Below are 57,671 nucleotides of genomic sequence, written 5' to 3'. Positions count from 1 at the left end.
TCAAACAGGATTAACCTCTACAGAAACTACTTTAATTAAGCATGCTAAAGACGCACTAAATGCACTTTTAGGTGAAACCAATACGTTCTTTAACGACAAATGGAAAACCTACCAAGAATCTATGAAAGGAATTAAAACAGATCCTTTTAAAGAAACCAAAACCTTTGGTATTGATTAAATATTAAACCTATTCTAAACAAAAACGCTCTGACTATTCAGGGCGTTTTTTGTATCTTCGATTTAAAATAAACTGTGAGCAACCAAAACCAAACGCAAGCCCAACTGGTATTATCTAGTCAAGAGTTGACCAAAGACATGGATTATTTTACAAGTCTAGGGTTTCAACTCAATCAAATTTTTCCATCAGATGATCCTGCGGTAGCAATTATGTCTGGCCATGGAATACAAATCCGTTTAGATAAATATGCAGATTGTAATTCCCCTACATTACACCTTTTAACAGATACGCCAGAACAGTTCTCTGATAAAGAACTTACTGCGCCAAATGGAACAGTAATTAAAATTTTACCAAAAACATACGCACTACAAACACCAGATACACAACACAGATTTGAAGTTAGAAAACTTACTAATAGTGATCCTTGGGTTATTGGTAGAGCTGGTATGTTGTATCGCGATCTTATTCCAGATCGTTTAGGAGGAAGTATTATTGCGTCACATATTAATATTCCCAATGGTGGTCCTGTACCTGATGTAGTCCACTATCATACCATAGGGTTTCAACTTATATTTTGTTATAAAGGCTGGGTGAAATTGGTATACGAAGACCAAGGCGAGCCTTTTATCTTAAATGCTGGTGATTGTGTCACACAACCTCCTGAGATAAGACATCGTGTTTTAGAAGCTTCCGATAATTTAGAAGTCATCGAAATTGGTGTGCCTTCAGATCATATGACGACTATAGATCACGATATGGAACTACCTAATGGTATTTATAATCCTAATAGAGAGTTTCAAGGGCAGCGTTTTTGCCATCATAAAGCAGCTGAAGCCATTTGGAAACCTTGGCGAATTTCTGGTTTTGAGCATCGTGACACTGGTATTAATGAAGCTACAAAGCAAAAAGCGTCTGTAAACGTCATTCGTGTTTTAAACTCAGCTATCGAACAACGGTATACAAATCATGACACCGATATTTTGTTCACTTTTGTAATGGAAGGCAATATGCAACTGGTTGCAGAAAACTATGAAACGCACGCCTTAAACCGAGGTGACGCTTATGTTATTCCACCACATTTAAATTATAAAATGCTACAATGTTCATCAAATTTAGAACTATTAGAAGTCACTTTACCTGGAAATTTTAAAACGACTACTTCTTGATGAGCTCTTCTAAAAACAAGTATTCATCACAATTGGGAGCTATATTAACTATGGTCGGTGTTGCTGTAGGCTTAGGTAACGTATGGCGCTTTCCTTATATGATGGGGAATTATGGTGGAAGCGCTTTTTTATTACTCTATTTAGGATTTACTTTAGTTTTAGCATTCCCTGCATTACTCACCGAAATGGCTTTAGGTAAAAAAACAGGCGAAGGTACCTTAACTGCTTATGAGTCTTTATTTGGAAATCGCTTTGGTAAAGCATTAGGCTATTTATTTGTTGGTGTGGTTACCATCGCAGGATCTTACTATGCAGTAGTTGTTGCGAATGTATTTTTTAGTACTGGGTTTTCTATTGTAAAAGGATTTTCGAATAGCACTACTGCACAACATCAAGAACTACTAGGCAATAGTACACTACAATATGGTATTACATTATTACTCATAGTAATTTCGTTATTTGTAATTGATAAAGGCTTAAAAAAAGGCATTGAAAGGATATCAAAAATCATTATGCCATTTTTCCTTTTGGTCATCTTGTATTTAATCATACACGCGTGGTTACTTCCCGATGCATTAACAAATGTAAAACAGTTTTTAACACCTAACTTTGATGCTATTGGTTCTACTGAAGTTTTTGCTGCTTTAGGACAAGCCTTCTTTTCAATTGGTCTTGGCGGAACTTTTGTAATCGTTTATTCGGCCTTCATTGAAAAAGAAAAAGACATTCCGCGTATAGCTATACTTACAAGTTTAGGCGATTTAGGTTCATCGTTATTAGTTAGTTTATTTTTGGTTCCTAGTATTTTAGTATTAGGCATGCAAATGAACGCAGGTCCATCACTTATATTCAATACTCTACCAGAATTGTTTTCAACCCTACCAGCAGGACGTTGGATAGGTTCACTGTTTTTAATCGCACTAAGTTTAGTTGCATTTTTATCGCTAATTGCGGCTTTTCAAGTGCCTATAATTAGTGTGGTTCGAAATAAAATTCCAACAAGAAAACTACTCATTGCGTTTGGAATTTTACAAGCTATTTTAGCAATGCCTAGTGCATTTTATCCTGAAATTATTGGTGTTTTAGATCTCATCTTTGGCTCAGGAATGCAAGTGTTTGGAAGTATGCTAGCCGTAATTGGTATGTGGTGGGGATCTAAAAAAGGAAACTATACAAAACTACTTTTTAAAAATAAATCGAATGGTTTTACCAACGCCATTGTATTTTGGTTGAGATGGATCGTTCCAGGCACACTTTTGGTAGTGCTTATAGGTTATATTTATAATAGCATAACTTAGATTTTAAATTTCTACGTATTTTTAAAAGATAATATTTAACTAACATGGCAAAAAAAGAAGAAGGAATCAATGCAGTAAATCAGCAATTTAACAAATACGAAGGTGTTAATAAAGCACATGAATATAACCTAGTTGAAAATAAAACTGTAGATGAGTTTGATAATGATTTTGTGATACAGACCTGTGACATGTCTGAATTCTTTAATGATGGTGAAGCAGGAAAAGTAGCATTTGCAAAAAAACTAGGAAGTGCACTTGAAGAAATTGGTTTTGCGGTATTGTCGGGTCATGGTATAGACACCAATTTATATACTAAAGCTGAAGAAAAAATTGCGAAATTATTTGAAACGATTCCATTAGAAAAACGAATGCAATATGAAGCTACACGGTACGGGTCGGTTAATCAAGGTTATTTCCCAATAAAAGAAACCACACAAATACATCCCGATTTGGTTGAAGGTTGGGTATTTTGTCGTCGTGCGTTTAATCTTCCAGATATTGAAAATTATAAGGAATCTAATTTTTGGCCAGAACCCAATTACGAACCTATATTTAGAGAAATTGTTCAATCTCACGAGAAGCTTATATTACCAATTATGCAAAGTGTACTTCGACATTTAAATTGCGACCCACATCTGTATGATAAAAAACTAACGAATACCAATTTTGGATTTCGATTAAATTATTACCCAGCAATTTCTAAAGAAGATGATGCTTCTGGTGCTGGCAGAATGCTTGGCCATGAAGATGTGGATTTATTTACCATATTACCCGCACAAAGTGTAGATGGTTTACAAGTCTATAATCGTGCTAATGGAAAATGGATTCGATTAAACCCTGAACCTGGAACAATTATCTTAAACACTGGCGATTATATGCAACGCATTACCAACGATCGCTTGCCTTCTACAACACATCGCGTAAGTAAACCTAAAGAGCCACGTTTACACAATAAACCGAGAATTACCATACCAATGGCAGTATATTTATGGGAAGATGAAATTTTGGATGTTTTACCAGGATTAAAACCTGTAAAATACAAGCCTATTTCTGCGATAAAATTTCATACTGGTATTACCAGTAAATATTATGGCGATGAATATGCAGTAGATGAATGATTATAATTTATTTGCTGCAATAATTCCGCTGATAACAGCTCCTTCTAAATAACCACCAAACTGCGGTGAAGTTTCTGTACCAGAAAACAAAAGTTTATCACCCATATAAAACGAACTAAAAGCTTCATTCCCATATTTTGGAGATAAATATGTTGATTTTAGATCTGTACCGTTAGTAAAAACATCTTGTGACCAATCTTTTTCTTTATAAGATATATAATCTCTTACTGTTTTTCCTAAATAGGTTTCTAAATAAGATAGAATACGTTCTTTTCGATCCTCAGCAGAATAACTTCGTAAACTTTCATTAACAAATCCCATTAAACTAAATGCAGTTTCATTAGCATTAGTATGGTCGTATATTTCCATTACAGGACCAATTTGCCCAATTATAGTTCCAGAAAATTTGTTTTCCCGCCAAAATGGACGTTTATAAGAAATGCCAACTTTAATAGCGTTACTCATCCAAGTCTGCGTACTTTCCATAGTCCACAATAAGGTTTCTGGCAATTGTGGCGTATATTTTAATTCAGTTGCTAATTTAGGTGGCAGAGTTACCACAACTTTCTCTGCGGAAAAGGTATCTCTTTCTGTTAAAACTGAAATGTATTTTTCATTAGCTTTAAATCCAGTAACTCTAGTATTTAATCTAATTCTATCTTGTACTAAATTTGCTAATTTCTTAATTATAGTATAAGAACCGCCAGCAATTCTATATGCTGATGGTTGTGTTTGGTCAGTTTCAAAAAAATGTGCATTTGCCATGGTATTATAAACTAACACACTTTTTCCTTTTGAATATTGAGTAAACTTTCCTACATCTAAATCTTTTAATAACTGTTGAAGATTTTGATGCGTAGGCTGATACCAAGCTGGACCAAAATCTATATGATTTTGTGTTAGTATTCTCCCTCCTATTCTGTCTCTTCCTTCTAAAATTAAAATGTCACTTTCACCCTTTTTTAATAATTGATACGCTGTTGTTAACCCAGATAAACCGGCACCTATAATTATATATTTTGAATGTTTAACCAAGCATCTATTTTTATATGTTATCTACTAATTTATAGATTAAATCTTATGCAAGATAAGGATATTGGATATTAAGTTTATTGAAATTGTAATACATTAATAACTTATTTTTTGCAAATAAAAATTGTAAATTGCAGAAACACAATTATGTCTTTATCTTTACAAAAAAAACACTGATGAAAAACCTAAAACTATTTGCTTTAGCATTAACTCTAGCTTTTGCGGTCTCTTGTAAAAGTGATAAAAAAGAATCTGAAACTGAAGCTGCAACTAAGGTTGCTAGCACAGAAAATTTTGTTGTTAAACCAGAAGCTACTTCAGTAAAATGGACGGCTTATAAAACTACAGAAAAGAAACCTGTAGGTGGTGAGTTTATTACCTTAAATTTTGATAATAAATCAGGTGCTACTCCTCATGAAGCTTTAAACGGTTTACAATTTTCAATCCCTGTTAGTAGCTTGTTTACCAAAGACGAAAGCAGAGATGCTAAATTGAAAACATCTTTCTTTGGGTCTATGATAGATCCTAGTATTTTAAGAGGTACTATTAAGTATGAAAACGAAGATTATTCGGCAACTATTACTATGAATGGTGTTACAACTGATTTACCATTACAGGTAAGTATTAGTGATGAAAGACGTGTAACCATGAAAGGCACTATGCAGCTTAAAGATTGGAATGCACTTGGCGCATTAGAGGCTTTAAATAAAGTATGTTTTGATTTACATAAAGGTCCGGATGGCGTTAGTAAAACTTGGGAAGATGTTGCAATTGAAGTGAATACTTTTTTACGTAAAAATTAAAACAACAATACATCATAATTTAAAAGCTATCATAAAATGATAGCTTTTTTGTTTTTACAACGTCTAACTTATATTTAAGATTTATATATCCTTGGACTTCGCCTAGGATAAGTGCTTATCAACTTACATGCTTTGCGTATAGTAATTGTAATCTTTTATCACCTTATTTATAAAATCTACAGGACTTTCTTTAGCTTCAATTTGCATTATCTTTTCTAAACGTACACTAATGTTAAGAATAACATTATGGTTCCCTTTTCTTACCGCATCATTATACAACGATTTAATCGTCTGTACATCGCTATCATTCAACATGGTTACTTGACTATATGTTGGTTTATAATCTAAAGGTATATCTTGTATAATAGTATCTGCGATTGATATTTTTTCGCGCTCACTAATCACTGTAGTTCCTGCTGCCATATCTCCTAAACGCTGCCCATTGCCTTTAATTAAAATAGTTAAAACAGCACATCCGCCAGATGTAATAGCTACATCAACAATTCTTAAAAGCCAACGTATAAAATAATTAGCAAAGCCAGGTTTAGAGCCATCTAATTTTACAACACGAATTTTACGGATATGTTTACCTATAGTTTTTCCATTCCAAAATGTTTCTAATAAAACATAATATAAAAAAGCAGGCAAAGTCATTAATAAATAAATAGCCCAAGTATCCCCAAAATCTAAATCTAAAGCTCCTAACAAAAGGAAAACAGATATTCCATAACAAAAAATAACAATTGAATCAATGATGTAACCAATAAGGCGATCGCCTATATGTGCTACGTTTTGATTAATCCCTATATTTTGGGCTGTTTCTATTTGAAATTCATTCATATTTTCTTTTCTTTGAGTACCTAAAGATATTGGTATATGCGTGAGGCTGCTTTTGTGAAGCAAAATAAAGATAAATGGTTAGAATTTGAAAATGTTCTATCAAATAAAACCATTGTTGATCCAGATTTACTTTCTGATATTTACATAGAAGTCACCGATCATCTTAGTTATGCTAAAACATTTTACACTGGTAGTAATACTGAACGCTACCTTAATCAGTTGGCTTCTAAGGCGCATCAATTTATTTATAAAACTAAAAAAGAACCTAAAAACAGGCTAATCTCATTTTTTAAGACGGAATTTCCATTGATGTTTTTTCAACATCAACGCGAATTACTGATTGCTTTTTTAACCTTTGCTCTTTTTGTTTCTGTCGGAGCTTTTTCTGCAGCTAACGAAGGTGATTTTGTAAGAGCTTTTCTTGGTGATGGTTATGTAAATATGACACTAGAGAACATTGAGAAAGGAGATCCTATGGCTGTATATAAACAACAAAGTGAATTTAATATGTTTCTCGGCATTACTCTAAATAATATTAAAGTAGGATTAATGGCTTTTGGATACGGTATTATGTTTGGTATTGGCTCTTTATTTATTATGATGCAAAATGGTATTATGCTTGGAAGTTTTCAGTATTTCTTCTATGAAAAAGGATTACTTTGGGAATCTGCTAGAACCATATGGATACATGGCACCATAGAAATTTCTGTTATTATTATCGCTGCTTGTGCTGGTTTAGTATTGGGGAACGGTCTTCTTTTTCCTGGGACTTTACCTCGATTAGATGCTTTTTTACGTGGTGTAAAAAACGGATTAAAAATTGTAATTAGTACCATTCCGTTTTTTATTATTGCAGGATTTTTAGAAGGCTTTGTAACAAGACATACAGAAATGCCAGATTGGTTAGCCCTTTTTATTATTATCACTTCATTAGCTATTATAGTATATTACTATGTAATATATCCAAGAATATTATATAAACGTTCTAAAAAAGATATAGCTGAAACACCCGAATATATTCACTTAAACCAATTAACAACTACATGAATAAACCCTACATAGAATTTAAACAGCAACGCGATTTTGGAGCTATACTTTCAGTAACTTTTGGCTTTCTCAGAAATGAGTTTAAGCCTTTTATGAAAGCTATATTTAATATCGCTGGCCCTGCAATTATATTATTTATCGCTGCTATGGCATTATATACATATGTAGTTGGTGATATTTTTAACTTTGATATATATGGTGATAACCCAACAAACAATTTTAATCCTTTAATAATATTATTTGTAGCATTAGTTTACCTTGTTTCTTTCGTTGCTGCATACATATTGGCGGGTTCAACTGCTCTGCATTATTTAAAATCTTACATTGATAATAAGGGTAATGTTAATATAGCTGATGTAAAACGAAAAGTATATAAAACCTTTTGGGGATTTTTGGGTTTAGGTATTTTAAAAGGAATTACACTAGGCTTTGCTTTAGTGTTATGTATTTTACCTGTTTTTTATGCTATGGTGCCTATGGCCATTGTATTAAGCATCTATGTTTTTGAAACACGTCGTTCTGCTACTGATGCTTATAGTCATAGTTTTTATTTAGTCAACGAGGATTTTTGGACTGCCTTAGGAACATTTATCGTTTTAGGTCTTATTTTCTATGCCTTAAGCATGGTTGTTTCTATACCTACAATTATTTATTTATATGCAAAAATGGGAATCTTTTCTGGAGAGATTGACCCTGCTAACATGACCGGTTTTGTAGATCCTATATATATCCTACTTAATGTATTGAATACCTTGTTCCAATTTTTATTAAATTTTATACTTGTCATTGGTGGTGCTGTGGTCTACTTTCACCTAAATGAAAAACGAAACTTTACTGGAACTTATGAACGTATTAGTAACATTGGTGAACATATAGAAAAATAGATGCCTCTAAAACGTTTCTTATTATTTATTTTATGCATTGGTCAATTAAGTATTGCTCAACAAACAGAGCATCATACTGTTGATGATACCGTTATAGAAAGACAAACCATAACTGAAGATGATTTAAAACCATATTTAGATGATAGTGATTTTAATTATGAAGAAAATGTAGGAGGAGATTCTCTTTACGATCGTTTTATGAGATGGCTAAATAATATCCTTACTAAATTCTGGGAAGCTATTTTTGGAGTCGGTAGCGCCGGTGGATTTCTTTTCTTTGTATTAAGAATTCTCCCATATATCCTTTTAGGTATTCTTGTTTTCCTACTCATTCGTTTTTTCTTAAAAGTAAACTCTAACCGTTTAATAGCCGCTCAAAAAAATAAAGCAACCATTTCATTTTCTGAGGAAGAAGAAATTATACGTAATGAAGATATTCCGTCTTTAATACAAGAAGCTATAAACGCTAAAAACTACAGATTAGCCATTCGGTATTATTACTTACTATCACTTAAATATTTAACAGATAATGAACGTATAGAATGGCAACCACAAAAAACTAATGAAGATTATATTAAAGAATTAAATGAAGGCTCTTTACAATTCGATTTTAAAAATATTACAAGAATATACGATTACGTTTGGTATGGAGAATTTAAAGTAGATGCTATTAAATTTGAAACCTTAAAATTACCTTTTGTATCACTACATAATAGCATAACAAATGACTAAGAAAGGTAAAATTTATATTGCTTTAGCTTCATTAGTTATTATCTCTATAGTTATAGCTGAAGTATTAAAACCAAAGCCTGTTAATTGGTTTCCTTCTTATACTTTACATCATAAGATTCCTTTTGGTGCGTATGTTTTTAATGAACAACTATCTCGTTTGTCAGATGAAATTACTCGTATAGATCGACCTCCTTTTGAATACTTAAGGCAAAACGATATAGGTGGCACTTATTTCTTTTTTAACAATGGCGTGCAATTTGGTAAACAAGAGCTAAACACACTTTTAGATTGGACTGCCAATGGCAATACACTTATAGTCTCCTCAATTAATTTTGAAGAAAAATTGTTAGACACATTGCATCTTAGTACTAGAGCAATTAGTACTCTGAATAATTTTAATAACGAATATCAAGTACAATTAATCAATAACAATTTAGATAATACATCGACTTATAAATTTGATAGAGCTAGTACCTTCTATCATTTTAATAAAATAGATTCTCTTAATACAAAAGTGGTTGGATTAATAGACAAATATCAATCTGACGAAGAGAAAATTCAAGATTCATTAGTTAACATCGTAAAACAACCTTTTGGTAAAGGACAGATTATATTAAGCACATTTCCACAGGCGTTTACTAATTATTTTATTCTAAATAACCCAAACCAGAATTATACTGCTGATTTAATGTCTTACATAGACTTTAGTAAACCATTATATATTGATGCACATTATAAAACAGGGAAGACATTTTATACCTCTCCAATGTATTTGTTTTTAAATACTAAGTCTTTAAAATGGGCCTATTACCTAGTTTTAATAGGAGCTGTAATTTATATTATTTTTGAAGGTAAACGAAAACAGCGTGCAATACCTATTGTAAAACCTTTAAAAAATCAGACTTTAGAGTTTACACGCACCATATCTGATATGTATTACGAAACAGGAAAACATAAGGATATTTCACACCATAAAATTCAACATTTTTTAGAATATATAAGAAACACTGTACATCTTCAAACCTCAAATGTTGATGATACATTTATAAAAAACTTAGCTGCCAGAAGTAGTAATAGCATTGAAGATACAAAAGATTTATTCAAGTTTATTAACGAGATTCAACATAAAAATACGTTGACCTCTAAAGAACTTGAACACTTAAATAAAAAAATAGAACATTTTAAATCCCATAACCAATGGAAAACGAAAACATAGATAACGATTTAAATTTTGATAATAGAATTCCGTTAGAAGCTTTAAAAAATGCAGTTGATGAGATTAAAGCAGAATTAAAAAAGGTCATAGTAGGTCAAGATCAATTTGTAGAATTGCTTATCGTTGCCTTATTAGCAGATGGTCATGTTATTATAGAAGGTGTTCCTGGTATTGCTAAAACGGTAACTGCTAAATTATTTGCTAAAGTTTTAAAAACCGATTTTAGTCGTATTCAATTTACGCCAGATTTAATGCCGAGTGATGTTTTAGGAACATCGATTTTAAATATGAAAAACTCAGAATTTGAATTTAAAAAAGGTCCCATTTTTTCTAACATTGTGCTTATTGATGAAATTAATAGAGCGCCTGCTAAAACACAAGCTGCACTATTTGAAACCATGGAAGAACGACAAGCTACTATAGATGGAACAACCTATAAATTTGAAGCTCCTTTTATGGTTTTAGCCACGCAAAATCCTATTGAACAAGAAGGCACTTACGCTTTACCAGAAGCCCAGTTAGATCGTTTTATATTTAAAATTAAAGTAGATTATCCATCTCTTGAAGACGAAGTACAAATTATAGCATCGCATCACGAACGAAAAGGAGAAGCACCACAAACATTAATTAATACCGTTTTAGATACTAAGTCACTGGCAGATTATAAAACAAAAACACAAGCTATAATTGTAGAACCAAAAATTATACAATATATCGCTGAGATTGTTTCTAAAACAAGGAATCATCCGCATCTATACCTTGGTGGTTCTCCAAGAGCTTCAATTTCTATACTAAATACAGCAAAGGCCTTTGCTGCAATTAATGGGCGCGATTTTGTAATCCCAGAAGATGTAAAAAGAGCATTAAACCCTGTTCTTAATCATCGTCTTATTTTAACTCCAGAACGTGAAATGGAAGGCATGACTACCGAAAATGTTATCGAAATGATTGTACAATCCGTTGAAGTACCGAGATAGAAGGTTACCAAATTTTATAATAGAAGATGAAGTTTATTAAGTCGCTGTATATACATAATCAATTCTATATTTATATAGCTGTGGCTTCAGTGTGCTTTTTATTATCCTATTGGTTTCCTGCTCTTTTTTCTATAGCTACCATAATTTCAATTATTATATTCATCCTTTTTGTTATTGATATTTCTATACTATATGGCACTAAACAAGGATTAAATGCTAGGCGTTTATTGCCCGATAAGTTTTCTAACAGTGATCCCAATCCTGTGCCAATAACCATTAAAAACACCTATAGTTTAAAATTATTTTTAGATGTTATTGATGAATTGCCAGAACAATTTCAAAAGCGGGATTTCTCATACCAAACGGTATTAAATCCAAATGAAATTCATGATTTTGAATATTTGGTTAGACCCGTAGATCGTGGCGAATATTACTTTGGGCACTTAAATATCTTTGCGTCTTCTCTACTAAAAATAGTAAAACGTAAGTACCAATTTCAGAACCAGCAAATGGTAATGGTTTATCCATCCATAATACAAATGCAGAAGTACGACTTTTTAGCTATAAGCAACCATTTAACACAATTTGGCTTAAAAAAGATAAGACGTATAGGTAATACATCAGAGTTTGAACAAATTAAAGATTATGTTCAAGGTGATGATTTTAGAACTGTTAACTGGAAAGCCACTGCCAAACGTGCACAGTTGATGGTCAATCAATATCAAGACGAAAAATCACAGCCTATTTACTCTATTATAGATACTGGTCGTGTAATGAAAATGCCTTTTAATGAATTAAAGCTAGTAGATTATGCTATAAACTCTACACTTGCATTTAGCAATGTGGCTTTAAAAAAGCACGACAAGGTAGGATTATTAGCTTTCTCTAAAAAGATAGAAAACTATTTACCTGCATTGAGTAAACTCACTTATTTAAATCGCATATTAGAAACCCTTTATAATATAGACACACAATTTAACGATAGTGATTTTGGTTTACTCTATGCGCAAATAAAACGAAAAATCACACATAGAGGCCTACTTTTACTATACACTAATTTTGAACATTTAAGCGCTTTAAAACGTCAAATGCCATACTTACAGGCCATTTCTAAAAAACACATGCTTGTTGTCGTTTTATTTGAAAATACTGAGTTAAATGAACTAATACATGCAGATGCTGAAAATTTACAAACTATATATCATAAAACTATTGCTGAAAAATTTGCTTTTGAAAAACGCTTAATGGTAAAAGAACTTCAAAAACATGGCATTCAAAGTATTTTAACTCCTCCTGAAAAACTGACGGTTAATACCATCAATAAATATTTAGAGATTAAAGCAAGAGGGCTTCTTTAGTTGATTGTTGGTTGTTGGTTGTTGGCTGTTGGCTGTTGGCTGTTGGTTGTTGGTTGTTGGTTACAAACTTAAAATTTAAAGCTACTCACACTCTCATGCCTCTTGTTGCTTGTCCCTTTTCTATCCTTACGTAATAAAACAACAATTCATCCTGTAAAAATTACAGCTCAGTAATTCTTATTATAAAACCTTTGAGGTTTGTTAGATATTTGAATCAATAATAACAAATACATCAAAAAACAAACCATTATGAAACATTTAATCTTAACAGTAGCATTACTTATTACTTCAATTTTTAGTTTTGCACAAGAAACCCAAACCATTACAGTAACTATAGATAACGTTACAAGCGATAAAGGTAAAGTTGGCATAGCTTTACACTCTAAAGATACTTTTATGAAAGCTAAACCTATAGCAGAAATGGAATCTTCAATTAAAGATGGAAAAGTAACTGTAACATTTAAAAATGTAGCACCTGGAGAATACGCTATTCTTGCACTTCATGATGCTAATGAAAACGGCAGAATGGATTTTAAAGAAAATGGTATGCCATTAGAATCTTTTGGAGCGTCAAATAATGTTATGAATTTTGGCCCACCACAATATGAAGACGCAAAATTTATGGTAACCAATAAAGACATAAGTTTAAACATCCGCTTTTAAACAGAAATATCATCAATCAATCAAAACAAAAAAAGACTCCTTAAAAGGAGTCTTTTTATTTAAAATCTATACTGATATTTTACACCGTTTCACCCAACCATGCTTTCATCATCCAAACTGTTTTTTCTTGCTGAGTTATAAAATCACTCATCATTGAATTGGTTCCTTCATCATTAGCTTCATCAGAGTTATCAAGAATTTGTCGTTCTATTTTTAGTAATTCTGTTAAAGAATCGACAATAAGCTGTACAGCATGGTCATCTTTACTTATATTTTTACCTACAGGTACTTTTGCGGCTTTATTATAATCTTCAAATGTATGTAATGGTGTTGCACCAAGTGTTAATATCCGTTCTGCTATTTCATCAACTTTAAGGTTAGCATCTGTATATAATTCTTCAAATTTTACATGCAAGTCAAAAAACGCACGTCCTTTAATATTCCAATGTATACCTCTTAAATTCTGATAATACAATTGAAAATTTGCTAATAATTGATTTAAATCATTAGCCAAATCCTTTGTCTTTTCTGTATCTAATCCTATGCTATTCAGCATCATATTCTTCAAATTTATATTTAAAACAAAATTATGCTATAATTAAATCTACAATACTATAGTTTCTATAAATAGTTTTTATATTTTTATAGTCTAATTCAATACCAATGACAATCACTCAATTAAAATATGTTTTAGCCATAGCTGAACATAAAAACTTTACTAAAGCTGCAGAAAAGTGTTTTGTAACTCAGCCTACGTTAAGCACACAAATCCAAAAATTAGAAGATGAACTCAATATTTTAATTTTTGATCGTAGCAAAAAACCCATTGAATTAACTGATGTTGGTCGAAAAATAGTATACCAAGCTCGTAATATAGTAAATGAAGCGGATAGAATTCAAGATATTGTAGATCAACAAAAAGGATTTATTGGAGGAGAATTTAGATTAGGCATTATACCAACAGTAATGCCAACATTACTTCCTATGTTTTTAAAGAATTTTATAAATAAGTATCCAAAAGTTAAGCTTAAAATAGAAGAGTTAACTACCGAAGAAATTATATTACGTATTAACGAAGGTCATTTAGATGCTGCTATTGCGGCAACACCTCTAGAAAGCCCTAATATAAAGGAAAGACCTTTGTTTTATGAGCCGTTTGTGGCTTATACACCTAACAGTCATAGATTATCTAAAAAAAATAATGTGGAAATCTCTGATTTAAATGTTGATGATATGCTTCTCTTAGAAGATGGGCATTGTTTTAGAGAAGGAGTTATTAATCTTTGTAAAACGTTTAAAGATCATATCGATGATAATTTTCAATTAGAAAGTGGTAGCATAGAAACATTAATAAAACTATCTGATGAAGGCTTAGGAATGACACTCCTTCCATATTTACATACCTTAGACATGTCTGATAAATTTAATGCTAATCTTCGTTATTTCATTGAACCATCACCTGCTAGAGAAGTTAGCATCATTTATCATAAAAGTGAATTAAAAATGCAGATTATTGACGCGATACATAATGTGATTTCAGGAGTGGTAAGAGGTGCTATCGCATTTCAGAATGTTAAGATTATTAGTCCTGTAGCTAAATAAAAAAAAGCGATCTGTAGATCGCTTTTTATGATTATTTTAAATAGATTAAACATTGATTTAATTCTGGTTTTTGATTTACCATACTCTGAATAAAGATTTTTAATTCTTTCAGTTCATAAGGCAATAAGCGTTTTACTGCTTTTTGAACTTCTTTACAAAATAAAGTTGCATCAAAACTTACTTTTTTGAGTACAGTCTTTGTATACTCAAACATTGCTCTCGACATAGTTAATTAATTAGGTTTAGATTTAAACGATAACGTAACTTTTTGTATAAGCTTTTTGGTTTAATTGTTCAACAAGATAAGGAAAAAATAATTTTTAAATTAAAAAACACATCGATTTTTAACACAGCATTATGTTAATAAAATACGCCAAGTTGTAAATTAAAATCGATTATCACCATCTAAAAGATTCCCTAAACCACCTAAAACACTGCCTTCACCTTTATCTCGCCCGCCACTTCTTGGAGCTGATGCTAGTACACGACCTGCTAACCTGCTAAATGGTAACGACTGTATAAATACTGTTCCTGGTCCTTGCAATTTTGCAAAAAACAAACCTTCGCCTCCAAAAATTGAATTTTTAATGCCTCCTACAAATTCTATATCGTAATCTACATCTTGTGTAAACCCAACGATACAACCTGTATCTACTCTCATTATCTCTCCAGGTTGTAATACTTTTTTAGCCATGGTTCCGCCAGCATGGACAAATGCCATACCATCTCCTTCTAACTTCTGCATTATAAAACCTTCTCCTCCAAATAGACCTCTACCTAACCGCTTTGAAAATTCAATACCTACACTAACTCCTTTTGCCGCACATAAAAATGCATCTTTTTGGCAAATAAACTTTTCATTATATTCGGTAAGGTCTATAGGTATAATTTTTCCTGGATAGGGAGAAGCAAAAGAGACATTGCGCTTTCCTGTTAAATTGTTATAGAAAGCTGTCATAAATAAGCTTTCGCCAGTAAGTATTCGTTTTCCGGCTCCAAGTATTTTTCCTAAGAAGCCTTGATCTTTCTGAGATCCATCACCAAAAATAGTTTCCATTTTAATGCCATCGTCCATCATCATAAAACTTCCCGATTCTGCAATAACGCCTTCATTAGGATCTAGTTCTATTTCTACAAATTGCATTTCTTCACCATAAATACGGTAATCTATTTCGTGTGCGTTTCTATTATTAAAATCTGGTAATCTTTCCATTACTATTACTTTGTTTTTTGTTGATTCACTTATATGTTGAATAGATTTAAACTTTGTTACACCTATCTCAAAAAAAAAGTTATCAATAAGATTTAAGACTTTACTTTCAATGTCCATTCAAACTTAAATTGAGAGACTTCTACACCATCATTATTAACCCCATTAGCATTTAACCAAATGGTTTGGCCTTCACCTGTAGCTATTGCTTTATCAATTATAGCATCTATTTTATCTCCATCAGTGCACTCAAAGGTTATAACTCCAGTTGCTTTTTTAGTAAATGAAGCACTGTTATTTGCCACTAACATTGATATATTTCGTTTACTTTCTTTTATTTTTTTCATTACTAAAGCACCTGTTGTTAGCTCTGCAGCCATACCTTGGACTGCCCAAAACATAGAACGAAACGGGTTTTGATTAATCCATCGATGTTTTACTTTAACTATGCATTTGACATCATCTATGTGTTTAGCTCTAACTCCTGTAAAGTAAGCTGAAGGCAGTTTAAACATTAGATAGGTATTAAGTTTAGAAGGTGTAATTTTCATGAAATATGATGCTATTATTTCTCTAAAATAGGTGAAAAATTACAACATTACTAATGTTAATTTTATGTTAAATTTAAGTACTATGTTTTACATAATACCTTTTTTTAGACATATATTTGCATAAGCAACTATTATATACTTTTAAAAATGATCGATAATCATCATAAAAATTTAGCAACATTTATCCATCTATCTACATTTTCTAGATTTATAATTCCTTTCGGAAATTTTATAGGACCTTTAGTTTTATGGATAGCTAATAAAGAAAAATCTGAGTTTATAGATAAAAACGGAAAGCAAGTCATCAACTTTCAAATTAGTATTCTGCTATATACTTTAATTATAGGCACTATTAGTGTTCCGTTTTTTATTTTTAAAATACTAAATGGTATCGATTTTTTAGATTTTAATGGTTTTTACGATTTTCATCTTAAAATAGGCAAACCTTCACCTCTACTATATATTGGAGGTGGATTGGGCATCTTAGCGTTTTTAGGCTTTTTATTAGAGCTCGCATTAATTGTAAAAGCAAGCTTGTCTGCTAGAGATGGAAAAACATATAATTACCCGCTAACTATTAATTTTTTAAAATAAAGATTTCATCAATCAATCAATCAATCAATCAATCAATCAATCAATCAAAATTCATCAATCAGCTAATCATCATCAATCAAAAAATGAACAGTTTATTAAAATTTAATCTCATTAAAATATGAAGATAGAAAACACAAAAGCACAAATGCGTAAAGGTGTTCTAGAATACTGCATCCTATCCATCTTAAAAGATGATGATGCTTACGTTGCAGAGATTCTGGGCACATTAAAAGATGCTAAGATGCTTGTTGTAGAAGGTACAATATACCCACTATTAACAAGGCTTAAAAACGCAGGGTTGCTCAATTACCGTTGGGAAGAATCTACTTCTGGACCACCAAGAAAATATTATGGTCTTACAGAAACGGGTAAATTGTTTCTGAATGAACTAAACACTACTTGGAGTGAACTACAAAATGCCGTAAATCTAGTAACAAGCACTAAAAAAACAACAACAAAATGAATAAAACAGTCAATATAAATTTAGCAGGTATATTCTTTCATATCGATGAAGATGCATACTTAAAATTACAGCGCTATCTTGAGGCTATAAAACGTTCATTTACAGACTCTCAAGGACGATCAGAAATTATTTCGGATATCGAAGCCAGAATCGCGGAACTTTTTAGCGAACGTATACAAAACGAAAAACAAGTGGTAGGCACTACACTTGTTGACCAAGTTATTACTATAATGGGGCAACCAGAAGATTATATCGTAGATGACGAAATCTTTGAAGATGAACCTCAAGTAAAACAAACTAAACGTAGACCGTCTGGACCATCAAAAAAATTATATAGAGATACGGATAGCTCTTATGTAGGAGGTGTTGCCTCTGGTTTAGGGCATTACTTAGGTGTTGATGTATTATGGATACGCATATTATGGAGTGTTTTTACCGTATTCTCTGGCGGAACATTTATTATTATATACTTATTATTCTGGGCTTTAGTTCCTGAAGCTAAAACTACGGCCGAAAAGCTAACTATGACGGGTGATCCTGTGAACATTAGCAACATCGAAAAAAAAATTAAAGACGGCATTGATACGGTTTCAGAAAAAGTAAAAAATGTCGATTTTAAAAAACATGGAGATAAGATAAAAGAAGGTTTTGAAAACGTTTCTGATAATATATCAGATTCTGTTAAAGGTGTAGATTTTCAAAAACAAGGCAATCGCATAAAATCGAGCTCTAGAAGTTTTTTTGAGTCTTTAGGAGACGTTATAATGTTCTTCCTTAAAATATTTGCAAAGTTTATCGGTATTATATTAATCATTACAGGTATCAGTACTCTTATTGGATTAATTGTAGCCTTATTTACGGTTGGTATAACGGATGCTATCCATTTTCCAGGAATAGATTTCTTAGAACTTGGCAATACAGCAAATATTCCAATATGGTTAATGTCAATTCTGTTATTATTTGTAGTAGGCATACCATTCTTCTTTATCTTTTATTTAGGACTAAGAATACTCATTAACAACTTAAAATCTATAGGTAATGTTGCAAAATTTACATTATTAGGTCTATGGCTTGTCTCTATAATAGGTCTTGCAGTAGCAGGTGTAAAACAAGCCACAGAATTTACAAATAATGCTACTGTTAAAACGGAAGCTCCTTTAAACGTAACTGTTAACGACACATTAAAAGTAAATATGGTCGATAATAGTCAATACAATTCATATAGAAGGTACACTTCTAACTATCGTATATATAGAAATGAAAACGATGAACGTGTAATTTCATCATCTGACATACGCCTAATTATTAGATCTACAAAAGATTCTATTGCTTCAATTCAAATATTAAAAAGTGCTTACGGAAGTCGCTATGAAATTGCAAAAGAACGTGCTACTAATATCGATTATAATTATGCTTTAGTTAATAACGAATTGCGTTTAGATAAATATTTAACAACTGACGCAGAAAATAAATTTAGTGATCAAGAGATTGAAATTATCTTATACTTACCAGAAGGAAGTTTCATTAAACTGAAAGAAAATACTAGGCGCTATATAAGTAATTATCGTTCAAGTAGAAGTATTATGTCTTTTAGTGAAGCAGGAGAAACTCATAAAATTATTGAAGATGATGTAGAATGTCTGGATTGTCCAGATGAAGATGAAGATGAAGATGACAATGAGGATAAAGAAGTTGTTCTAAAATGGGGTGATAAAACCATAAATATTGATTCTAATGATGTTAAAGAATCTGATGTTAATATAAAAATTGATGATTCTACAGGTATAGAAATTAAATCTAAAGACAACAATAATTAACAGCTCAAGCCAATCAATCAACAGTTCAGGTATTTAAAATTTAACCAACCAATCATTTTTTAAATATTTGAACTGTATTTATCACTAATCAAAAAACAACAATCATGAGTACAATAGCCAGATTAATCACAGCGAGTATAATTTCTTTATTAATGACCTCTTGCGTCTTTGACCTTAATATAGGTGAAGGAGTTACAGGCAATAGAAATGTAACTAAAGAGAATAGATATATAGATAAAGATTTTAACGCAGTTAAAATAAGTAGAGGTATTGAAGTATATATCACCCAAGATAACACTATTAATTTAAGTGTAGAAGCAGATGAAAATCTACATGAAATTATTACAACAGAAGTGGAGAATAATGTTTTACGTATTTCTACTACTGCAAATATTAAATCTTCTGCATCAAAAAAAGTGATGCTTAGTGTTAAAGATCTATCAAGTATAAAAGCAAGTAGTGGTGCTTATGTATCTTCGTCAAGTACATTTAAAACCAGCGAACTCAACTTATACAGCTCTAGTGGAAGTCATATAGATATTGATGTAAAAACAGAAGAATTATTCTGTGATTCGTCTAGTGGTTCTGGTATAAAGTTAAGTGGAGATACAAACCGTTTAGAAGCTGAAGCTTCTAGCGGAAGTTATATTAAAGCTTCTAATTTAGACACTCAAGTTTCTAGAGTGAATGCTTCTAGCGGATCTAATATCTCTGTAAACACGTCTAAAGAATTAACAGCAAAAGCTTCTAGCGGTGGAAACATTAAATACTCTGGTAACCCTGAGATCGTTAATAAAAAAAATGGGGTTTCTGGTAGTATTAGAAAGCAATAACACCAATCATTTTATGCTAAATTAGATTTAGCAATTATAAATCAGTCAATCAATCAGTATTAAACCATTTCAAACGCATTTTAGAGTTTGGGATGGTTTTTGCATATATTTGTTTATCAAATCAAAAAATGTAGATGATGAACAAACTAGCTTTTACCCTTTTACTTATAATTGGTGGAACGCTTACAAGTTATGCCCAAATTAAAGATCGAATAAAAGGAAACAGAGATGTCACTATAAAACAAACTTATGTTGATGACTTTGAATCTCTAATTATTAATGGAGATTTTAATATAGAAATTGTTTTCAACAATAAACCTTCTATAGAGATAGAAGCTGACAATAACTTACACGATATTATAACTTTTGAAGTTGTAAACGGTGTTTTAACATTCAGTACTTCAAAACGGATTACATCTAAGAAAAAATTATTAATCACTATTAATTATGGCGAATTATTAAAACATATTGAAGTTAATGGCAGCACTGAAATTAGATCACTAACCTCTATGGAATTAGGAGATGTTTCTTTGAAAACTACAGGAAGTTCTAGAGCTTATTTAAATATAAAAGCTTCAAACTTTACATTTAATTCCTCAGGGAAATCTAAAAGCCGACTTAATTTGGCCGCAGATTCTACAGCATTCATTTTAAGCGATGATAGCCAATTAGATGCCTTAATTAATAGTAAAATTTCTAAATTTGATATTTATCAACGTGCTAAGTCCACTATTGAAGGAGATGTTGATACTTGTGATTTGCGCATTGATAATTCGGGCAAATTCTTCGGAAAAAACTATACAATAAAAAATAGCACATTAATCATTGAATCTAATAGTGATGCCACATTATTAACAACTGAATCTATAACTATAGAAGCTTCAGGAACAACAGAAACATATTTGTATGGTGAACCTAAAATAATATTAAATAAGTTAAGTGGTTCTGCAAAACTTCAAAAGAAGGAATTATAAAAAAGAAAATTTTAAACGCAAAAATGCCGAAGATTAATCTTCGGCATTTTTTTATTCTATTATATTATACGTCTAGTATTGAGGTGTAGAAACTTCAAATGAAGCATCTTTAGCTGCTAAATAACGTTCTGCATCTAAAGCAGCCATACAGCCAGTACCTGCCGCAGTTATTGCTTGTCGGTACACATGGTCAGCAGCATCTCCACTTACAAATACGCCTTCAACATTAGTTTTACTTGTTCCAGGTACAGCATTAACAATGTAACCTGTTTCGTCTAAATCTAAATATCCTTTAAAAATATCTGTATTTGGCTTATGCCCTATCGCTACAAAAAATCCTGTAGCTTCAATATCAGAGACAGCACCAGAGAGATTGTTTTTCACTTTAACTCCAGTAACTACTTGACCATCTCCCATAACCTCTTCTGTTTCTGTATTAAAAAGGATCTCTATATTTTCTGTGTTTTTCACACGAGAAGCCATAATTTTCGACGCTCTAAACTCATCTCTTCGTACAAGCATCGTTACTTTTTTACATAATTTAGATAAGTAATGTGCTTCCTCACAAGCTGAATCTCCTGCTCCAACGATAACAACTTCTTGGTTTCTGTAGAAGAATCCATCACAGACAGCACATGCAGAAACACCTCCGCCAAGTTTTAAATATTTTTGTTCAGAGTCTAAGCCTAAATATTTTGCAGAAGCTCCAGTAGAAATTATTACAGTATCACAATGAATCTCTTTTTCACCATTAACCCATACTTTATGAATTGGCCCAGAAAAATCAACTTTAGTAATCCAACCATTTCGTACATCTGTGCCAAAACGTTCGGCCTGTTGTTGTAATTCAATCATCATTTCTGGTCCTGTAACTCCATCTTTATAACCAGGAAAATTCTCTACTTCATTCGTTGTTGTTAATTGACCACCAGGTTGTTCTCCTTGGTATAATACAGGAAACATATTTGCTCTAGAAGCGTATATTGCTGCAGTATAACCTGCAGGTCCTGAACCTATGATTAAGCATTTTACTCTCTCTATTGTATCTGACATATTCATTTTCTTTAATATGGATAACAAAAGTAGCTTTTTTGATTAAATACTTACATAGAAGTTATTAACAGAAATTATAGTGCAATAGGTAACCTATATAATCTTAAAAAATTCATTTTTAATAGCAAGAGACACCTGTTTTGGAACCTCTAATTCTTCTGCATATAAATTCCATTTTAAAGTTACATCTTGAACTTGCTTTATTATGCCTTTAGGGTTTTTGATCGCATATGTTTCTGCAATAGTCAATACGTCTTTTAAAGAAATACTCTGGCGCTTATTATTTATAGACAATGCTCTTGATACATTACTATAATTAAAGTTTATATTTAATGGGTATGTTAAGTCGTATGCTGGTGCTAAACTCCATGAGTTAGAAGTCTCATCATACATAAAACTATGGTTTTTGAGATGGTCGTCTATGTTTCCTAAAACGACATTAAATACCATTCTTTTAAAGAGTTCTTGAATATCTTTATAAGGGACTTTTAAATCTAGTGCCAATTGAAATAGGTTTTCATAACTCGAGTTTTCCGGTTTTTTAAAATCCCAACCCGTTAAACCAGAGGCTGTTAAAACATGCTTTTTTTTACCATTTTGTCTGTCGTAACGTAACGTAGCAAAATGCTTATTATCTATCAATTTTGAAGGCATCATCGTTATACCAATATCTTTTGCCAATAAACAATAAATGTATTCTACTTTTTCTTTATTATAACCCCATTCTTCATTCATACAGAGTTTAACTAAGTAATGATTATAATCATTACTATATTCCATGTCACCAGGAATTATTTGCCCTGTTTTTTTATGCTCAGAAATGAGAATTTTTGGTCGTGCTCCTCCTGCAGAAGTTCCTATTTTAAAAACATTTAACAATGCCATATCATTTAAAACAGCTTCAGAAGTTTCTTTTTTAAGATCTAGCACTTTATTTAAAACCTCAACAATTTCATCAATCTGTATTGTGCTTGTTTTCGGTATTTCTGCAGATGGCCTATACTCTAATGCGCCCATGCCTCGACTAGCAACATAAGTCAGTTGTTCTAACGGAGTAATTTTTTTGAATGCTTTATGCTTTGCTTCAAACCATTCTTTAAAAATGATATTACCAAACATATCTGGCAAAGAATCTGCTATCATTGGAGGTAAAGCTCTAAATGTTTCTCCTTCAAATTTTGTAAATACCTGTACAGGTTTGATACGTTTAAACACATAAGGAAATATATTAGTGTACGTATTAGAATCTAAAAATGACGGATTATACTGAAAATAAGATGCACGCTTGTCTACATCGTATCCAACCTTACCTATTTCCGTACCAAATAGTACAACATCTATAATATTATTTTTAGCCATCTTAATACAAAGAGTTTATATCGTTTGTATTCTCTATATCTTTTAGTGCTAGATATAAATTATTTAATAAATCAAAATGATTGACAATTTTTAATACGGTATCGAGTGTTGCATTTTTACCATTCTCAAATTTCTGTATGGTATAACGCGATAAGTCTAAAGCAACAGCGAGGTCTTCTTGAGACATTTCATAAATTTGCCTTTTCTGCTTACAAAGCTCACCCAATTGTAATTTTACATCTTTAATAGTTATAACACCAATCATTTATATGTTTATTATATTACACAAATATAACAAAAAATAATTAAATTGTTTATTATAATACACAAATATTTTTAAATAATTTCGATTGAAAACTACAAATAGTTGAGATTTTCATCTTAAAAGCACGTATTAACATATTTATAAAAAACAAAAAAACCTTATAAATCATTACAATTTATAAGGTTTTAATTTGTCGGGGTGGCAGGATTCGAACCTGCGACCTCCGCGTCCCAAACGCGGCGCGATAACCGGGCTACGCTACACCCCGAATTGGCTATCTAATTTTAGGTTGGCAAATATAATTCTTTTTTAGAAAAAACCTCCAAGTATCATAAGATATTCAATCTTAAAGAAAATGATAATTTCATTTATAGAAAACAGCTCAATAGATGGGTTTGGTATTAGTTTATTACTTTTGGGTATTAGCTATCTTACTTTAGAGAAACAATAGCAACCAATTATGGCAATAAAACGAAGAGATTTTATAAAAAAAGCGTCTATAGGTGCTCTTTTTCCAATGCAGATTTTAAATAGTTTTGCCAGTGATAGTCATCAAAGTAATTTTTTATATAATAACTTAAAATCAAAACTTTTTAAAAGCGATATAGATAAATTATACAATGAAGCTATTGTCTTTGATGGAATAGTAATTACTAGAGGTTGGAATGAAGATTCATTTAAAGCATTAGAAAAAACAGGGTATACAGGATTTAATGCTTCAATAGGTTCAGGAAGTCTAGAGAGCGTACTTCAACAATTAAAGGAATGGCAAGAACGTATAACAGATAACCAAGACAAACTAATACTTGCCAAAAGTGCTGAAGATTTCATTACAGCAAAACAAGAAAAGAAAACAGCTATATTTTTGGGATTCCAAAACACCAATATGATTGGTACATCTATTCAAAATATAAATAAACTCTACGATGCAGGAACACGATGGTTACAACTCACTTATAACGAACGTAATTTAATTGGAGATGGCTGTACAGAACGCACCAATGTGGGTCTATCTGATTTTGGCCTTGAAGCTGTTAGTCAAATGAACGAACTCGGAATGATCATCGATCTATCGCATTGTGGTCGTCAAACCACAAATGAAGCTATACAATTCAGTAAAACAGGAGTTTCTTTTAATCACTCAATGTGTGAACATTTACACAAAAATCACCCGCGTGCTAAAACCGATGAACAGATCAAAGCCATGGCTGATAAAGGAGGTATTATAGGAATCATAAGTTTAGGGTATATGATTGGCCCTAATTTAGGAACAGATACTACACTAGAAACGTATGTAGATCATATAGACCATGCGGTTAAGGTAGCAGGAATTGACCACGTAGGTTTAGCAGCAGATTTCGCAATTCAGGGATTAAAAGCTACTGGTGCTACAAGAGAAAATTGGTATGTACCACGTTTAACACGATTTAAACCATCATACAAAGTACAATGGCCGCCGTGGATTCCAGAACTAGATACAACCGATCGTTATCGCTATGTCGCTAGGCTTTTAGACAAAAGGGGCTATAACTCAACCGACATTGAAAAAATATTAGGTCGCAACTGGCTTCGTTTTTATAGAGAAACACTAAAACCATAAAAAGAGCATGAAAAAAACAACATTTAATTTCTTTCTAATTACTTTCATAGTTGTTATACCTTCATTTGGGCAATCTTCTTCATTTCTTACAAATAACAGACTCATTTTCGGAAATCTAAAAGAACGCACAGCTTCTATAGGTGTTGGAGATATTGATAATGACGGAGATATTGATGTTATCGTTGCTAATGGAAGGCATTGGCCAGGGCAAAATCGAATTTTCATAAATAATGGTTCAGGACGATTTACTGTTTCTAAAAAATTAGGGGAAGAAAAAACAACCAGTTATTCAACAGAGTTGGCTGACCTAGATAATGATGGCGATTTAGATATAGTTGTAGGCAATGATATGGCACCTAACGCTATATTTATAAATGACGGACAAGGAAATTTTGCAAAAACAGGTGACTTTGGAAGGCTATATTCTAGTACTAGAAATATTGTAGTTACAGATATTGATAAAGATGGTGATACCGATATTTTAATTACTAACAGAGGACAAGAAAATGAAATATGCCTCAATGATGGCAAAGGAAATTTTAGTAACAGTATTGGTTTTGGAACTAAAGATGATTCTACAATAGATGTCGAAGTTGCTGATATGAATAACGATGGACATAACGATCTTATTTTAGCCAATCGTGACCAACAACAAAATTACATCTATCTTAATGACGGCCAACTCAACTTTAATAAAAAAATCCCATACGGAACAGGAACAGATAACACCCGATCTGTTGCTGTTATAGACATTAATAGAGATGGTTTTTTAGATATTATCACTGCCAATATCGGAGAAGCGAATAAAATCTACTTTGGAGATAAAGACTATACATTTTCAAATAGTATTGTATTTGATGACAGTGATTCTAATTCTTTTGCGGTTAGTACTGGTGATCTAAACTTAGATGGGTTAGAAGACATCATCATTGGCAATAATAGGCAACCCAATACTATTTTTATCAATAAAAATAATGGATTTGAGTGGGAAACCATTCCTTTAAGTAAAAAGGAATTTAGCACTTATGATATTCTGGTTTCAGATCTAACTGGAGATGGACGATTAGATATTATTGAAAGTAATTCAGATGAGTTAAACTTATATTATCGCAATCGGATAAATCAAAACAAAAATTAAGGATGTATTATATCATAAAAAGCAATTATACTCAACTTTTTAATTCAATTATCTTCCTATGCATTTTAACATTAATGTTAGGATGTGACACGAATACAAACACTTGGCAAGATCTAGATGAAGAAGGTAGTTTTTTAATATACAGAAGACAGTCTTTAATTGGAGAAGAAACCTTTTCCATCACTTCAGATAAAAATTTCATTACCGTAAAATCACTTCAAGGCGAAAACGAACGCGGTAGAATTACAGGCACTTTAGCTGAGTTAAAACTTGATATAGATTTAAATCCAATGTCTTATAATAACAGACGCATTACAAATAATGACACTATCAATGTCTTTAGGATGAGTCAAAAAAAGGATAGTCTCTCTATTTGGGAAAAACACTTCGAGCTACGTAAATTTAAAAAGCCAACTACATTTTTTCCTTTGCATAGTAATATTCCAGCAGCTATTGAGATTATGTTGTACCAATCTATTCTAAAAAACAATCCATCTAGACTACTAAAAACATTTCCGAGAGGTGAAATTTTAATGACTCATAAAGGAGAGGATTTAGTTCAAATAAAAGGAAAAGATATTCTATTAGATAGATATGTAATAGAAGGTATTAATTGGGGTGGACGAACGGTATGGTTAGATCAAGATAAAAACCTGGTAGCCATTGTAAAAGCAAATACACAGATAAGAGAAGTCATTCGTAAAGGTTATGAAGAAGCAATGCCTGTTTTTATTGCTGGTAATGTCACCGAGCAGATGAATACGCTTAGTGAATACACTAAGAATTACAAAGAACAACAATCAAATATAATAGCGCTCATTGGAGCAGATATTGTAGATGGTATAAACAATAGTACTCAACGCAATATGAGTTTGCTTATAGAAAATGGAAAAATAACCCACATTGGCAAACAGTCTAAAATTAAAATCCCTGACTCTGCACAAATTATAGATCTAAGTGGCAAAACACTCATTCCTGGGTTATGGGATATGCATGCACACTCTAATCAAGTACAATGGGCACCAGCTTATTTAGCTGGTGGTGTAACAACGATTCGAGATAATGGCAATGAGGTTGAGTTTGCTACTACTTTTAGAGATGCCATTGCTAAAAAGGGAATGATAGGTCCAGATATCCTTTTAGCAGGCATGACAGATGGTCCTGGAATTAAAGGTAATGGTATTATTCGTGCTACTAATGTAGAAGAAGCTAAACAGGTAGTAGAAATGTACTTTGATAATGGGTACAAGCAAATAAAAATCTACAATTCTATAGAACCTGAAGTACTAAAAGTTTTAGCTGAAGAAGCGCATAAAAGAGGGATGACAGTAACAGGGCATATTCCTCAACCAATAGGAAAAATTGTTACAGCAGTCAATTTAGGAATGGATATGTTTAGTCACGATCGCGCCATCTATTCGGTATTGTTTCCAGAATATACACGACAAGAGTTGGCAACCAAATTTAGAGATAGTTTAAATGTCTCTCAAGATAGAATTGATGCAGCTATTGATTATCTATTGCAACATAAAATCGCTTTAGACCCAACTATGAATTTAAGGTTTATAACAAGTATGTCACAAGAAGATACTTTAGAGGTTATAGAACCTTTTGCTTATAGAATTGCACCTGAACTTTGGGAAGGAAAAAGACTTAGAAAAGGCGTATTGCCTAAACGTTCAAAAAGTCTTCAAGAAAAGCATGCAAAAATAGAAGAAATTATAGGTGCTTTTTTTAAAGCAGGCGTGCCCATCGTAGCAGGGACAGATAATGCGGTTCCTGTTTTTAGTTTGTATTTAGAAATTGAAAATTATCAAAAATTAGGTGGCTTATCCCCTTTTGAAGCTTTACAAACAGCAACCATTATTCCTGCTAAAATAATGAATATGGATTCTCAAACAGGAAGCATTACCATAGGAAAACAAGCCGATATTGCTATTTTAGAAAAAAATCCGTTAGATGATATTTCAAATATTCGTACCGTGTCTGCTGTAATAACCAATGGACATTATTATGAAAGTAATCCGCTATGGAAAGCGGTAGATTTTCTTCCAAATCAAAAAAACACTAACTCTAAAAAATAATGAAAATCATTTATCAAAAAGCACTAATTATATGTGTAATTTTAATCAGCTCAAATTGTCAAAAACAGTCGACACATAACATTGAAGCCGATTATGATCCTGAAGCAAAATTAGAAGCCTTAGGAATTACATTGCCTAAACCACCTCAACCAGTAGCAAATTATGTTAATGGTGTCCAAACTGGTAATCTTATTTTCCTAGCTGGAAAAGGGCCAAAATATGCAGATGGAACAGAAATCACAGGAAAATTAGGTCAAGACATTTCTATTGAAAAAGGATATGAAGGCGCACGTTTAACTGCAATAAATCAATTGGCAGTATTAAAAGCAATGTTAGGTGATTTAAAAAGAGTAAAGCGTATTGTAAAAGTTTTAGGGCTGGTAAATTCGGATTCTGCTTTTGTAGAGCAACCTAAAGTAATCAACGGATTTTCAGATTTAATGGTAGAGGTTTTTGGTCATCGAGGAAAACACGCCCGTGCTGCTATTGGTGTCGCTTCACTTCCTAGAGGACAAGCTGTTGAAATTGAATTGGTTGTTGAGATTTATAATTAATTCTATCTTTAAAATTATATCAAAACCTTTTAAAAATTAACATTTAATTTAGGGTGATTAGCGCATTAAATCATTTTTTTAGATTTAGATTTACGCACTCTTAATTAACAAAATATCATTTCATATCAGCTCTACGTCTATAAAAATAATCTCCTTTATATTATTAATACTTCCTGTTTTAGGTTTCTCTCAAACAATAAAAGGAAAAGTTATTGATAGTGATCAAAGAATACCTTTAGAAAATGTTTCTATTATAAACATTCAAGACAATAACATTACTACAAGTACATCAAATGGTGAGTTTGAAATTTCTGAAGGGCAATATCAAATTATAAAGAGTGGTTATAAAACTAAAACTATAACAGTAAAAGATTCAAAATATCTTATAATTGAATTAGTTATAAATCCTTCAGAATTAAATGAGATAATTATTAACGCAAACCAAATTCCTAAAGCGCTTAAAAAATCGGTTGCGACTATTGAAATTCTTTCAAAAAAGGATATTGATCGCAGTAACGATATTAATATCTCTCAAGTACTAAACAGAACACCTGGAGTTTTTGTACAAAGTGGTGCATTAAACACCAATCGATTTACAATACGTGGTATAGGATCTCGTAATCTTTTTGGAACATCAAAAATTAGAGCATATTTTAAAGATATTCCATTAACTAATGGTAGTGGAGAAACAACAATCGAAGATTTTGAACTTGGATCTATTTCTCGCATCGAAGTTATAAAAGGTGCTACATCTAGCATTTATGGTGCTGGATTAGGTGGCACAATTCATCTTACACCGCAAAATGCTTATTTAAATGAAACTTCAGTTAATAGTCAATTAACCGTTGGATCTTTTGGATTAGTAAAAGGCACTGTAAACTTTAATCACGGTAACACAAAAAACAGCTACAGAGGTGTTTATAGCAATACGCACTCTGACGGTTATAGAGATAATAACGAATACGATAGACAGACTTTTACATTTAGCACCAACCATTATATTAATAATAATAACGAAATCTCTGTGTTAGCAAGTTATGTAGATTTAAAAGCATTTATACCGAGTTCATTAAATGAAGATACCTTTATCAACAATCCAACAGCAGCGGCATTTACATGGGCTCAAGCGCAAGGTTTTGAATACTCTAAACGTGGAATTTTAGGTGTTACCTGGAATCATCAATATCAAGAAAAATTAAAACAGGTTACTAGTGTTTTTGGTTCTTTTAGAGATGCTTACGAGCCAAGACCATTTAATATTTTAGAAGAAAACACTTTTGCATTAGGTTTACGAAGTCGATTATTAGGTAAAGCTACATTGTTTAACAAACCACTTAACTACACCTTTGGTGGAGAATATTTTAGAGATCGTTATACCTCTGGCACATTTGAAAACTTATTTGAAGATTTTCCTGAAGGTACTGGTAGTGTTGAAGGCGATCGTCTATCAGACTTTAAAGAAAACAGAAGTTATTTTAATCTCTTTTTTGAAACCAATTACGAAGTTTTAAAAAATACATCTATTGTTATTGGACTAAACTATAACCAAACATCATATGACTTAGAAGATCGTTTTCCTGTTTCAGATGGAAACCCAGATCAATCGGGCGAATTTAATTTTGATGGAATTTTATCTCCAAAAATTGGACTTTCCCATTTAATTTCTAATGACATTAGCTTATATGGAAGTGTCAGTCAAGGTTTTTCTCCGCTTTCTTTAGAAGATACTTTATTACCTGATGGGCAAATCAATACAGATTTAGAGCCTGAAACCGGTTGGAATTACGAAATCGGAACAAGAGGTTCTGCCTTCAACAATAAGTTATTATTTAATCTTGCCATCTACAGATTAGATGTAAGAAACCTTTTAGTAGCTAGACGTGTTGCTGAAGATCAATTTATTGGTGTAAATGCTGGAAAAACACAACACGATGGTCTAGAACTAGCTGTAAATTACCAATGGATTGATACAGAAAAGTTTAAATTAGGTACGTTTTTAAACTATACCCTTAATGACTTTACATTTGAAGAGTTTATCGATGAGGATAACGATTTTTCCGGAAACGATTTAACAGGTGTTCCGTCAGAGGTATTTAATGCAGGTATAGATATCAGTTCTAAATTTGGTATTTATGGCAATATTAATTTCCAACATGTCGGCAGCCAGCCTATAACGGACAGTAATAGTTTATTTAGCGATAGTTACAATTTAACAAACATAAAAGTTGGTTATAAAAAAGAGCTAACAAAACGCATAACATTTAATGCGTTTTTTGGTATAGATAATGTGTTAGATGAAGTGTTTGCATCTCAAATTTTAATCAACGCAAGTAGTTTTGGTGGCAATGCGCCTCGCTTTTTTTACCCAGGCAATCCTATAAACTATTATGGTGGATTTAACATTAACTATACTTTTTAAACAAATATGCATAACTTTATGCTTTAAAACCTTTCAAAATGAAACAGTACAAACTTATTCTTGCCATGTGCTTTATAACTACTCTAGCATGTGCACAAGTCCAACAAAAAGAATCTAGTGTTAAAGCTGAAGCCCCGACAACCATTAATTACACCACTGAAGTTGTAGTTTCTGAACTTAATATCCCTTGGGGTATGGTTTTTATGCCTGATGGTTCTATGTTAATTACAGAGAAAACTGGCGAACTTATTCATTTTAAAGATGGTAAAAAAACAGAGATACAAGGTTTACCAGAAATATATTTACGTGGACAAGGTGGACTTTTAGATATAGAATTGCATCCTGATTATGCTAACAATGGTTGGATATACATGTCTCATGCTTCTGCAGATGGTGAAGGTGATGGCGGAAATACAGCAATAATAAGAGCTAAATTAAATGGCAACACATTAACTGATGTAGAACGTTTATATAAAGCAGGACCAAATTCTAGAAGAGGTCAACATTTTGGATCTCGTATAGAGTTTGATGATGATGGCTATCTATATTTCTCTGTAGGAGATCGTGGTAGTAGAGATGTAAACCCACAAGACATTACTAAAGACTGCGGAAAAATTTATCGCCTTAACGATGATGGTAGTATACCAAAAGACAACCCATTTGTAGATACACCAAATGCTAAAACAGCTATATATAGTTATGGCCATAGAAATCCTCAAGGCATGGTAAAACATCCTGAAACTGGTAAAATATGGGTGCATGAACATGGACCTAGAGGTGGAGATGAAATTAATATTATACAAAAAGGAAAGAATTTTGGTTGGCCAGTAATTAGTTATGGAATTAATTACAGTGGTACTATATTCACAGAAATTACTGAGAAAAAAGGAATGCAACAACCTTTATTTTATTGGGTACCATCTATAGCTCCGAGTGGAATGACTTTTATCACCTCTGATATATATCCTGATTGGAAAGGGAATTTACTCGCAGGTTCATTAAAATTTGAATATGTAGAACGTCTAGTTCTTAAAGACAATAAGGTAGTGAAACGTGAAAAATTACTAGAAGGTATGGGGCGTGTTAGAAATGTTCGTCAAGGACCAGATGGATATATTTATGCTGCACTAGAAGGAGTTGGCATTGTGAAAATTGTTCCTAATAAATAGTAACATAAAATATGAAATTACTCAGTTATATTACAATAATTACAGTTGGCTTTATTTTAATAATAGTAAATCAAACAGATGTTACTAATTACAACACTGTTCAGGATAAAGTATTGCAAGAAAGTATAAAGCGTGGTAATGATGTCTATGCAGATTTCTGTATTACTTGTCATTTAGATTCTGGAGAAGGAGTGAAAAATACTTTTCCGCCTTTAGCAAATTCAGATTATCTTAAAACTAACAGAGAGTCTAGTATTAAAGGCCTTAAATACGGATTAAAAGGTAAAATTACTGTAAACGGAAAAGTATATAATAGCTATATGGCTCCACAAGGGCTTGGCAATGATGAAATAGCTGATGTTATGAACTATATCAACCATAGTTGGGGTAATACATACGGAGAAATTGTAACTGAAGAAGAAGTTGCAAAAATCAAAAAATAAGTGAAGCTATTTAATTAACTTTGCTACGTTAATTAAAAGAATATTTCATGCTTATAATTGGAATTGCTGGTGGCACTGGCTGTGGTAAAACCACAGTAGTTAACACTATACTCAACGAACTCCCTGAAGGAGAAGTTGTTGTTATTTCGCAAGATTCTTATTATAAAGACACATCGCATTTAAGTTATGAAGAACGCGTAAAAATTAATTTTGATCATCCACGTTCTATTGATTTTGAATTACTTGTTTCACACCTTAATAAATTAAAAGCAGGCAATACCATATCGCAACCCGTTTATTCGTTTGTTAAACATAATAGAACTGGAGATACGATTCAGACACAACCTAGAAAAGTTGTCATTGTAGAAGGTATTTTAATTTTAACAAACCCAGAAATAAGAGATCTTTTTGATATTAAAATATTTGTACACGCAGATAGTGATGAGCGTTTAATACGACGCTTAAAACGCGATATTAGTGAACGTGGTAGAGACATAGATGAAGTATTATCTCGTTACCAAACCACACTAAAACCTATGCATGAACAATTCATTGAACCCATGAAAGAATATGCCGATATTATAATACCAAATAATAAATACAATACAGTTGCAGTTGATATTGTAAAGACAATAATTAACGAACGTTTATAATGAAATCTTCTAAAAGAAAATATCTAAAACCATTTAAAAACATTTACCTTTTGGTTATAGTGGTTTTTGCTGTATGGATGATTTTCTTTGACGCGCACTCATGGTTATTACACCGCGATTTAAATGAAGATATTGAAGCTCTAGAAAACGAAAAAGCATATTATAAAACTGAAATGCTTAAAGATAATAAAGCTATAAAAGAACTAAGTACTGAAGAAGGCGTTGAAAAAACAGCTAGAGAAACGTATTTTATGAAAAAGCCAAACGAGGAAATTTATATCATTGAATACGAAGATAGTATTCCTAAGAAAAAGAAAAATGAGTAAACCATTATTTAAAGATTTCGATTCGGTGTCTTCTAAAGCATGGAAACAAAAAATACAATTCGATTTAAAAGGTGCAGATTATAATGACACTTTAATATGGAAAACAGATGAAGGAATCGATGTAAAACCTTTTTATCATGCTGATGAGTATAATACATTTCCTGAAGTTTCTGATACTAAAACAACAGCTTGGTCAATTGGTCAAACTATCGAGGTTTCAGATGTGGCATCTGCCAATTTAAAAGCTATTGATGCTATAGAACGTGGTGCAGAAAGCATTCGGTTTATTATAAATTCTGAATCTGTTTCTGTTTCAAACCTTGTTCAGAATATTGATGTTTCAGAAATTCCTATTTATTTTAAAACATCTTTTTTATCGGCTTCTTTTATTCAAAACGCTTATAATATAATAGAAGATACATCTAACATCTATTTTAATACAGATATTATTGGCAACCTAGCTAAAACCGGAAACTGGTACATTAATCTAAAAGAAGATCATACACAGTTTAAAACCATAACAAAAACAACCAACCAACTTTATATAGACATAAGCTTATATCAAAATGCTGGCGCAACAGCAGTTCAACAACTAGCTTATGGTTTAGCACAAACGAATGAATATTTAAATCATCTTAATAGCAGTAATGAAAGCACATTGCAATCGCTTAAAATCATTTTTAATGTTGTTGTTGGTTCTAATTATTTCTTCGAAATTGCCAAGCTAAAAGCACTACGTCAATTATGGAATACTTTAGCTTCTGAGTATAACTGCAATACAGAATGTTATATTATTGCAGCTCCAAGTAAGCGTAATAAAACCATTTACGACTACAATGTAAACATGTTACGTACAACAACAGAATGTATGAGTGCTATTTTAGGTGGCGCCAATACCGTTTTTAATGTAGCGTATGATGATTTGTATCATGAGTCAAATGAATTTGGAGAACGTATTTCTAGAAATCAACTCTTAATACTTAAAAAAGAAAGTTATTTCAATGCTGTAAATAATCCATCTGACGGAGCTTATTATATAGAAAACTTAACACAACAATTAGCAGAAAAAGCGCTAGATCTTTTTAAAGGTATTGAAGCCAATGGTGGATTTTTATTACAATTAAAAGAAGGCACAATTCAAAGAAAAATTAAAGAAAGTGCCGCTAAAGAACAAATAAGTTTTGATAATGGTGAGATTACTCTATTAGGAACAAATAAGCATCCAAATACAAAGGATAGAATGAAAGATGATCTTGAGAAATCTCCATTTTTAAAAATTGAAAAAAGAAAAACATTAATAGAGCCAATAATAGAGAAAAGACTATCTGAAACATTGGAAATTAAAAGATTAAATGACGAATAAACTAATGACATTGAGAAAATTTATAATTCCTGTTTTAATAGCTATAAGTTTTACTTTACAGTCTTGTAAAAATGAAACAAAAACGCAAAACACATTTAATAGTGACGATATAGAAACCAAACGTCATTTATTAGAAAATGATGGCATTCAGTTATTTCTTCCCGTAGAATTTGAACGTTATTCTGCTTCAAAGTATGAACGCCTTTTAGATTCTCTAGTAAACAAAAAAGAATTTGAATTAGAACGAGAACGTTTAAAAAACATAAGAAAACTAGATGGTAATAATTACATCTACTATGCTTCAAATTTAGGTACTACGTTTTTGGCTAACACCATTCCATATGCACCAATAGCCAAGCAAGATGCGCAAAAATTATTAGGCATTATCCAACAAAATCAAAGCAGTATTGCTAAAGACACAAATGTAGAGTTTACAAGAATTACTGCAAAATTTAGAGCTTTGCCAAGTGCACAAATTTTTAAAGCCATTTTTAGAGTAGATAAAAAAAAAGGAGATAAATCTTTTTTTCAACAAGCATATTTTATTAATTCTAACCAAAAATCAATACTAATTAATATTACAACTCCTATTGATATTGATTTTGATCCCTATATAGAAAAAATGATTTTTTAATGGCAAGGAAAGAGCTTCAACATATATCGCTAAAATCAAATTCTAAGAAATCTCCTCTTTTAGATAAAAGCGTATTTAAAACTGCTGAAGATATTGAGGTTAAGTCAACATATTCAAGTGATGATACAAAAAATTTAGAACACATCAATTTTGTTGCTGGTTTAGCGCCCAACTTACGTGGGCCTTATAGTACAATGTATGTTCGTCGTCCCTGGACCATCCGCCAATATGCAGGGTTTTCAACAGCAGAAGAAAGTAATGCTTTTTACAGACGTAATCTAGCCGCTGGCCAAAAAGGGCTTTCTGTAGCTTTTGATTTGGCAACACATCGTGGTTATGATTCAGACCATGAACGCGTAGTAGGTGATGTTGGTAAAGCTGGTGTAGCTATCGACTCGGTTGAAGACATGAAAATACTCTTCGATCAAATTCCGTTAGATAAAATGTCTGTTTCCATGACTATGAATGGTGCTGTACTTCCCATTCTTGCATTTTATATTGTTGCTGCAGAAGAACAAGGAGTAAAACCAGAACAATTAGCTGGTACAATTCAGAATGATATTTTAAAGGAGTTTATGGTACGTAATACCTACATCTATCCGCCTACGCCTTCAATGAAAATTATTTCTGATATTTTTGAATACACCAGTAAATACATGCCAAAATTTAATAGCATTAGTATTTCTGGATACCATATGCAAGAAGCTGGCGCTACTTGTGATATTGAATTGGCTTATACACTTGCTGATGGTTTAGAGTACATTCGTAAAGGCTTAGCAGCTGGTATGGATATCGATACGTTTGCGCCTCGCTTATCTTTTTTCTGGGCTATAGGTATGAATCACTTTATGGAAATTGCCAAAATGCGAGCGGCACGTATGCTTTGGGCTAAATTGGTTAAACAATTTAATCCTAAAAATGAAAAATCACTGGCTTTAAGAACGCATTGTCAAACCTCAGGGTGGAGTTTAACAGAGCAAGATCCGTTTAATAATGTGGCGCGTACAACAATTGAAGCTGCTGCTGCTGCCTTTGGTGGCACACAAAGTTTACATACTAATGCGTTGGATGAAGCCATTGCACTACCAACTGATTTTTCTGCCCGTATTGCAAGAAACACACAAATCTTTTTACAGGAAGAAACTAAAATTACAAAAACGGTTGACCCTTGGGCTGGAAGTTATTACGTTGAAAAACTAACCCATGATATCGCTCAAAAAGCATGGGAACTAATTGAAGAAGTTGAAGAACTTGGAGGCATGACAAAAGCCATCGAAGCTGGAATACCGAAGCTACGTATTGAAGAAGCTGCTGCTCGTAAACAAGCACGAATAGATTCTGGGCAAGACATTATTGTAGGTGTCAATAAATACCGATTAGAACAAGAAGACCCCTTACACATTTTAGAAGTAGACAATCAAACGGTACGTAATGCGCAAATAGAGCGATTAAATACAATCAAAGCTGAACGAAACACTGAAAATGTTAAGAAGGCGCTGTCAAAATTAACTGAAGCTGCCCGTTTAGGTAACAAAAATCTTTTAACTTTAGCCGTTGAAGCAGCTCGAGAACGTGCCACACTAGGTGAAATTAGTGATGCCCTTGAAGCAGAGTTTGGACGTTATAAAGCACAAATAAGATCATTTAGCGGCGTGTATAGTAAAGAAATAAAAGACGACAATTCATTTAATAAAGCTAGAAAATTAGCCGATGTTTTTGCAGAACAAGATGGGCGTAGACCACGTATTATGATTGCAAAAATGGGGCAAGATGGTCATGACCGTGGTGCCAAAGTTGTAGCTACTGGTTATGCCGATGTGGGCTTTGATGTAGATATAGGTCCATTATTTCAAACACCAGCTGAAGCTGCCAAACAAGCTGTAGAAAATGATGTTCATATTTTAGGTGTGTCTTCATTAGCAGCTGGTCATAAAACTTTAGTACCACAAGTGATTGAGGAGTTAAAACGCTATGGACGAGAAGACATTATGGTGATTGTTGGTGGTGTCATCCCAAAACAAGATTATCAATATTTATTCGATGCTGGTGCAGTCGCTGTTTTTGGACCAGGCACAAAAATTAGTACTGCTGCAATTCAAATTTTAGAGATTTTAATTGATTGACAACTTCTAAAAAAGTCAATTATACGCCAAAATAAGCTCACTTATTTTAAAAGTATCATTTCTACTGCTTATGGTACATTTATTGATAAATTTTAACAATTATCAAACCTTTTATTAGTTAACTTTACGTAAAAAAGGTTTGCTACATCTATTAAATTACTCATTATGAAAAAGAAAACAACAAATTTAATACTATTAGTAGTAGTATTTATATCTGCTTTAAGTTTTGCCCAAGAGCAGAATATCAATATTTCAGGCAATCAAACTTCTGTTAAAGTTTTATCTTCTGGTACTATTAATTTTTATAAAACAGCTAGTACTAATACACATTATATTGAAAATACAAAACTCCAAACAGGGATTGTTGAACTCAAAAAATTAGGTGAGCCTCATACTGTAAATAAAAATAGAGGAAAGTTAATTGTCATTTTTAATGATTGTGTTAGCATTAGAACTAAAGCTTCAAAAAGTGATATGACTGAAGCTAGAGTTATTCAACTTATAAATGATTATAATAATTGTTCTGAATATACTGACAGTTTTGAATTATCAGAACGTCAAAAAATCGATCAAACTTATGCTAATCAAAAAAGTGTTTTAAATTATGATTTCGGTATAGGTTATCACAACCAAACTACTGATATTAGGATTAATAATCAGGGTGAACAAAGTGAAGATGATGGTAGTTTAAGCCTTTTTGCTAGTTTAAACATTTCTCCAGCTCACCTAGGGAGTTTAACCGGTAGATTATTTTACGATTTCACATTACAGTATAATTTTAATACTTCATTTGAATTTACAAATGTTGAACAAGATCTATCTTCATTACAAATTACAATAACACCTAAATATTATTTTAACAAACCTGAATCTAAATTAAATCCATTTATTGGTGCTGGTTTAGGAGCTGTAATCTTAGATTATGAAATAACAGATATTACACAAGTTACATTTGATACTATTGATAGTTCTAGAACTAAATTTATTTATGGTTTTGAAATTGGCGCAGAATTTTTATCTGATTTCGAATTTACCTTAGCTTATTATCCAGATTATAAAAATGATATCGTCATAGATGAAGATAATATTATACGTTCAGATTTCCAGAATTTATCTTTTAAATTAGGGTATAAATTTTAATTTTTGAATATATATAAATGATGACACTTAGAGTTAGTAAAATACTCTAAACTTAACTTTATCATCAGTACTTATGTATTAAAACAGAGCGTTAAATTCTCTTTAACGCTTTGATATTAATAATTTATGCTCTATTTTTAAAGAAATTTCCTATACTTAAATTTAGGAATAAAATTCATTAATCATTAAACCATCTTTATTATGAAACGATGTATTTCTATGGCAAAATGTGCCATAATTATGCTCTGCGCCACCTTAACTTTCTCAACATTTGCGCAGACAAAAACAAACCCTGAGAATCAAACTACGGGTTCAGTTCCTTCTGACAATTTACCAATTACAGACGATGTAAAAATTGGCAAACTATCTAATGGTCTCACGTATTACATTCAAAATAATGGAAAACCAGAAGACAAAGTAGAATTGCGCTTGGCTATAAAGGCGGGTTCAATCTTAGAAACCGATGATCAATTAGGTTTAGCGCACTTTATGGAGCACATGAACTTTAATGGAACTAATAATTTTCAGAAGAATGAATTGATTGATTATTTGCAAAGTATTGGTGTAGAGTTCGGTGCCGATTTAAATGCGTATACAAGTTTTGATGAGACTGTATATATTTTACCTATTCCTAGTGATGATCCAGAAAAGCTAGAAAAAGGCTTCGAAATTCTTCAAGATTGGGCTGGAGGCGCTTTACTTACTGATAAGGATATTGATGAAGAACGTGGAGTTGTTATTGAAGAATACAGAACACGTTTAGGAGCTGCAACGCGTATGCAACAAAAATATTTAGACAAGATTGCTTATAAATCTAGATATGCAGATCGTTTACCTATTGGAACTAAAGAAAATTTAGAAACTTTTAAATATGAGAGTTTAAGAAACTTCCAAAAAGATTGGTATCGTCCAGATTTAATGGCAGTAATTGCTGTTGGTGATTTAGATGTTGAAACACTAGAGAAAAAGATAAAAACACATTTCGGTAAGCTTTCAAATCCTAATAACCCTAAACTCCGTGAAGAATATGGTTCTGAAAATCATGAAGGTACATTTATAGCTATAGAAACTGATGAAGAAGCTTCTGCTAGCCAAGTTCAAATTTATTATAAAGATAAAGGAGAACCTAAAGTAACTAAAACTGTAAAAGATTACAGGGACAACATGGTTGAAGGTTTATTTACAGAAATGATTAATAACAGACTTAGAGAGTATAGCAACAAACCTAATCCACCATTTGTTTTCGGATTTTCATTTCATGGTGGAATTATAGGCAATAAAGAAGCTTATCAATCTATTGCGCAGACTAAAGAAACCGGACAATTAGAAGCTTTAAAAACACTTTTAGAAGAAAATGAACGTGTAAAGCGTTTTGGTTTTAATGCTTCGGAATTTGAACGTGCTAAAAAAGGCTATTTAGCCAGATTAGATCGTGCTTATAAGAACAGAGATAAATTAGAGTCTAACAGAATTGTTGGTGGTTATATTCAAAATTTCCTTAACGATAATCCTATTCCTGGAATAGAATGGATTAATGGTTATGCAAACTCTGAACTACCTAACATTAAATTAGAAGAGGTTAATGGTTTAATTGCTGATTTTTTACATGACGATAATAGATTGGTAGTATTAACAGGTCCTAAAAAAGAAGGACTTAAAACCGTAACCGAAGAAGAAGTTGTTGCATTATTAGATGCCGTTAAAAAATCGGATATTAAAAATTATGAAGATGAACTTGTACGTTCTGAACTCATGACTACTAAGCCTAAAAAAGGTGGTATTGCTAAAATTGATATTAAAAATCATGAAAAACTTAATGAAACTGCTGTAATTACCTTGAGTAATGGTGCAAAAATCATTTATAAGAAAACTGATTTTAAAAATGATGAAATTTTATTAGATGCCTTCAGTTATGGAGGAACGTCTTTATATACAGATGAAGAGTTTTTACAAGTTGCAAATGCTAATGGCGGATTAACAGAAGCTGGTATTGATGGGTTAACCAGAAATGACATTACAAAAATAATGTCTGGCAAAATTGCTTCTGTAAGACCATACATTGGCACCTATAATGAAGGTTTAAGAGGTTCTGCTTCTCCTAAAGATTTAGAATCAATGTTTCAAATGATTCATCTCTATTTTACAAAACTAGATAAAGACGAAAAAGCCTTTGCTTCATTCATCAGTAAACAAAAAGCATTTTTAGGAAATCTACAATCTAATCCAAATACATATTTCTCAATAGCTTTAGGTAAATACCTTAATGAAGGAAACCCTAGATATGTTGGTTTTCCATCACCTGAAGATCTAGATAAAGCCAATTACGATTTAGCCTACAAAAAATATAAAGAACGTTTTGCTAATGCTGGTGATTTCAACTTTTATTTTGTTGGAAATATAGACGATACTAAACTTGCTGAATATGCGCAAACGTATATCGCTTCTTTACCAGGAAATGATCAAAGAGAAACATATAAAGTTCCTACGTTTAGACCAAAATCTGGTGCTCATGAGTTGATCATTAAAAAAGGAACCGAACCAAAAAGCAATGTTAATCTTACATACCGAGGTGAAACAGAATATAATGCCAAAGAAGCTAGAGCCATGCGAGCTTTAGGAGAGATTCTAAGCATAAAACTTATAGAAAAGTTAAGAGAAGAAGAAGGTGGTGTGTATGGTGCTGGTGCTAGAGGTTCTATAACTAAAATTCCTTACGGTAGTTTTAATTTTAGCATCTCATTTCCTTGTGCCCCAGAAAATGCAGAGAAACTAGCTGATGCTGCTATTGGTGAGCTTCAAAAAATTATAGATAATGGTCCAGAAGCTGGAGATTTAGACAAAGTTAAAAAAGCACAGCTACTGAGCCGTAAAGATCAATTAGAGCAAAATCGTTTTTGGCTATCTACCATCAGAAACACGGACTATAACAAAGGTGATATCAATGATGTTCTTAATTTTGAAGATAATGTTAATGCATTAACTGTAAAGGACATACACGATGTTGCAAAAAAATACCTTACCGATGGGTATTTAAGAGCTATGCTGATGCCTGAAGATTAATCGATATAATTAAAATAAACATTGAAAGAGCGGCTGGTTGTCGCTCTTTTTTTATTTAACTCCTGTTAACAACTTCGGTTTTCAAAACCCATAAATAATCGTATTTTTAAACCCTATTTAAACCAAATCATTTAATGGGTAAAATCATTGCAATAGCCAACCAAAAAGGCGGTGTTGGTAAAACAACAACTTCAGTTAATTTAGCTGCGTCTTTAGGTGTCTTAGAAAAAAAAATCCTACTTATTGATGCTGACCCACAAGCAAATGCCAGTTCTGGTTTAGGTATAGATGTTGATAATGTTGAAAAAGGATCTTATCAAGTTTTAGAGCATACCATTTCTGCAAAAGAGGCTGTTGTACCTTCAAATGCACCACATGTAGACATAATACCAGCGCATATCGATTTAGTAGCCATAGAAATAGAACTTGTTGATAAGGAGGCTAGAGAATACATGTTAAAGAAATCAATAGATGATATTAAAAATGATTACGATTATATCATTATAGATTGTGCTCCATCATTAGGGTTATTAACTTTAAATGCTTTAACAGCAGCTGACGCAGTAATTATTCCAATACAATGCGAATATTTTGCATTAGAAGGTTTAGGAAAACTATTGAATACTATAAAAAGTGTGCAAAAGATTCATAATGAAGCCTTAGATATTGAAGGTTTGTTATTAACGATGTTCGATTCTCGTCTTCGATTATCAAATCAAGTTGTAGAAGAAGTGCAAAAGCATTTTAGTGATATGGTTTTTGAAACAATTATTCAACGTAATGTTCGTTTAGGTGAAGCACCTAGTTATGGTGAAAGTATTATTAACTATGATGTAAGTAGTAAAGGCGCTGCTAATTATCTAAGTTTAGCAAAAGAGATTATCAAAAAAAATAATACCAATGGCAAAAGCAACTAAAAAACAAGCTTTAGGACGTGGGCTTTCTGCTTTATTGAAAGATCCTGTAAACGATATAAAATCTGCTGAAGATAAAAACGCAGATAAAGTTGTTGGTAATATTGTAGAATTAGACATTTCAGATATTGAAATTAATCCATTTCAACCTCGAACTAATTTTAATGATGAAACATTAAAAGAATTAGCTTCTTCCATTAGAGAGTTAGGAGTTATACAACCGATCACCGTTCGCAAATTAGCGTTTAATAAATACCAATTAGTCTCTGGAGAACGTCGTTTTAGAGCTTCAAAATTAATAGGTAATACTACAATTCCTGCTTACATTAGGATTGCTAATGATCAAGAATCATTAGAGATGGCTTTGGTTGAAAATATTCAACGTCAAGACTTAGATCCTATAGAAATTGCATTGTCATATCAGCGTTTAATAGACGAAATAAAACTCACTCAAGAACAAATGAGTGAGCGTGTTGGTAAAAAACGTTCAACTATAGCCAATTATTTACGATTGTTAAAATTAGATCCTATTATTCAAACTGGTATGCGAGATGGTTTTATATCTATGGGACATGGTAGAGCGATGATTAATATTGAAAATCAAATTGATCAGCTTGAGGTTTATGAAAAAATAATCAGTAATAAATTATCTGTAAGAGCTACCGAAGCTTTAGTTAAAAATTTAAATAACCCTACTGAAGATTATACTGAAAAAACAGTACAAGAACCACCTAAACATATTAAAAAAGGTATTAAAGAATTTTCAGAATACTTTGGCCATAAAATAGACGTTAAAGTAACAAAGAATGGTAGTGGTAAGATTACAATCCCTTTTCATTCTGAAGAAGATTTCAATCGTATAAAAAAACTTGTGCAACGTGCTAAATAAGCATTATTTCATTACTATAGTTTGCTGTTTACTCTGTGTTATTTCCTTTTCACAAGAAAGAAAAGATAGTACCGTTGTAACTAATGAAGATCTCAAAATTTCTAATCTATCTGTTACTAGAAAACCCATTGACCCGCTTTCGCCTGCCAAAGCTGCATTTTACTCGGCGGTTTTACCTGGTCTTGGTCAAGCATACAATAAAAAATACTGGAAAATACCAATCGTTTACGCTGCTCTCGGAACTGGCGTTTATTTCTACATTACTAATGATAATGAATTAGATCGATTTAGAGATGCATTTAAAAGACGTAGAGCCGGATTTAATGATGATGAATTTCAAAACATCTCTGACGATGGTTTAATTAGAGCACAACGTCAATTTAGACGAAACAAAGAAATATCTCTTTTTGTTACCATTGGTATCTACGCACTGAATATTATTGATGCTAACATTGATGCACATTTACTACAATTTAATGTGGACGAAAACTTATCGTTTAAACCACATTTTCAGTACAATCGCATGGAACACTCTTCCGACTTAGGATTAACCTTTAATTATACATTTTAATATGAATATAGCTTTACTCGGTTATGGTAAAATGGGGAAAATTATAGAACGTATTGCAATTAATCGCGGACATTCTATTTCTTTTAAAGCAGATAGTAAAACAAAGCATTTCGATTTTTCTAATACAGATGTAGCTATAGATTTTAGTTTACCATCAACTGCTGTTTATAATATTACACAAGCAATTAATGCAAATGTACCTGTAATTTCTGGTACTACCGGATGGTTAGCAGATTACGATAAAATTACTGAGCATTGTAATTCTAACAACGGAGCGTTTCTTTATGCTTCAAATTTTAGCTTAGGTGTTAATATATTTTTCGAAGTCAACCGTATCCTCGGATCTTTAATTGCCAATTACCCAGATTACAATACACATATAGAAGAAATTCATCATACACAAAAGTTAGATGCGCCAAGTGGTACTGCTATAACTTTAGCTGAAGGAATTATAAATGAGTCTGATTATAAAAATTGGACAATGGAGCAACCAAAAGCTAATGAAATTAAAATCACTGCTAAACGCATTGAAAATGTTCCTGGAACACATAGCATTAATTACAATTCTGATGTTGACTCGATTGAAATAAAACATACAGCACACAATAGATCTGGTTTTGCACTCGGAGCCGTTATAGCCGCAGAATGGATAAAAAACAAAAAAGGAGTGTTTAGTATGAAAGATGTGCTAAATATTAATGCTTAATTGCTAATGATGATTGATTAATAATGACAAAGGATTTAAAAAATAGAACTAAAATTTTTGCTCATAATTGCATTAAATTAATTTCTAAACTTCCTAATGATTATTTAGCCAATCATATAAAAAAACAACTCATCAGAAGTTCAACTTCTGTTGCTGCTAATTATAGAGCTACATGTGTTGCGCAATCAAAAAAAGCTTTTATATCAAAAATTAGCATTGTAATAGAAGAAATTGATGAAAGTTTGTTCTGGATTGAATTTATACAAGAGGAAAATCTACTTTCACCAGATATGTGTAAATCTTTGTTAAAAGAAGCTGATGAATTGACTAGGATTTTTATTTCATCTAGAAAAACTGCAAATTTGAATATAAAACATTAGAATATAAAACATTAGAATATAAAAAAAGGATATTTGTCATTTTACATTAGACATTTATCATTAAAGATAATATTATGAACGGGACAGAATGGTTAATTTTCTTTTTGGTTATACAAGTTATTCATGGGCTTGGCACTTGGAAACTATATATTAAAGCAGGTCGACAAGCATGGGAAGCTTTTATACCATTATATAATGCTGTTATATTAACAAAGATTATCAATCGTCCTTGGTATTGGGCGCTATTAATGCTTTTGCCTATTGTAAATCTTATTATGATTCCTGCCGTATGGGTAGAAACTGCTAGAAGTTTTGGTAAAAATTCTAATATTGATGGTTTCCTCGCAATTATCACTTTAGGGTTTTACAACTACTATCTCAATTATGTCGCTGATGTAAAATATATTGTAGACCGAGATTTAAAGCCAAGAACAAGTGCTGGTGAATGGGTAAGTTCTATATTATTTGCTATAGTCGCTGCTACTATTGTACACACTTATTTCTTTCAGCCTTTTGTTATTCCATCCTCATCGTTAGAGAAATCTTTACTCGTTGGTGATTTTTTAATTGTAAGCAAATTTCATTACGGTGCACGTACTCCTATGACTACTGTTGCAGCACCGATGGTACATGATACTATTCCTATATTAAAGAAAAAATCATATGTGTTCAGTGATCGTTATGAGCAGCGCAAAACGGCTTGGCAAAATAAATTACAATTACCGTATTTTAGATTTCCTGCATTTGAAAAAATAGAAAATAATGACTATGTCGTATTTGGACAGCCAGCAGATACGTTGTTAGACATGAATAAATTTACTCCAGATCGTAATTATTATAAACCTATTGACAAAAAAACCAACCTTGTTAAGCGCTGCGTTGGTATTCCTGGAGATACACTTGAGGTTAGAAATGGTTATGTTTATATTAACGGAAAACAAAATGTATTACCGGATAGAGCTGAGTTACAGTTTTCTTACATTATGTATTTAAAAAGACCTTTATCTCAAGCTAATGTAAACGCTTTCTTAAAACGTTTTGACATTAATGATGGATCTAGACCTATAGACGGCAATTCCAATGTATATATAATATATGCTGTATCTGATAAAGCTGCTGCACAGTTAAAAAATCATCCTGAAGTAAGCAAGTTAGAAGTTTATAAACAGGAAAAAGAAATATATGGTGCAACATTCCCAAGAGATCCTAATTATTCATGGAATACAGATTTCTTCGGGCCAATTTATATTCCTAAAGCAGGTACTACTACTCCACTTACTGTAGAGAATTTACCAATATATGATCGTCTTATTCAAGAATATGAAGGACATAAAGTTGTGGCTAAAGGCAATCAAATTTTCTTAGATGGAGAATTGGTCGATTCTTATACGTTTGAAAAAGACTATTACTGGATGATGGGAGATAATCGACACAATTCTATTGATAGTCGTGCTTGGGGTTATGTCCCTTTTGACCACGTTATTGGTAAACCTGTTTTTATTTGGATGAGTATCGATGGTATTAATGACGGTTTTTCTAATTGGAGTATTCGCTGGGATCGTGTATTTACTATGGTCAATGGTTCTGGTAAACGCATTTCTTATTTTATTCCGTTTATTGTTATTGTATTTGGTTGGACGATGTTTAGTCGTTGGAGAAAGAAAAAGAAGAAAGCTGTTTAATTGCAATAAGCATGTGCTTAATTCACCCAACATACTTTCCTAATATTGCGCATTTTGTCGCTATTGTTAATACTAATTTGCTTTGTTTTGAAAGTCATGACAACTACCAAAAACAAACGTATAGAAATCGTGCTGAAATATATGGAGCCAATGGCAAGTTAGCATTAACTGTACCTGTTTCATATACACAAAAGCAACGGCAACTCTACAAAGATGTTCGTATCTACAACGAAGATAAATGGCAACTACAACATTTAAAATCTATTCAGTCGGCTTATAGAATGTCCCCATTTTATGAGTTTTATGAAGATGATTTAATGCCTTTATTTGAAACAGAAACCAACTTTATCTTAGATTTTAATCTCAAATGTTTTGAGATTTTATGTGAATGCCTTCAGATAGACTCTAACTATCAATTATCGTCTTCTTATGAAAAAATCATAGATTTAGAGCATGACTATAGAGTATTGGTTAATCCTAAAAATAAACTCGTTTTTAATTTTGAAAATTACACTCAAGTATTCACTCAAAAGCATGGTTATATCTCAAATTTAAGTATACTCGATTTATTATTTAATGAAGGCCCAAATACCATTAACTATTTAGAAGCACAAACACTAAACTTATAATGTTTCAATCCATTATACATTACGGTATTCATTTTGGTTTCCCTCTAATTATTGCTTTATTATTTTTTAAAAAAAATTGGAAAAAAGCTTATCTTATAATGTTCTTAGGTATACTTATAGACTTAGATCATCTTTTAGCAAACCCTGTATTTGATGCAAATCGTTGTAGTATTAATTTTCATCTATTACACCGTTACTACGCTATAGGTATCTACCTTCTATTATCCGTGATAAAAAAAACACGATTAATAGGCTTAGGTTTAATCATTCACATTTTTGCAGATTCAGTAGATTGCGCTTTAATGTAACTTTAGAGTGGCTTTTATAGGATAATGGTCTGAGAGTTTTACGTCGTAAGTTTTAAAACCATTAACTGTAAAGTCTAAATCCGCAAAAATAAAATCTATACGTATAGGAAAGAATTTAAAATCATAGGTACGCCCAAAACCATTACCTGCAACATCAAAAGCATCTTGAGATTTTCCTTTAATTTTATTGTATATATAAGAATAGGCTGTATTATTAAAATCGCCGCTAATTATCGATTTATATGGACTTCTATCTCTATGTAGTAAAAACAATTCTGCTTGATCTTGTTGCATCTTAAATGTATCTCCAACCTGTTGAGCTAGTTTCTCTGAAGTTTCTTTTTTGAGTTCGCTAACTTCCGTATTTATTTTAGAAGATTGCAAATGCAAATTATAAATTCTAATGGTATCTGCTCCTTTTACCACATCAATAAAAATGGCATTATTAGATGTATTATTAAACTCAATAGAACCAGAGTTAACAATTGGATATTTTGAAAAAATAGCCTGGCCACTTTTTACTTTTCCGTCTGAAACATTTTCGTATTTATAATAACCTTCAAGCTTAAACGTATCACTTCTATGGTATTCCTGCAGACTTAAAACACTTGGGTTTTCTTGCTTAATAAAATTTAAAATATCTGTTTCAACAGTTGAGCTTGGTAGCCAATCAAATAAATTAAAGAGGCGCACGTTATAGTTCATCACTGAAAAATTTGAAGCATCTTCAATAGCTTTAGAACCCGTAAATTTATATAAAGATGTCACATAAGTAAACCCTAAAAGCAATGCGACTAATGATAACAACAACTGCTTCTTTACTTTAAAAAGCCAATACAAAAAGAAGAGTACATTAATAATAATAAGCAAAGGAACACCTAAACTTAGTACTGATAAAAAGGAAAAACTTTTAGGAGGTATATAAGGAAGAATGTAAGATAAAAGCAATAGAAACGCTGCCAAAGTATTGACAAAAAAAATAATTTTATCAAAGCGTTTTAATCCTTTCATATGCATTTCCCATAGAAACGGGAATCTATCTGTTTTATTTACCTGCTCTAAATAAAAATTCTTTTTCTTCGGCAGTTAAGCTTTCATAACCGCTTTTACTAATTTTATCTAGAATAATATCTATTTGTTTCTGTTTATTAAACGACTTAAATTCATCTTTAGTCTTACCTGCCATTTTAGATTTGGTCGTTTTACGATGTACAGTCTTTAAATGTGATTTAGGTTTAAACAAGCTCATAAAGCCATCTGCAAGCTTTTCAAAACCTAATCCTATATCTTTTCCTTTTTGTAATTGTACAGCATATAAATATCCTAAAAACTCACCACCTAAATGTGCAATGTGGCCTCCTTGATTAACGCCACTTAAAAACCCTATAATATCTATACCTACTATAAACATTCCGATGTATTTCCATTTAACATTCCATTTAAAAATACGTACGTCTGAATTTGCCATATAAACACTTATAAAAATAATAAGTGCTCTAACACCAGCAGAAGCTCCCACTAAAAATGAGACGTTTTTAATAATACTTGATGGCGCTAAATTATAAAATGCAAGAAAAATCAATCCACCAAAAATGATACCTAAAAAATAAATATTCAAGATCATTTTTGACCTGAAAAGATTTAATAAAATTTGAGTTACTGCATAAAGTATAAACATATTGAAGAAAATATGTATAATATCTCCGTGCATAAAACCATAAGTAATTAAAGTCCAAGGCTGAAGTATAAAATCTGAGATATCAGCCGGTAATTTTAAATACTTAGTTAGATTACCTAATCCTGCGATATGTGTCATCACAAAATCTATAAGGAAAACGATAGCTGTTATAACTATAATTTTACCAAAAGCATTGAGATTTGCATACTTGTATTTAAGGCTTTGCGGTGTACTCATTTTTTAATTCCAACGGTATTTATCTTTTTCATTTTTCTTCCAAAACCACATTAAAAGAAACCCTGTCAGTGCTCCTCCTACGTGCGCTGCATACGCTGTATTTCCTGGACTAAATATCGATGCCCCTGTAATTGCCGAAAATAAATCTAAGCCAATTATTGCTGGAATAAAATACTTAGCTTTTATTGGAACTGGTAAAAAAATTAGCATCAATTTAGAGTCGGGAAATAACATACCAAAAGCAACTAAAACTCCCATAATTGCTCCTGAAGCACCAACCATTGGTGCTAAAAATGCTGAAAGGAAATTTTGAGTATTATTACCTAAAACTGATTCCCAATTTGGATTCCATTTACCTTCAGCCATCAATCCTAAAATCTGAGTTTGATCATAACCTGCTACTAACAAATCTTCTAATCCACTATTAAATTGATAATATAAAAATGTAATTTGTATACATGCAGCACCTAAACCCGAAAGAATATAAAAGGTTAAAAACTTCTTTAAACCAAACACTTGTTCAACTGCTGTTCCAAACATCCATAACGCAAACATGTTAAATAAAATATGTGTAAACTGCAAATTACTATGCATAAACATATGCGTAATAATTTGCCAAGGCTGAAACAATTCGTTCTTCGGAAAATATAAAGCAAACCATTGGTTAAATAATTCTCCATTACCAATGACCATCATCCCAATGAACATTACAACATTGATAATCAACAAATGTTTAACTCCTTCTGTTATTCCTTGTCTCATAATTAATTACATAAATTTTTTCTCAATGTCTTCTACTCCTAACGTAATAAACGTTGTTTTATGGCTTGGTGACACTGCTGGTTCTTTACAAGCAAACAAGCTATTTAATAGATGCTCTTGCTCTTCCACATTTAAAGATTGTCCTGTTTTTATAGCTAAACTTTTGGCCATAGATTTTGCTAATAAATCTGAAGCACTAAAATTTTGATCTGGCACATCGTTTTCAACATCGCTAATTAATTGTTCTAAAACAATGGTCACTTCACTTTCTGGAACACCAACTGGCACTCCGGTTACAGTAATTTCATCAGCGCTAAACTCTGAAAACACAAAACCTGCATGTTCTAAATCATTTTGCATTTGTGACAACATCTCTACATCTGTATTAGAGAAATTTAATTGCAATGGAAATAACAATTGTTGAGTTATTGCTTCTTTTGAAGTTAGTTGCTTCAACAAGTTCTCATATAAGATACGTTGGTGTGCTCTATTTTGGTCTATAATTAGCATTCCAGATTTTATAGTGCTAACAATAAATTTTTGTCGCAATTGATACGTTGTTTTCTCTAAGGCAATATCTTCAGATTTAAAAATCGATTGATCTTTAGATTCACTCTCAAAAGTCATTTCTTTAAAATCACCTTGAGACTTAGTGCTTTTAGACTCTAAACCTACATACAAACTCTCCCAATCTTGAGTTGGAGGTTTTGTATAGCTACGCTGTTGTGGTTGTTTTTGACCAACTTCATCTGCAAATGGGTTAAACGACCTATCTATCTCTATAACTGGTGTTGCTCCTTCTTTATCTTTAAAATTATAAGGTGTGTTTAAATTGGTATTGCTTTCAAAATCTAAAATTGGAGCCACATTAAACTGTCCTAAACTATGCTTTACCGCAGAACGTAAAATAGCATATAAAGTATGCTCATCATCAAACTTAATTTCTGTTTTTGTTGGATGGATATTAATATCTATCGTTTTTGGGTCTACTGTTAAATTTAAAAAATATGTAGGATGATAACCATCGCGTAATAAACCTTCAAAAGCTGCATTAATCGCATGATTTAAATACGGGCTTTTAATAAATCGGTTATTCACAAAAAAGAATTGTTCAGACTTTGTCTTTTTTGAATATTCTGGCTTTCCAACAAAACCAGATACCTTTAGCACTTCTGTTTCTTCTTCTACTGGCACTAATTTTTCATTGGTTTTAGAGCCAAAAATATTAACCACACGTTGACGATAATTACTAAGAGGTAAATTAAACAGCTCACTTCCATTATGGTACATTGAAAATGCTATACCTGGATGTGCTAAAGCAACTCTATGAAATTCATCTACAACATGTCTAAGTTCTACTGTATTTGATTTTAAAAAATTTCGACGCGCCGGAATATTAAAAAACAGATTCTTTACCGCTACTGATGTGCCTTTTGGTGTTACAGCGACATCTTGAGATTTAACATTGCTTCCTTCTATAATAATCTGCGAACCTAATTCTTGGTTTTCTTGTTTTGTTTTTAATTCTACATGAGCAATAGCTGCTATACTTGCTAAAGCTTCACCACGGAATCCTTTTGTGTTTAATTGAAATAAATCTTCAGCAGAACGAATCTTAGATGTAGCATGACGCTCAAAACTTAAACGAGCATCGGTAGTACTCATTCCTTTACCATTATCGATAACTTGTACTAAGGTTTTACCAGCTTCTTTTAAAATGAGTTTAATTTCTGAGCTATTAGCATCGATTGCATTTTCTAAAAGTTCTTTAACTACAGATGCAGGACGCTGAACTACTTCACCTGCTGCAATTTGGTTGGCAACATGGTCTGGTAATAATTGAATGATATCAGTCATTAGCTACTAGCTGAAAAAATCGAGAGGTCAAAATCTATTATATACAGAAAGATTAAAACAAAAACAGCAACTAAAATTAAAATAGTTCTATTAAAACCAGAATTGTTTCTATTTCTATTATTTATTCTACTTTCATGCCATTGCCCTGAAAAATCATTCTTATTATAGGCTTCAGCATAAGCATCAAACTTTGTTGAATACTGTGATTTATCTACTTCTTCCTTGCCTTTATAATATCTAGGTGTATAGTTAAATCTTTTATTTCTAGGTAGTCCTTTAAATAAAGTGAATTTTATTGGTCCCATATTATCTTCATTTTATATACCCATTGAGGATATAAATTAAAATAAAAAGCGATGCTAGAAATATTATTAATACTGGCAATGAAGTTAATATACTTCCGCGACGCTTCGTATTGCCTCTCATTTCATTCCATTTCGCTTCCAAATCATCATCAGATCTCGTTTCATTTGAATCATTTAAGCGAGACTTATAATTAAAACGTTTATTTTTTCGTTGATTAAACAAACTCTATGATTAGAATTAAATGTGTCACCTATCAAAAGTACTTAAAATACTATGAAGTCACACTTTGTTATTCCTAAAAATTGTTAACAAAAAACACGCCAAATTTCTATAACTGACAAAATAAACTGAAATATTATAAATCTTGGTATGTAGACAATTGTAGATTAAAATAATCTAAGATGCGCCATTTTTATAGCTGCAATGGCAGCTTCAGTACCTTTATTACCATGTTTACCACCAGAACGATCAATAGATTGCTGCATATTGTTATCGGTCAATACACAAAAAATAACAGGAATGTCTCCTTTTAGATTCAAATCTTTAATGCCTTGCGTAACACCATCGCAAACAAAATCGAAATGTTTTGTTTCTCCCTGAATAACACAACCTATTACAATAATGGCATCTAACATTCCGGAGTCTGCGTAGATACTTTTAGACATTCTTGCTGCGCCATAAGTAAGCTCAAAAGTACCAGGCACATTCCAACGCACAATATTTTCTTTTAACGCACCACAATCTATAAGGGCATTAAAAGCACCTTGCCACAAACCTTCAGTAATGCTTGTATTCCATTCTGAAACAACAATCCCAAATCGAAAGTCTTTCGCATTTGGGATTGTAGCTTTATCGTAGTTCGATAAATTATGATTTGCAGTAGCCATATCTATAAGCTTGCTGTTGCTTTTCCGATTAACACATCGACTTGAGTTGCCTCTGTAGATGATGAAAATTCAGTTTTAATTCTATTTAAATAATCTAAAGCTTTACTATTATTTCCTAAATCCATTGCAGTTCTTGCTGCCTTTAGCAAATATATTGGTGTTGTAAACTCATTAGCGTTGGTTGCAATTGCTTTTTCGTAATACTCTAAACCTTCTTGATCTTGGTCTAGTTGCACAAAAGCATCACCAATAGCTCCTTTAGCTACAGCTGATAACATAATATCATCGCTAGAAAAATCATTTAAATACTTTATAGCGTTTTGGTAATCTTTAAGGTTTAAGTAAGATACTCCTGCATAATAGTTAGCTAAGTTTCCTGCTGGTGTACCTCCGTATTCACTGATAATGTCTAGCATTCCGTACTTTCCTTGACCGCCTTCTAGCACTAATCTATATAAATCATCTGGATCTGCTGCAGTTGCTGCGTCATCAAAAAAGCTCTGCGCTCTTGCCATTTCGTTCATTGCTTCTTTTGCATTTGGCTCTGCTATAAACTTATTATAGCCCATGTAACCTAAAACAACTAATGCAACAAAACCTACAATACCAAAAATAATATTCTGGTTTTTAACAATCCACTCTTCAGTTTTAGACGCAGATTCATCTAAGGTATTAAATACCTCAGCTGTTGTTGAGTTATCTTCAATAGCTTCAACCCTTTCTTTTTTGGTTTTCGGCTTGTATCCTCTTTTCTTATATGTTGCCATAACTAGTAATTTGTGCGAGGGCAAAAATAAAATTTTTATTGGTAATTTAAAGCCTATTTATTTGTTATTTTTCAATAATTTGCACAGGTTAATCTAGAGTACACAATCCAATAAAAACAAAGCTTGTACGAATATTTTTATGATTCTTAATACACTCTCTTTAGTTAATTACAAAAATTTTGAAAGTCAAGTGTTTAATTTCGACGCAAAAATCAATTGTTTTGTTGGTGAAAATGGCATCGGAAAAACAAATGCTTTAGATGCTATTTATCATCTTGCTTTTGGTAAAAGTTATTTTAATCCTGTAGCGACTCAAAATATAAAACATGGTGAAGATTTTTTTGTTGTAGATGGTGGTTTCAATAAAAATGAACGTAACGAAAAAATAATTGTATCTCTAAAAAAGGGTCAAAAGAAAGTTATAAAACGAAACGGTAAAGCCTACGATAAATTTAGCGAGCATATTGGTTTTATTCCTTTAGTTATTATTTCTCCTTCAGACAGAGACTTAATTAGTGAAGGCAGTGATGTAAGGCGTAAATTTATTGATAGTGTTATTTCTCAGAGTGATAAAGCATACCTTTCAGATCTTATTAATTACAATAAAATATTAGCGCAGCGTAATGCGCTTTTAAAATATTTTGCTGTAAACCATACATTTAACTCGGATACTTTAGAAGTATATAATGCACAGTTAAATACTTATGGGCAAACTATTTTTGAAAAACGTGATGCCTTTTTAAAAGTGTTTACTCCCATTTTTAAAGCCAGATATGCCTCAATTAGTAATAGCAAAGAAGAGGTAAATCTCAATTATAAAAGTGATTTATTTTCAGATCATTTAGAAACACTTTTAAAAAATAGTTTAACTAAAGATAGAGCGATACAATACACTAGTGTTGGCATACATAAAGATGATCTTAATTTTATGATTGAAGATTATCCTATTAAAAAGTTTGGTAGTCAAGGCCAGCAGAAATCATTTTTAATAGCACTAAAATTAGCACAATTCGATTTTATAAAACAGCAAAGTGGTGTTCCTCCTATTTTACTGTTAGATGATATTTTTGATAAACTCGATGAGCATCGTGTGGCTCAAATTATTGAAATGGTAGATGATGAAAATTTTGGACAGTTGTTTATTAGTGACACACATCCCGAACGTACAGAAAATGTGGTAAAACAAATTCATCAATCTTATAAAATTTTTAAATTATGAAGAGAATAGTACTTGTTATATGCTTTTTAACTGTTCTTTCTTGTTCTAAAAATCCTGAAATACATTTAAAGTACCTTAATGGCTATTGGGAAATTGAAGAAGTTACATTAAAGACTGGTGAAAAGAAAGGCTATAAATACAATGAAACTATTGATTATATTAATGTAAATGATAGTTTAAAAGGGTTTCGGAAAAAATTAAACCCAGGGTTTAATTCTAAATATATAACCTCTAAAGATGCAGAAGGCATTACTGTTAAGATAGAGAATGATAGCCTAAATTTATATTACAAAACACCTTATGCTGAATGGAAAGAAACAGTATTGATGGCTAACGAATCGCAGTTAAAAATAATCAATGCTAATAAAGATATATATCTATACAAACGCTACAAAAGTTTAACTTTAGATATTGAATAAAAGAAGTTATACACAAGCTGATCAAAAACCTCTAAATTGAAAATTAAACAGAATTATTTAAAAGGAAAATCCATTTTCATAATTTCATTACTCGTAATCGGAATTACAATTCTGACTGTTTATCTGACTGGAATTAACTACAATAGAAGTCTGACTTCAAACCTATATTTTTCTCTGGGAATTATTGCTACTGCTCTCTTTCTATTTATGACTTACGGACTCTATAAAGGAATTGGACTGATTGACGATTTTCCAAAATTTAGAAATTTTAAAACTGGTGATCTAACAGGTAGTACTTCACCAACTATGGATATTCCGAGTGTTGAAATTGGAGACGGAATAGCAGGGTTAATTTTATCCATTCTATTATGGATTGGAATGTCAATCTTATTCGTTGTATTGCTAATTGTTTTGGAAGCAGTCTTTTGGTTTTCACTTTTTATAATTTTAGCAATGCTATATTGGATTTTCTTTAGAGCATTAAAATTTGTGTTTAGTAAATCAAAAGATACGAAAGGTGATATTGGAATTTCAGCAGTTTATTCGCTGACTTATACTCTAATCTACATTAGTTGGATTTTCGGAATCGTGTATTTGACTGAAATAATGTAAATAAAACCAGTTGGCAACAAAGAACTGAGTTAAAAAACAAGCATTATTGAGCTAATTTTGAAACAAAATTTTCATCATAAGGCAATCCACTTTTTGCTATTGCAAAAGC

At 31.8% G+C, this 57,671-nt stretch carries 59 protein-coding genes and 1 tRNA gene (1 of these 60 running past the window's edge); 43 read left to right on the top strand and 17 right to left on the bottom strand.

The features are described from left to right. The 4 genes from K8Z87_RS10325 to K8Z87_RS10310 all read left to right on the top strand — a co-directional run. Nucleotides 1-178, top strand: partial view of a WD40/YVTN/BNR-like repeat-containing protein gene (locus tag K8Z87_RS10325; RefSeq protein ID WP_227477483.1) — the 3' portion only. 3,032 nt of this gene lie to the left of the window's left edge; only the last 178 of its 3,210 coding nucleotides appear in the window; its start codon lies beyond the left edge, outside the window; its stop codon occupies nucleotides 176-178. A 74-nt stretch (nucleotides 179-252) separates the two neighbouring features. Further along, nucleotides 253-1,344, top strand: coding sequence for a cupin domain-containing protein (locus tag K8Z87_RS10320; protein WP_227477482.1), 1,092 nt, complete (start codon nucleotides 253-255; stop codon nucleotides 1,342-1,344). After that, nucleotides 1,344-2,642 carry a sodium-dependent transporter gene (locus tag K8Z87_RS10315; protein WP_227477481.1) on the top strand — a complete coding sequence of 433 codons (1,299 nt, stop codon included), beginning with the start codon at nucleotides 1,344-1,346 and terminating at the stop codon, nucleotides 2,640-2,642. The genes K8Z87_RS10320 and K8Z87_RS10315 overlap by 1 nt, the downstream gene beginning before the upstream one ends. A 44-nt stretch (nucleotides 2,643-2,686) precedes the next feature. Continuing rightward, complete coding sequence (locus K8Z87_RS10310; RefSeq protein ID WP_227477480.1) at nucleotides 2,687-3,760, top strand: 2OG-Fe(II) oxygenase family protein; 1,074 nt, start codon at nucleotides 2,687-2,689, stop codon at nucleotides 3,758-3,760. Here the strand turns inward: K8Z87_RS10310 and K8Z87_RS10305 are convergent, their stop codons facing one another. Further along, on the bottom strand, nucleotides 3,761-4,795 hold the full coding sequence (locus tag K8Z87_RS10305) for a flavin monoamine oxidase family protein (RefSeq protein WP_227477479.1): 1,035 nt from the start codon (nucleotides 4,793-4,795) through the stop codon (nucleotides 3,761-3,763). It abuts the gene before it with no gap. A 173-nt stretch (nucleotides 4,796-4,968) separates the two neighbouring features. Here K8Z87_RS10305 and K8Z87_RS10300 point away from each other — a divergent pair, with 173 nt between their 5' ends. Continuing rightward, nucleotides 4,969-5,595: a YceI family protein gene (locus K8Z87_RS10300; RefSeq protein WP_227477478.1), complete on the top strand. Its 627-nt coding sequence runs from the start codon at nucleotides 4,969-4,971 to the stop codon at nucleotides 5,593-5,595. Nucleotides 5,596-5,718: 123 nt separating this feature from the next. On the opposite strand, the gene K8Z87_RS10295 is transcribed toward K8Z87_RS10300, so the two are convergent. Continuing rightward, complete coding sequence (locus K8Z87_RS10295; RefSeq protein ID WP_227477477.1) at nucleotides 5,719-6,435, bottom strand: RDD family protein; 717 nt, start codon at nucleotides 6,433-6,435, stop codon at nucleotides 5,719-5,721. Nucleotides 6,436-6,471: 36 nt separating this feature from the next. Between K8Z87_RS10295 and K8Z87_RS10290 the strand changes: the two genes are divergently transcribed. The 7 genes from K8Z87_RS10290 (at nucleotide 6,472) to K8Z87_RS10260 (ending at nucleotide 13,312) form a co-directional block, all read left to right on the top strand. Further along, nucleotides 6,472-7,482 (top strand): stage II sporulation protein M, encoded by a 1,011-nt coding sequence (locus K8Z87_RS10290; protein ID WP_227477476.1) that lies wholly within the window; start codon nucleotides 6,472-6,474, stop codon nucleotides 7,480-7,482. Further along, the gene (locus K8Z87_RS10285) at nucleotides 7,479-8,366 is read left to right on the top strand and encodes a hypothetical protein (protein WP_227477475.1); all 888 of its coding nucleotides are present in this window, start codon (nucleotides 7,479-7,481) and stop codon (nucleotides 8,364-8,366) included. Before K8Z87_RS10290 ends, K8Z87_RS10285 begins: the two co-directional genes overlap by 4 nt. Continuing rightward, nucleotides 8,367-9,098, top strand: a complete 732-nt coding sequence (locus K8Z87_RS10280) for a DUF4129 domain-containing protein (protein WP_227477474.1) — start codon at nucleotides 8,367-8,369, stop codon at nucleotides 9,096-9,098. Next, complete coding sequence (locus K8Z87_RS10275; protein ID WP_227477473.1) at nucleotides 9,091-10,314, top strand: DUF4350 domain-containing protein; 1,224 nt, start codon at nucleotides 9,091-9,093, stop codon at nucleotides 10,312-10,314. The genes K8Z87_RS10280 and K8Z87_RS10275 overlap by 8 nt, the downstream gene beginning before the upstream one ends. Further along, nucleotides 10,296-11,291 (top strand): AAA family ATPase, encoded by a 996-nt coding sequence (locus K8Z87_RS10270; protein ID WP_227477472.1) that lies wholly within the window; start codon nucleotides 10,296-10,298, stop codon nucleotides 11,289-11,291. The genes K8Z87_RS10275 and K8Z87_RS10270 overlap by 19 nt, the downstream gene beginning before the upstream one ends. A gap of 26 nt (nucleotides 11,292-11,317) precedes the next feature. Continuing rightward, nucleotides 11,318-12,649 (top strand): DUF58 domain-containing protein, encoded by a 1,332-nt coding sequence (locus K8Z87_RS10265; protein ID WP_227477471.1) that lies wholly within the window; start codon nucleotides 11,318-11,320, stop codon nucleotides 12,647-12,649. Nucleotides 12,650-12,898: 249 nt separating this feature from the next. Beyond that, the gene (locus K8Z87_RS10260) at nucleotides 12,899-13,312 is read left to right on the top strand and encodes a DUF2141 domain-containing protein (protein WP_227477470.1); all 414 of its coding nucleotides are present in this window, start codon (nucleotides 12,899-12,901) and stop codon (nucleotides 13,310-13,312) included. A 79-nt stretch (nucleotides 13,313-13,391) separates the two neighbouring features. Here the strand turns inward: K8Z87_RS10260 and K8Z87_RS10255 are convergent, their stop codons facing one another. Further along, nucleotides 13,392-13,871 (bottom strand): Dps family protein, encoded by a 480-nt coding sequence (locus K8Z87_RS10255; protein ID WP_227477469.1) that lies wholly within the window; start codon nucleotides 13,869-13,871, stop codon nucleotides 13,392-13,394. A gap of 104 nt (nucleotides 13,872-13,975) precedes the next feature. Between K8Z87_RS10255 and K8Z87_RS10250 the strand changes: the two genes are divergently transcribed. Continuing rightward, nucleotides 13,976-14,914, top strand: coding sequence for a LysR substrate-binding domain-containing protein (locus K8Z87_RS10250; protein WP_227477468.1), 939 nt, complete (start codon nucleotides 13,976-13,978; stop codon nucleotides 14,912-14,914). A gap of 31 nt (nucleotides 14,915-14,945) precedes the next feature. Here the strand turns inward: K8Z87_RS10250 and K8Z87_RS10245 are convergent, their stop codons facing one another. The 3 genes from K8Z87_RS10245 to K8Z87_RS10235 all read right to left on the bottom strand — a co-directional run bounded on the left by K8Z87_RS10245 (nucleotide 14,946) and on the right by K8Z87_RS10235 (nucleotide 16,675). Next, nucleotides 14,946-15,140, bottom strand: a complete 195-nt coding sequence (locus K8Z87_RS10245) for a hypothetical protein (protein ID WP_227477467.1) — start codon at nucleotides 15,138-15,140, stop codon at nucleotides 14,946-14,948. Nucleotides 15,141-15,299: 159 nt separating this feature from the next. Then, nucleotides 15,300-16,127 carry a TIGR00266 family protein gene (locus K8Z87_RS10240; protein WP_227477466.1) on the bottom strand — a complete coding sequence of 276 codons (828 nt, stop codon included), beginning with the start codon at nucleotides 16,125-16,127 and terminating at the stop codon, nucleotides 15,300-15,302. A gap of 92 nt (nucleotides 16,128-16,219) precedes the next feature. Further along, the gene (locus tag K8Z87_RS10235; protein WP_227477465.1) at nucleotides 16,220-16,675 is read right to left on the bottom strand and encodes a DUF4442 domain-containing protein; all 456 of its coding nucleotides are present in this window, start codon (nucleotides 16,673-16,675) and stop codon (nucleotides 16,220-16,222) included. Nucleotides 16,676-16,822: 147 nt separating this feature from the next. Between K8Z87_RS10235 and K8Z87_RS10230 the strand changes: the two genes are divergently transcribed. The 5 genes from K8Z87_RS10230 to K8Z87_RS10210 all read left to right on the top strand — a co-directional run bounded on the left by K8Z87_RS10230 (nucleotide 16,823) and on the right by K8Z87_RS10210 (nucleotide 21,356). Next, nucleotides 16,823-17,269, top strand: a complete 447-nt coding sequence (locus tag K8Z87_RS10230) for a DUF4870 domain-containing protein (protein ID WP_227477464.1) — start codon at nucleotides 16,823-16,825, stop codon at nucleotides 17,267-17,269. Nucleotides 17,270-17,387: 118 nt separating this feature from the next. Next, nucleotides 17,388-17,732, top strand: a complete 345-nt coding sequence (locus tag K8Z87_RS10225; RefSeq protein WP_227477463.1) for a PadR family transcriptional regulator — start codon at nucleotides 17,388-17,390, stop codon at nucleotides 17,730-17,732. After that, complete coding sequence (locus K8Z87_RS10220; RefSeq protein WP_227477462.1) at nucleotides 17,729-19,549, top strand: PspC domain-containing protein; 1,821 nt, start codon at nucleotides 17,729-17,731, stop codon at nucleotides 19,547-19,549. The genes K8Z87_RS10225 and K8Z87_RS10220 overlap by 4 nt, the downstream gene beginning before the upstream one ends. Before the next feature lie 104 nt (nucleotides 19,550-19,653). After that, complete coding sequence (locus K8Z87_RS10215) at nucleotides 19,654-20,382, top strand: head GIN domain-containing protein (protein WP_227477461.1); 729 nt, start codon at nucleotides 19,654-19,656, stop codon at nucleotides 20,380-20,382. Nucleotides 20,383-20,516: 134 nt separating this feature from the next. After that, entirely contained in the window at nucleotides 20,517-21,356 is an 840-nt protein-coding gene (locus tag K8Z87_RS10210) for a GIN domain-containing protein (protein ID WP_227477460.1), read from the top strand. Between the two features lie 72 nt (nucleotides 21,357-21,428). On the opposite strand, the gene trxB is transcribed toward K8Z87_RS10210, so the two are convergent. The 4 genes from trxB to K8Z87_RS10190 form a co-directional block, all read right to left on the bottom strand. Continuing rightward, entirely contained in the window at nucleotides 21,429-22,409 is a 981-nt protein-coding gene (gene trxB, locus K8Z87_RS10205) for a thioredoxin-disulfide reductase (RefSeq protein ID WP_227477459.1), read from the bottom strand. Nucleotides 22,410-22,502: 93 nt separating this feature from the next. Beyond that, nucleotides 22,503-23,768, bottom strand: coding sequence for a type II toxin-antitoxin system HipA family toxin (locus K8Z87_RS10200; RefSeq protein WP_227477458.1), 1,266 nt, complete (start codon nucleotides 23,766-23,768; stop codon nucleotides 22,503-22,505). Nucleotide 23,769: 1 nt separating this feature from the next. Continuing rightward, the gene (locus K8Z87_RS10195; protein WP_227477457.1) at nucleotides 23,770-24,033 is read right to left on the bottom strand and encodes a helix-turn-helix transcriptional regulator; all 264 of its coding nucleotides are present in this window, start codon (nucleotides 24,031-24,033) and stop codon (nucleotides 23,770-23,772) included. Nucleotides 24,034-24,226: 193 nt separating this feature from the next. Next, a tRNA-Pro gene (locus tag K8Z87_RS10190) sits at nucleotides 24,227-24,301 on the bottom strand. A 192-nt stretch (nucleotides 24,302-24,493) separates the two neighbouring features. On the opposite strand from K8Z87_RS10190, the gene K8Z87_RS10185 reads away from it, so the two are divergent. The 22 genes from K8Z87_RS10185 (at nucleotide 24,494) to K8Z87_RS10080 (ending at nucleotide 48,818) form a co-directional block, all read left to right on the top strand. Then, nucleotides 24,494-25,633, top strand: a complete 1,140-nt coding sequence (locus tag K8Z87_RS10185; RefSeq protein ID WP_227477456.1) for a dipeptidase — start codon at nucleotides 24,494-24,496, stop codon at nucleotides 25,631-25,633. A 7-nt stretch (nucleotides 25,634-25,640) separates the two neighbouring features. Continuing rightward, nucleotides 25,641-26,771 carry an FG-GAP repeat domain-containing protein gene (locus tag K8Z87_RS10180; RefSeq protein ID WP_227477455.1) on the top strand — a complete coding sequence of 377 codons (1,131 nt, stop codon included), beginning with the start codon at nucleotides 25,641-25,643 and terminating at the stop codon, nucleotides 26,769-26,771. Nucleotides 26,772-26,845: 74 nt separating this feature from the next. Then, complete coding sequence (locus tag K8Z87_RS10175; protein ID WP_227477454.1) at nucleotides 26,846-28,855, top strand: amidohydrolase family protein; 2,010 nt, start codon at nucleotides 26,846-26,848, stop codon at nucleotides 28,853-28,855. Beyond that, nucleotides 28,855-29,409 carry a RidA family protein gene (locus K8Z87_RS10170; RefSeq protein ID WP_227477453.1) on the top strand — a complete coding sequence of 185 codons (555 nt, stop codon included), beginning with the start codon at nucleotides 28,855-28,857 and terminating at the stop codon, nucleotides 29,407-29,409. The genes K8Z87_RS10175 and K8Z87_RS10170 overlap by 1 nt, the downstream gene beginning before the upstream one ends. An 88-nt stretch (nucleotides 29,410-29,497) precedes the next feature. Next, nucleotides 29,498-31,828 (top strand): TonB-dependent receptor domain-containing protein, encoded by a 2,331-nt coding sequence (locus K8Z87_RS10165; RefSeq protein WP_317207424.1) that lies wholly within the window; start codon nucleotides 29,498-29,500, stop codon nucleotides 31,826-31,828. Nucleotides 31,829-31,866: 38 nt separating this feature from the next. Next, a complete protein-coding gene (locus K8Z87_RS10160; RefSeq protein WP_227477452.1) occupies nucleotides 31,867-32,997 on the top strand; it encodes a PQQ-dependent sugar dehydrogenase in 1,131 nt (376 codons plus the stop codon). Between the two features lie 11 nt (nucleotides 32,998-33,008). Continuing rightward, entirely contained in the window at nucleotides 33,009-33,440 is a 432-nt protein-coding gene (locus K8Z87_RS10155) for a c-type cytochrome (RefSeq protein ID WP_227477451.1), read from the top strand. A 47-nt stretch (nucleotides 33,441-33,487) separates the two neighbouring features. Beyond that, complete coding sequence (udk, locus tag K8Z87_RS10150; protein ID WP_227477450.1) at nucleotides 33,488-34,093, top strand: uridine kinase; 606 nt, start codon at nucleotides 33,488-33,490, stop codon at nucleotides 34,091-34,093. Beyond that, nucleotides 34,093-34,419 carry an FtsB family cell division protein gene (locus K8Z87_RS10145; RefSeq protein WP_227477449.1) on the top strand — a complete coding sequence of 109 codons (327 nt, stop codon included), beginning with the start codon at nucleotides 34,093-34,095 and terminating at the stop codon, nucleotides 34,417-34,419. Before udk ends, K8Z87_RS10145 begins: the two co-directional genes overlap by 1 nt. Beyond that, on the top strand, nucleotides 34,412-35,782 hold the full coding sequence (locus K8Z87_RS10140) for a methylmalonyl-CoA mutase subunit beta (protein WP_227477448.1): 1,371 nt from the start codon (nucleotides 34,412-34,414) through the stop codon (nucleotides 35,780-35,782). Before K8Z87_RS10145 ends, K8Z87_RS10140 begins: the two co-directional genes overlap by 8 nt. Beyond that, nucleotides 35,772-36,416 carry a hypothetical protein gene (locus K8Z87_RS10135; RefSeq protein ID WP_227477447.1) on the top strand — a complete coding sequence of 215 codons (645 nt, stop codon included), beginning with the start codon at nucleotides 35,772-35,774 and terminating at the stop codon, nucleotides 36,414-36,416. Before K8Z87_RS10140 ends, K8Z87_RS10135 begins: the two co-directional genes overlap by 11 nt. Further along, a complete protein-coding gene (gene scpA, locus K8Z87_RS10130; RefSeq protein ID WP_227477446.1) occupies nucleotides 36,416-38,539 on the top strand; it encodes a methylmalonyl-CoA mutase in 2,124 nt (707 codons plus the stop codon). Before K8Z87_RS10135 ends, scpA begins: the two co-directional genes overlap by 1 nt. 165 nt (nucleotides 38,540-38,704) lie before the next feature. Continuing rightward, nucleotides 38,705-39,679 (top strand): outer membrane beta-barrel protein, encoded by a 975-nt coding sequence (locus tag K8Z87_RS10125; protein WP_227477445.1) that lies wholly within the window; start codon nucleotides 38,705-38,707, stop codon nucleotides 39,677-39,679. A gap of 201 nt (nucleotides 39,680-39,880) precedes the next feature. Continuing rightward, nucleotides 39,881-42,739 (top strand): M16 family metallopeptidase, encoded by a 2,859-nt coding sequence (locus tag K8Z87_RS10120; protein WP_227477444.1) that lies wholly within the window; start codon nucleotides 39,881-39,883, stop codon nucleotides 42,737-42,739. Nucleotides 42,740-42,873: 134 nt separating this feature from the next. Then, nucleotides 42,874-43,656: a ParA family protein gene (locus K8Z87_RS10115; RefSeq protein ID WP_227477443.1), complete on the top strand. Its 783-nt coding sequence runs from the start codon at nucleotides 42,874-42,876 to the stop codon at nucleotides 43,654-43,656. Beyond that, entirely contained in the window at nucleotides 43,640-44,542 is a 903-nt protein-coding gene (locus K8Z87_RS10110) for a ParB/RepB/Spo0J family partition protein (RefSeq protein ID WP_227477442.1), read from the top strand. The genes K8Z87_RS10115 and K8Z87_RS10110 overlap by 17 nt, the downstream gene beginning before the upstream one ends. Further along, nucleotides 44,532-45,113 (top strand): DUF5683 domain-containing protein, encoded by a 582-nt coding sequence (locus K8Z87_RS10105; RefSeq protein ID WP_227477441.1) that lies wholly within the window; start codon nucleotides 44,532-44,534, stop codon nucleotides 45,111-45,113. The genes K8Z87_RS10110 and K8Z87_RS10105 overlap by 11 nt, the downstream gene beginning before the upstream one ends. Before the next feature lies 1 nt (nucleotide 45,114). Continuing rightward, entirely contained in the window at nucleotides 45,115-45,819 is a 705-nt protein-coding gene (dapB, locus tag K8Z87_RS10100) for a 4-hydroxy-tetrahydrodipicolinate reductase (protein ID WP_227477440.1), read from the top strand. Nucleotides 45,820-45,842: 23 nt separating this feature from the next. Next, complete coding sequence (locus tag K8Z87_RS10095; RefSeq protein WP_227477439.1) at nucleotides 45,843-46,199, top strand: four helix bundle protein; 357 nt, start codon at nucleotides 45,843-45,845, stop codon at nucleotides 46,197-46,199. A gap of 74 nt (nucleotides 46,200-46,273) precedes the next feature. Beyond that, nucleotides 46,274-47,881: a signal peptidase I gene (gene lepB, locus K8Z87_RS10090; RefSeq protein WP_227477438.1), complete on the top strand. Its 1,608-nt coding sequence runs from the start codon at nucleotides 46,274-46,276 to the stop codon at nucleotides 47,879-47,881. Nucleotides 47,882-47,892: 11 nt separating this feature from the next. Next, nucleotides 47,893-48,510 carry a WbqC family protein gene (locus K8Z87_RS10085; protein WP_227477437.1) on the top strand — a complete coding sequence of 206 codons (618 nt, stop codon included), beginning with the start codon at nucleotides 47,893-47,895 and terminating at the stop codon, nucleotides 48,508-48,510. Then, nucleotides 48,510-48,818, top strand: a complete 309-nt coding sequence (locus K8Z87_RS10080) for a DUF6122 family protein (protein WP_227477436.1) — start codon at nucleotides 48,510-48,512, stop codon at nucleotides 48,816-48,818. The genes K8Z87_RS10085 and K8Z87_RS10080 overlap by 1 nt, the downstream gene beginning before the upstream one ends. Here K8Z87_RS10080 and K8Z87_RS10075 read toward each other — a convergent pair. The 7 genes from K8Z87_RS10075 to K8Z87_RS10045 all read right to left on the bottom strand — a co-directional run bounded on the left by K8Z87_RS10075 (nucleotide 48,810) and on the right by K8Z87_RS10045 (nucleotide 55,312). After that, nucleotides 48,810-49,829, bottom strand: a complete 1,020-nt coding sequence (locus tag K8Z87_RS10075) for an endonuclease/exonuclease/phosphatase family protein (protein ID WP_227477435.1) — start codon at nucleotides 49,827-49,829, stop codon at nucleotides 48,810-48,812. The genes K8Z87_RS10080 and K8Z87_RS10075 overlap by 9 nt on opposite strands. 34 nt (nucleotides 49,830-49,863) lie before the next feature. Continuing rightward, entirely contained in the window at nucleotides 49,864-50,733 is an 870-nt protein-coding gene (locus K8Z87_RS10070; RefSeq protein ID WP_227477434.1) for a rhomboid family intramembrane serine protease, read from the bottom strand. A 3-nt stretch (nucleotides 50,734-50,736) separates the two neighbouring features. Beyond that, nucleotides 50,737-51,495, bottom strand: coding sequence for a rhomboid family intramembrane serine protease (locus K8Z87_RS10065; RefSeq protein ID WP_227477433.1), 759 nt, complete (start codon nucleotides 51,493-51,495; stop codon nucleotides 50,737-50,739). A 6-nt stretch (nucleotides 51,496-51,501) separates the two neighbouring features. Beyond that, nucleotides 51,502-53,352 (bottom strand): DNA mismatch repair endonuclease MutL, encoded by a 1,851-nt coding sequence (gene mutL, locus K8Z87_RS10060; RefSeq protein WP_227477432.1) that lies wholly within the window; start codon nucleotides 53,350-53,352, stop codon nucleotides 51,502-51,504. Further along, nucleotides 53,352-53,657 carry a hypothetical protein gene (locus K8Z87_RS10055; RefSeq protein ID WP_227477431.1) on the bottom strand — a complete coding sequence of 102 codons (306 nt, stop codon included), beginning with the start codon at nucleotides 53,655-53,657 and terminating at the stop codon, nucleotides 53,352-53,354. The genes mutL and K8Z87_RS10055 overlap by 1 nt, the downstream gene beginning before the upstream one ends. Nucleotides 53,658-54,044: 387 nt before the next feature. Next, a complete protein-coding gene (gene ribH, locus K8Z87_RS10050; protein ID WP_227477430.1) occupies nucleotides 54,045-54,545 on the bottom strand; it encodes a 6,7-dimethyl-8-ribityllumazine synthase in 501 nt (166 codons plus the stop codon). A 2-nt stretch (nucleotides 54,546-54,547) separates the two neighbouring features. After that, complete coding sequence (locus K8Z87_RS10045; RefSeq protein WP_227477429.1) at nucleotides 54,548-55,312, bottom strand: tetratricopeptide repeat protein; 765 nt, start codon at nucleotides 55,310-55,312, stop codon at nucleotides 54,548-54,550. A 139-nt stretch (nucleotides 55,313-55,451) separates the two neighbouring features. Here K8Z87_RS10045 and recF point away from each other — a divergent pair, with 139 nt between their 5' ends. The 3 genes from recF (at nucleotide 55,452) to K8Z87_RS10030 (ending at nucleotide 57,562) form a co-directional block, all read left to right on the top strand. After that, nucleotides 55,452-56,531, top strand: a complete 1,080-nt coding sequence (gene recF / locus K8Z87_RS10040; RefSeq protein WP_227477428.1) for a DNA replication/repair protein RecF — start codon at nucleotides 55,452-55,454, stop codon at nucleotides 56,529-56,531. Further along, nucleotides 56,528-56,950 (top strand): lipocalin family protein, encoded by a 423-nt coding sequence (locus K8Z87_RS10035; protein ID WP_227477427.1) that lies wholly within the window; start codon nucleotides 56,528-56,530, stop codon nucleotides 56,948-56,950. The genes recF and K8Z87_RS10035 overlap by 4 nt, the downstream gene beginning before the upstream one ends. A gap of 207 nt (nucleotides 56,951-57,157) precedes the next feature. Continuing rightward, entirely contained in the window at nucleotides 57,158-57,562 is a 405-nt protein-coding gene (locus K8Z87_RS10030) for a hypothetical protein (RefSeq protein ID WP_227477426.1), read from the top strand. Nucleotides 57,563-57,671: the final 109 nt, after the last annotated feature.

Origin of the sequence: Winogradskyella immobilis (assembly GCF_021887715.1) — a bacterium.
Lineage (GTDB): Bacteria > Bacteroidota > Bacteroidia > Flavobacteriales > Flavobacteriaceae > Winogradskyella > Winogradskyella immobilis.
Note: the sequence above shows the minus strand (reverse complement) of the source record. Positions and strands in the feature narration are given on the sequence as shown.

What these genes read in the sequence shown, in the direction of transcription:
- K8Z87_RS10315 (WP_227477481.1), top strand. Translation starts at nt 1,344, where the DNA reads ATGAGCTCTTCTAAAAACAAGTATTCATCACAATTGGGAGCTATATTA.
- K8Z87_RS10310 (WP_227477480.1), top strand. Translation starts at nt 2,687, where the DNA reads ATGGCAAAAAAAGAAGAAGGAATCAATGCAGTAAATCAGCAATTTAAC.
- K8Z87_RS10300 (WP_227477478.1), top strand. Translation starts at nt 4,969, where the DNA reads ATGAAAAACCTAAAACTATTTGCTTTAGCATTAACTCTAGCTTTTGCG.
- K8Z87_RS10295 (WP_227477477.1), bottom strand. Translation starts at nt 6,435, where the DNA reads ATGAATGAATTTCAAATAGAAACAGCCCAAAATATAGGGATTAATCAA.
- K8Z87_RS10290 (WP_227477476.1), top strand. Translation starts at nt 6,472, where the DNA reads ATGCGTGAGGCTGCTTTTGTGAAGCAAAATAAAGATAAATGGTTAGAA.
- K8Z87_RS10285 (WP_227477475.1), top strand. Translation starts at nt 7,479, where the DNA reads ATGAATAAACCCTACATAGAATTTAAACAGCAACGCGATTTTGGAGCT.
- K8Z87_RS10280 (WP_227477474.1), top strand. Translation starts at nt 8,367, where the DNA reads ATGCCTCTAAAACGTTTCTTATTATTTATTTTATGCATTGGTCAATTA.
- K8Z87_RS10275 (WP_227477473.1), top strand. Translation starts at nt 9,091, where the DNA reads ATGACTAAGAAAGGTAAAATTTATATTGCTTTAGCTTCATTAGTTATT.
- K8Z87_RS10270 (WP_227477472.1), top strand. Translation starts at nt 10,296, where the DNA reads ATGGAAAACGAAAACATAGATAACGATTTAAATTTTGATAATAGAATT.
- K8Z87_RS10265 (WP_227477471.1), top strand. Translation starts at nt 11,318, where the DNA reads ATGAAGTTTATTAAGTCGCTGTATATACATAATCAATTCTATATTTAT.
- K8Z87_RS10260 (WP_227477470.1), top strand. Translation starts at nt 12,899, where the DNA reads ATGAAACATTTAATCTTAACAGTAGCATTACTTATTACTTCAATTTTT.
- K8Z87_RS10255 (WP_227477469.1), bottom strand. Translation starts at nt 13,871, where the DNA reads ATGATGCTGAATAGCATAGGATTAGATACAGAAAAGACAAAGGATTTG.
- K8Z87_RS10250 (WP_227477468.1), top strand. Translation starts at nt 13,976, where the DNA reads ATGACAATCACTCAATTAAAATATGTTTTAGCCATAGCTGAACATAAA.
- K8Z87_RS10245 (WP_227477467.1), bottom strand. Translation starts at nt 15,140, where the DNA reads ATGTCGAGAGCAATGTTTGAGTATACAAAGACTGTACTCAAAAAAGTA.
- K8Z87_RS10240 (WP_227477466.1), bottom strand. Translation starts at nt 16,127, where the DNA reads ATGGAAAGATTACCAGATTTTAATAATAGAAACGCACACGAAATAGAT.
- K8Z87_RS10235 (WP_227477465.1), bottom strand. Translation starts at nt 16,675, where the DNA reads ATGAAAATTACACCTTCTAAACTTAATACCTATCTAATGTTTAAACTG.
- K8Z87_RS10230 (WP_227477464.1), top strand. Translation starts at nt 16,823, where the DNA reads ATGATCGATAATCATCATAAAAATTTAGCAACATTTATCCATCTATCT.
- K8Z87_RS10225 (WP_227477463.1), top strand. Translation starts at nt 17,388, where the DNA reads ATGAAGATAGAAAACACAAAAGCACAAATGCGTAAAGGTGTTCTAGAA.
- K8Z87_RS10220 (WP_227477462.1), top strand. Translation starts at nt 17,729, where the DNA reads ATGAATAAAACAGTCAATATAAATTTAGCAGGTATATTCTTTCATATC.
- K8Z87_RS10215 (WP_227477461.1), top strand. Translation starts at nt 19,654, where the DNA reads ATGAGTACAATAGCCAGATTAATCACAGCGAGTATAATTTCTTTATTA.
- K8Z87_RS10210 (WP_227477460.1), top strand. Translation starts at nt 20,517, where the DNA reads ATGATGAACAAACTAGCTTTTACCCTTTTACTTATAATTGGTGGAACG.
- trxB (WP_227477459.1), bottom strand. Translation starts at nt 22,409, where the DNA reads ATGTCAGATACAATAGAGAGAGTAAAATGCTTAATCATAGGTTCAGGA.
- K8Z87_RS10200 (WP_227477458.1), bottom strand. Translation starts at nt 23,768, where the DNA reads ATGGCTAAAAATAATATTATAGATGTTGTACTATTTGGTACGGAAATA.
- K8Z87_RS10195 (WP_227477457.1), bottom strand. Translation starts at nt 24,033, where the DNA reads ATGATTGGTGTTATAACTATTAAAGATGTAAAATTACAATTGGGTGAG.
- K8Z87_RS10185 (WP_227477456.1), top strand. Translation starts at nt 24,494, where the DNA reads ATGGCAATAAAACGAAGAGATTTTATAAAAAAAGCGTCTATAGGTGCT.
- K8Z87_RS10180 (WP_227477455.1), top strand. Translation starts at nt 25,641, where the DNA reads ATGAAAAAAACAACATTTAATTTCTTTCTAATTACTTTCATAGTTGTT.
- K8Z87_RS10175 (WP_227477454.1), top strand. Translation starts at nt 26,846, where the DNA reads ATGTTAGGATGTGACACGAATACAAACACTTGGCAAGATCTAGATGAA.
- K8Z87_RS10170 (WP_227477453.1), top strand. Translation starts at nt 28,855, where the DNA reads ATGAAAATCATTTATCAAAAAGCACTAATTATATGTGTAATTTTAATC.
- K8Z87_RS10160 (WP_227477452.1), top strand. Translation starts at nt 31,867, where the DNA reads ATGAAACAGTACAAACTTATTCTTGCCATGTGCTTTATAACTACTCTA.
- K8Z87_RS10155 (WP_227477451.1), top strand. Translation starts at nt 33,009, where the DNA reads ATGAAATTACTCAGTTATATTACAATAATTACAGTTGGCTTTATTTTA.
- udk (WP_227477450.1), top strand. Translation starts at nt 33,488, where the DNA reads ATGCTTATAATTGGAATTGCTGGTGGCACTGGCTGTGGTAAAACCACA.
- K8Z87_RS10145 (WP_227477449.1), top strand. Translation starts at nt 34,093, where the DNA reads ATGAAATCTTCTAAAAGAAAATATCTAAAACCATTTAAAAACATTTAC.
- K8Z87_RS10140 (WP_227477448.1), top strand. Translation starts at nt 34,412, where the DNA reads ATGAGTAAACCATTATTTAAAGATTTCGATTCGGTGTCTTCTAAAGCA.
- K8Z87_RS10135 (WP_227477447.1), top strand. Translation starts at nt 35,772, where the DNA reads ATGACGAATAAACTAATGACATTGAGAAAATTTATAATTCCTGTTTTA.
- scpA (WP_227477446.1), top strand. Translation starts at nt 36,416, where the DNA reads ATGGCAAGGAAAGAGCTTCAACATATATCGCTAAAATCAAATTCTAAG.
- K8Z87_RS10125 (WP_227477445.1), top strand. Translation starts at nt 38,705, where the DNA reads ATGAAAAAGAAAACAACAAATTTAATACTATTAGTAGTAGTATTTATA.
- K8Z87_RS10120 (WP_227477444.1), top strand. Translation starts at nt 39,881, where the DNA reads ATGAAACGATGTATTTCTATGGCAAAATGTGCCATAATTATGCTCTGC.
- K8Z87_RS10115 (WP_227477443.1), top strand. Translation starts at nt 42,874, where the DNA reads ATGGGTAAAATCATTGCAATAGCCAACCAAAAAGGCGGTGTTGGTAAA.
- K8Z87_RS10110 (WP_227477442.1), top strand. Translation starts at nt 43,640, where the DNA reads ATGGCAAAAGCAACTAAAAAACAAGCTTTAGGACGTGGGCTTTCTGCT.
- dapB (WP_227477440.1), top strand. Translation starts at nt 45,115, where the DNA reads ATGAATATAGCTTTACTCGGTTATGGTAAAATGGGGAAAATTATAGAA.
- K8Z87_RS10095 (WP_227477439.1), top strand. Translation starts at nt 45,843, where the DNA reads ATGACAAAGGATTTAAAAAATAGAACTAAAATTTTTGCTCATAATTGC.
- lepB (WP_227477438.1), top strand. Translation starts at nt 46,274, where the DNA reads ATGAACGGGACAGAATGGTTAATTTTCTTTTTGGTTATACAAGTTATT.
- K8Z87_RS10085 (WP_227477437.1), top strand. Translation starts at nt 47,893, where the DNA reads ATGTGCTTAATTCACCCAACATACTTTCCTAATATTGCGCATTTTGTC.
- K8Z87_RS10080 (WP_227477436.1), top strand. Translation starts at nt 48,510, where the DNA reads ATGTTTCAATCCATTATACATTACGGTATTCATTTTGGTTTCCCTCTA.
- K8Z87_RS10075 (WP_227477435.1), bottom strand. Translation starts at nt 49,829, where the DNA reads ATGAAAGGATTAAAACGCTTTGATAAAATTATTTTTTTTGTCAATACT.
- K8Z87_RS10070 (WP_227477434.1), bottom strand. Translation starts at nt 50,733, where the DNA reads ATGAGTACACCGCAAAGCCTTAAATACAAGTATGCAAATCTCAATGCT.
- K8Z87_RS10065 (WP_227477433.1), bottom strand. Translation starts at nt 51,495, where the DNA reads ATGAGACAAGGAATAACAGAAGGAGTTAAACATTTGTTGATTATCAAT.
- mutL (WP_227477432.1), bottom strand. Translation starts at nt 53,352, where the DNA reads ATGACTGATATCATTCAATTATTACCAGACCATGTTGCCAACCAAATT.
- K8Z87_RS10055 (WP_227477431.1), bottom strand. Translation starts at nt 53,657, where the DNA reads ATGGGACCAATAAAATTCACTTTATTTAAAGGACTACCTAGAAATAAA.
- ribH (WP_227477430.1), bottom strand. Translation starts at nt 54,545, where the DNA reads ATGGCTACTGCAAATCATAATTTATCGAACTACGATAAAGCTACAATC.
- K8Z87_RS10045 (WP_227477429.1), bottom strand. Translation starts at nt 55,312, where the DNA reads ATGGCAACATATAAGAAAAGAGGATACAAGCCGAAAACCAAAAAAGAA.
- recF (WP_227477428.1), top strand. Translation starts at nt 55,452, where the DNA reads ATGATTCTTAATACACTCTCTTTAGTTAATTACAAAAATTTTGAAAGT.
- K8Z87_RS10035 (WP_227477427.1), top strand. Translation starts at nt 56,528, where the DNA reads ATGAAGAGAATAGTACTTGTTATATGCTTTTTAACTGTTCTTTCTTGT.
- K8Z87_RS10030 (WP_227477426.1), top strand. Translation starts at nt 57,158, where the DNA reads ATGACTTACGGACTCTATAAAGGAATTGGACTGATTGACGATTTTCCA.